This window comes from Rugamonas sp. GW822-FHT03B10 (genome assembly GCF_058801745.1).
Genome location: NZ_JBXANP010000002.1, coordinates 492,741 through 549,031, shown reverse-complemented (window position 1 = coordinate 549,031; position 56,291 = coordinate 492,741). Strand labels below are relative to the sequence as shown.

The window sequence follows — 56,291 nt, the reverse complement described above, 5'->3', positions numbered from 1 at the left end:
GTCACGGGCACCTATGCCAAGAACCGCCGCACTGTCGATTCCGAATCGCCGATCGACATCATCGGCGCGCGCGAACTGCAGGCCACGGGTTCCACGGAACTGGCCACCGTGCTGGGCCGCCTGCTACCGTCAGTCAACTTCCCGCGCCCATCGGGCGCCGACGCCAGCGACGCCGTCCGTCCCGCGCAATTGCGCGGCCTGTCGCCCGACCAGACCCTGGTGCTGGTGAACGGCAAGCGCCGCCACACCTCGGCCGTGGTCAACGTCAACGGCACCCAGGGGCGCGGCTCGGCGCCCGTGGACCTGAACGCCATCCCGCTGTCGGCCATCGACCACATCGAAGTGCTGCGCGACGGCGCCGCCGCCCAGTACGGCTCGGACGCCATCGCCGGCGTCATCAACATCATCCTGAAAAAAGGCCCGAACGGCGGCGACGCTGAACTGGGCGTGGGCGAATACCAGAAGCGCGACGGCAAGCAAGTGTCGCTGAAGGGCTCGACCGGCTTTGCGCTGGGCGACAGCGGCTGGCTGCGCGTGGCGCTGGAAGCGGCCGACCGCGATCCCACCAACCGCGCCGGCCCCGACCTGCGCAACCCGAAAGATCCGCGCTACGGCCTCGTCAACCAGCGCTTCGGCGACCCGGAGACGCGGCCCCGTTCCGTGTTCGTCAACAGCCAGGTCACCATCAACGACGACCTCGAATGGTACGCCTTCGCCAACTACGGCCAGCGCGACACCTCGGCCGCCGCCACCTGGCGCACCTTCGGGCGCAGCCCCGTTTATCCGGACGGCTTCCTGCCACTGGAAAACAGCAGTTCCACCGACCAGTCGCTGGTCACGGGCCTGCGCGGCGAGACCGCCGGCTGGCGCTGGGACGCCAGCCTGAACTACGGCAGCAACGAATTCCAGCTCGACATGGACCACACGGTCAACCTGGACCTGGGCGCCAACAGCCCCACCCATTTCTATGCCGGCAAGCTGGAGAACGCGCAATCGCTGCTGAATGTGGACGTGGCGCGCGAGTTCCCCGTGGCCGCCTTCAGCGGGCCGCTGACGGTGGCGCTGGGCGCGGAAGCGCGGCATGAACGGTACACGATAGGCGCCGGCGATCCGGCGTCCTACCAGGGCACGGGTTCGCAAGGCTTCTCCGGCTTCCGCCCCGTCAACGCGGGCAGCAACAGCCGCCACAACAGCTCGCTGTACCTGAACCTGGAGGCGGAGGTCAGCCGCAAGTTCTCCGGCTCGGCCGCGCTGCGCCATGAGCGCTACAGCGATTTCGGCAGCACCACCTCCGCCAAGGGCTCGGCCCGCTACGCGATCAATGACGCCGTGTCCTTGCGCGGCACGGCCTCGTCCGGCTTCCGCGCGCCGTCGCTGGCGCAGCAGTTCTACACCATCACCACCACCAACTTCTCCGTCATCAATGGCGTCAACACGCCGATCGAGACCGGCACCTTCGCCGTCGGCAGCGCGGCCGCCACGGCGCTGGGCGCAACCCCGCTCAAGGCCGAAAAGGCCCGCAACGTCAGCCTCGGCCTGCAAGTGCAGCCGACCAGCAACTGGAACGCCACCATCGACGCCTACCGCATCGACGTGGACGACCGCATCGCGCTGTCGGCCAACATGACGCTGTCGGACACGCTCAAGCAAGCACTGGCCGCGCAAGGCATCCTGGTGGGCGCCGGCCGCTACTTCACCAACGCCATCGACACCCGCACCACGGGCGTGGACGTGGTCAGCACCTATCGCTGGAACGTGGCGCTGGTGGGCCGCTTCGACTTTACGCTGGCCTACAACCACAACAAGAACACGCTGGAACGGGTGGCGCCCAATCCGGCCCTGTTGACGGCCAACGGCCTGACCCTGATCGACCGCCAGACCATCAACCGCACGACGGTCGGTTCGCCGCGCGACAAGTTCAGCCTGTCCACCGAGTACACGGCCGGCCCGTGGAACGGGCGCGCCACCGTGACCCGCTACGGCAGCTTCACCGTGCCGCAGAACAATCCGGCGCTGGACCAAGTGTATGACCCGCAATGGGTGCTGGACCTGGCCGCCAGCGTCAAGCTGGGCAACCGCTGGAAGCTGACGGCCGGCGTCGACAACGCCACCAACCGTTATCCGGACCAGGTGACGTCGGCGGGCAACCTCAACAACAACGGCATCAATCCCTACAGCGGCTTCGCGCCGAACGGCTTCAACGGCCGCTTCTACTACGCGAAAGCCGGCTACAGCTGGTGAGAAGTCGTTTCAAAATGACCATGGCCAGGCGTGGCGCCGAAGACAGTGCGCTTGCACGGCAAGGCGCCACAACGACGCCATGGGCGTTTTGATACGACTTCAAAAGAGGCTCAGGCGGCGGTGCCCAATGCGACGTCGATCTCGGCCCGGGTCAACCCGGGCGCGAACTGCTGGATGAAGTCATACGCGTAGCAGCGCAGGTAGGTCCCGCGCCGCACGGCCAGCCGGGTGGTGTTGGTGGCGAACAGGTGCGTCGCCTCCACCGCGCGCAAGCCCTGGTCGCGCCCGTGATCGAAGGCCATCGACGCCACGATGCCCACGCCCAGCCCCAGCGCCACGTACTGCTTGATCACGTCCGAATCCATGGCCGTGAGCACGATATCGGGTTGCAGGCCGGCCTCGCTGAACGCGGCGTCGATGTGGCCGCGCCCGGTGAAGCCCTGGTCGTAGGTGATCAGCGGCACGTCGGCCAGGTCGGCCAGCCGGATCGGTGTGCGCGTGAGCAGCGGGTGGCCGTCCGGCACCACGATCAGGTGGCTCCAGCGGTAGCACGGGAACGACACCAGTTCCGGATATTGCGACAAGCCCTCGGTGGCGATGCCGATGTCGGTCTTGCCCGACAACACCCATTCGGCGATGTGCTCGGGAGCGCTTTGCTGCAGGCCGATGCGCACTTCCGGATAGGCGGCGCGGAACGACTGCACCACGCGCGGCAGCGCGTAGCGGGCCTGGGTGTGGGTGGCCGCCACGTTCAGCGTGCCGCTGCGCTGGCCCGCGTATTCGAGGCTGGCCTGCTGCAGGTTCTCCGCCTCCACCAGCAAGCGCTCGATGATGCGCAGGATGCCCTTGCCCGGCTCGGTCATGCCGGTCAGGCGCTTGCCGTTGCGCTCGAAAATGATCACGCCCAGCTCATCCTCGAGCTCGCGGATCTGGCGGCTCACGCCAGGTTGCGACGTGAACAGCGCGTTGGCCACTTCCGTCAGGTTGTAGCCGCGCCGGGCCGCCTCGCGCACGGAGCGCAATTGTTGGAAATTCATTCAGACTCCTTGATTCACAAAAACTTGCAGACGCCGGGGCCGCACCACCAGCGTTTCGCCTTCGCGCAGTTGCAGCTGGCGATAGCGCTCGTGCGGCAGCACGGCTTCGATCAGCTCGGCCGTGTCGCCGCGCTCCAGATCCAACTGGGCCAGCGGACCGACCGCGTGCGCGCGGCGCAGCTTGACGACGATGCCGGAGGCGCCCGACGTGTAGCGCTCGATATCGAGCTCGTGCGGGCGCACATAGGCCGTGCCGTGGCCGTCGGCCCCGCCATGGCCAAGCACGGCCAGGCTGGCGTCGCCGGTGGCCAGGAAGCCATCCTGCACCCGCCCGTGGAAGGTGTTCACGTGGCCCAGGAAGCCGAACACGAATGGCGAGGCCGGATGGTTGTAGACCTGCTCCGGCGCGCCCGTCTGCTCGACCGCGCCCTTTTTCATCAGCACCACCTGGTCGGCCACTTCCAGCGCCTCCTCCTGGTCGTGGGTGACGAAGATGCTGGTCACATGCAGTTCGTCGTGCAGGCGGCGCAGCCAGCGCCGCAACTCCTTGCGCACCTGGGCGTCGAGCGCGCCGAACGGTTCGTCGAGCAGCAGCACGCGCGGCTCCACGGCCAGCGCGCGGGCCAGCGCGATGCGCTGGCGCTGCCCGCCCGACAGTTGCGGCGGGTAGCGGTCGGCCAGCCAGTCCAGTTGCACCAGTTCCAGCAAGGCCTTGACCTTGTTGCGGATCTGGTGCTCGGACGGGCGCTGGGCGCGCGGCTTGACGCGCAGGCCGAAGGCCACGTTCTCGAACACCGTCATGTGCTTGAACAGCGCGTAATGCTGGAACACGAAACCGACCTGGCGCTCGCGCACGTGGCGGGCCGAGGCGTCCTCGCCGTCCAGCAACACCTGGCCGCTGTCGGGATGCTCAAGGCCGGCGATGATGCGCAGCAGCGTGGTCTTGCCGCAGCCCGATGGCCCCAGCAGGGCCGTCAATTCGCCGGCCGGGAAATCGAGCGAGACATCGTTCAGGGCGGTGAACGCGCCGAATTGCTTGTGGATGTGTTTGACTGCGATCGTCATGGTCGTTGCTCCAGGCTGGGGGTTGCGGCGCCCGCATTGAGGCGCCAGGCGATGCACGATTTCAGGGCCAGCGTCACCAGCGCCAGCAAGGCCAGCAACGACGCCACGGCGAACGCGGCGGCGAAGTTGTACTCGTTGTACAGAATCTCCACCTGCAAGGGCATGGTGTTGGTCTCGCCCCGGATGTGGCCGGACACGACGGACACGGCGCCGAACTCGCCCATGGCGCGCGCGTTGCACAGGATCACGCCATACAGCAAGCCCCACTTGATGTTGGGCAGCGTCACGCGGCGGAAGGTCTGCCAGCCCGACGCGCCCAGCACGATGGCGGCCTCCTCCTCCTCGTTGCCCTGGGCCTGCATCAGCGGGATCAGTTCGCGCGCCACGAACGGGAACGTGACGAAGATGGTGGCCAGCACGATGCCGGGCACGGCGAACAGCAGCTTGATGTCGTGCGCCAGCAGCCACGGCCCGAACCAGCCCTGGGCGCCGAACAGCAGCACGAAGATCAGGCCCGAGATGACGGGCGAGACGGAGAACGGCAAGTCGAGCAAGGTCAGCAGCACGCTCTTGCCCCGGAACGAGAACTTGGCGATGCACCACGACGCGGCCACACCGAACACCACATTGAGCGGCACGGCGATGGCGGCCGTGAGCAGGGTCAGACGGATGGCCGCCAGCGCGTCGTCGTCGCTGATGGCGTCGCGGTAGGTGTCCCAGCCCTTGCGGAACGCTTCGGCCCACACGGCCGCCAGCGGCGCGAACAGGAACAGCGCCAGGAAGCCCAGCGCCACGGCCAGCAACGCGCCGCGCACCCAGCGCGGCTCCAGCCCGTGTGCGGCGGCGGGCACGGCGTCGGGCACGGCGGCCGGCGTGGCCGCGTTGGACACGGCCGCCACGGCCGTTGCGCTGGCTGACGCGGCCAGTGCGGCGGACGGTGCGACCGGTGTAGCGACAAACAAGGCGCTCATCGCACTTTCCCTCCCTCGCCTCGGGCCCAGGCCTGCAGCAGGTTGATCGACAACAGCATCAGGAACGATGCCACCAGCATCACGACGGCGATGGCGGTGGCGCCCGCGTAGTCGTACTGCTCCAGTTTGGTGATGATGAACAGCGGCGTGATCTCCGACACCATCGGCATGTTGCCGGCGATGAAGATCACGGAACCGTATTCGCCGGTGGCCCGCGCGAACGCCAGCGCGAAGCCCGTCAACAACGACGGCACCATGGCCGGCAGCACCACGCGGCCAAAGGTCTGCAGCGCACTGGCGCCGAGGCTGGCGGCCGCCTCCTCCAGTTCCCGCTCGGCCTCCTCCAGCACCGGCTGCACGGTGCGCACCACGAACGGCAGGCCGATGAAGGTCAGCGCCACCACCACGCCCAGCGGCGTGAACGCGACCTTCACGCCGAACACGCCTTCCAGCACCCGGCCGAACCAGCCGTTGGCCGAATACAGCGTGGTCAGCGTGATGCCGGCCACGGCGGTGGGCAGGGCGAACGGCAAATCGACCAGCGCGTCCACCAGGCGCTTGCCGGGAAAGTCGTAGCGCACCAGCACCCAGGCCACGATGCCGCCGAACACCACGTTCAGCGCGCCGGCGACCAGCGCCGCGCCGAACGTCAGCCGGTAGGAGGCCAGCACGCGCGGCGCGCTGACGGCGGCCCAGAAACCATCCCAGCTGAGCGTGAACGTCTTCAGGAACACGGCCGACAGCGGGATCAGCACGATCAGCGCCAGGTAGAAAATCGTGAAGCCCAGCGACAGGCGAAAACCAGGCAGCACGCGGTAAGGTGCCGCCGTGGCGGTGAGTGTTGCAGACATGATGCGCCCCCTCATTACAAATTCATCTAAAGAGGCTAAATATTCTCACCAAAAAAACATATAACAAACGAAGCATTTGGCATGTCGATCCTTGTTTTCCATACAAGGCAGGCGCCGGGCCGGCACGCCAGAACGACAACGGCCCGGCGCCGCGCGCAGCGGGCCGGGCCGGGGCGCCGGCGCAGCGGCGAACGGCGCAGGATCAGAAAATCAGTTTGGCGGCCACGCTGACCAGGGTGAAGGCCAGCAGCCCGCGCAGCACGCGCTCAGGCACGGCGCGCGCCGCGAAGGCGCCCAGCGTGATGCCGGGCACGGAGCCGACCAGCAGCGTCAGCAGCAGTTCCCAGTTGATCGAACCGAGCCACCAGTGGCCGACGGCGGCGATGGCCGTCAGCGGCACGGCGTAGGCGATGTCGGTGCCGGCCACTTCGGCCGACGTCAGGCGCGGATACAGCATCACCAGCAAGGTGGCGCCGATGGCGCCGGCGCCGATCGAGGAAATCGTGACCAGCGTGCCCAGCAACGCGCCGGAGGCGATGGTGGCCGCCGTCAGCGCGCCGCCCTGCAACTGGTATTGGGGATGGGAATTGATCCAGGCCAGCATCTTGCGCTTGAACAGCAGCGCGACCACGGTCAGCATGACGGAAACGGCGATCACGTAACGGATCACCTGGCCGATTTCCTGGTCCAGCACGCCGAACTTCTTGAGCGCCAGGCTGGCCAGCAAGGCGGCCGGCAAGGCGCCGATGCACAGGCGGCGCACGATGGGCCAGCGCACGGTGCCGCGCATGCGGTGCGTGAACGTGCCCACGCCCTTGGTCAGCGACGCGAACGCCAGGTCGGTGCCCACCGCGATCGACGGCGAAACGCCGAACATCAGCGTCAGCAGCGGCGTCATCAACGAACCGCCACCCACGCCCGTCATACCGACCAGCAGGCCCACCGCAAATCCCGAAACTATAAACGACAAGGTCATACCATTCCCCTAGAGTAAGCGTCAGGGTAATGACTCCGGCCGAAAAACCAAAGGACGAAGTTCCTATTTGCTTATGCCATATCGACATAGGCGGCGCTTCGCCCCGCGGCGGCCGTCACTTGTTCGGTTGCGGCGTCAGGCGCAGATAAGGGCGTTCGGCCTTGTAGCCCTTGGGATATTTTTGCTTGATCTGCTCGGGATCCTGCACCGTCAGCGGAATGATGACGTCGTCGCCATCCTTCCAGTTGCCGGGCGTGGCCACGGTATGGCTGTCGGTCAGTTGCAGCGCGTCGATCACGCGCAACACCTCGTCGAAATTGCGGCCCGTGCTCATCGGATAGGTGAGGGACAGGCGCACCTTCTTGGCCGGATCGATCACGAACAGCGTACGCACGGTGGCCGTGGCCGAGGCGTTGGGGTGGATCATGTCGTACAGCTCGGACACCTTGCGGTCCACGTCGGCGATGATGGGGAAGCCCACCACCGTGTGCTGGGTTTCCTCGATGTCGGCGATCCATTCGCGGTGGGCGTCGGCCGGGTCCACCGACAGCGCGATGGCCTTCACGTTGCGCTTGTCGAATTCGGGCTTGAGCTTGGCCGTCAGCCCCAGTTCCGTGGTGCACACGGGGGTGAAGTCGGCCGGATGGGAAAACAGCACCACCCAGGAATTGCCGGCCCATTCGTGGAAGCGGATCGGGCCGATGGTGGAGTCCTGCGTGAAGTCGGGCGCGGTGTCGCCCAGGCGTATGGTCATGGTGTTCTCCTGTGAGATGGATAGCGGTGGCCAGCAGTCCATTTTGCGCCTGTTCTATTCAAATTCGCAACAAAGTTGCATAACGCAAGTGGCCGCTTCCGCCCGGTTTTGGCTTGATTCAAAGCAAAGGAAAGGCCGGCGCCGGCAATGTGCCCGCATGCACCGGCAGGCGCCGCTCACTTGGCGGGCTGGCAGATCTGGTCGAACACGCCGCCATCGGCGAAGTGCGTCTTGTGCGCCGTGGCCCAGTCGCCGGCCACCTGGGCCAGTGTGAACAGCTTGACGGAAGGGAACTGCGCCGCGTATTTCTTCGCCGCCCGCTCCTGCACGGGGCGGTAGTAGTTCCTGGCGATCAAGGCCTGGCCCTCGTCCGTGTACAGGAATTGCAGGTAGGCCTGCGCCACCTTGCGCGTGCCGTGGCGCTCGGCCACCTTGTCCACCACGGCCACGGGCGGCTCGGCCAGGATGGACGACGACGGCGCCACCACTTCCACCTTGTCCGGCCCCAGTTCCTTAATGGCCAGCAAGGCCTCGTTCTCCCACGCGATCAGCACGTCGCCGATGCCGCGCTCGACGAACGTGGTGGTGGCGCCACGGGCGCCCGTATCGAGCACCGGCACATTCTGGTACAGCTTTTTCAGGAAGGCGCGGGCGCGGGCCTCGTTGCCGCCCGGCTGGCGCAAGGCGTAGCCGTAGGCGGCCAGATGGTTCCAGCGCGCCCCGCCCGAGGTCTTGGGATTGGGCGTGATGACGGCCACGCCTGGCTTGACGAGGTCGTTCCAGTCGCGGATGCCCTTGGGATTGCCCTTGCGCACCAGGAACACGATGGTGGACGTGTAGGGCGCGCTGTTGTGCGGCAGCCGCTGCTGCCAGTCGGCCGGCAACAGCTGATGGGCGGCGATGGCGTCGATGTCGTAGGCCAGCGCCAGCGTCACCACGTCCGCCTCCAGGCCGTCGATCACGGCCCTGCCCTGCTTGCCCGAGCCGCCGTGCGACTGGCGGATCTTGACCGTGTCGCCGCTGCTGGCTTTCCAGCTTTTGGCGAAGGCGGCGTTGATGTCGCGGTAGAGCTCGCGGGTGGGGTCGTAGGAGACGTTCAGCAGGGAAACGTCGGCGGCGGCGGCCGGCGCGGCGGCGAAGGCGGCCACCAAGGCGGCGGCGAGGAAGGTCTTGTTCAGCATCAGGATTCCTTATGGTTGAAACATCAGGAACACCAGCGTAAAACCCCGGACTAATAAACAGAAGGAATCATTTCGACAATCTATATATCAAAATCGTCGGGTCAGGCAAAGCGGTCGAGCAACACCACGGTCCAGGCGGCGGCGGCCAGCAGGCAGGCCAGCAGCACGGCGGCGCTGCCGAAATCCTTGGCGTTCTTCGACAAGGGGTGGCGTTCGAGCGACACCCGGTCCACCACGGCCTCCAGCGCGGAATTGAGCAACTCCACGATCAGGATCAGCGCCAGCACGCCGATCAGCAACAGTTTTTCGAACGCGGAGATACGCAGCGCCAGCGCGATGACGGTGCCGACGGCGAACAGGGCCAGTTCCTGGCGGAACGCGTGCTCGTGGCGCCAGGCGGCCTTGAGCCCGTCGAGCGAGTAGAAGAAGGCCGACAGGATGCGCTTGAGGCCGCTTTTGCTCTTGAATTCGCTGACTGGTTCCATGCGGGCGATGCTGAGTGACGAAAGGAACAATTATGCCCGTTCGTTACCCGGCGGTGACATTTTTGCCGCGACTACGCCAGAGATTTCCCAATATTTTCACATTATGGTATAAAGCTACTATAACTTACCGCATCGCACCAACCACATCATGAAAATTGAAACCGTTCCCGAGCAAAAGACGACGATCCAGGTGATCGAGCGCATGGTCGCGCTGCTCGACGCGCTGGCCAAATATCCCGACCCCGTGAGCCTGAAGGAATTGTCGAAAGTGTCGGGCCTGCACCCGTCCACGGCCCACCGCATCCTGAACGACATGGTGCTCACGCGCTTTGTCGACCGCATCGAGCCGGGCACCTACCGGCTCGGCATGCGCCTGCTGGAGCTGGGCAATATTGTCAAGAGCCGGCTGTCCGTGCGCGAGGCGGCGCTGGACTTCATGCGCGCACTGCACAAAAAGACCCAGCAGACCATCAACCTGTCGGTGCGCCAGGGCGACGAGATCGTCTACATCGACCGCGCCTTCTCCGAGCGTTCCGGCATGCAGGTGGTGCGCGCCATCGGCGGGCGCGGCCCGCTGCACCTGACCTCGACGGGCAAGCTGTTCCTGTCGGTGGACGAGCCCAAGGCGATCCGCGCCTACGCCACCCGCACCGGCCTGGCCGGCCACAACAAGAACTCGATCACGGACCTGGCCACGCTCGAGCGCGAGCTGAGCCTGGTGCGCGCGCGCGGCTACGCGCGCGACAACGAGGAACTGGAACTGGGGGTGCGTTGCATGGCCGCCGGCATCCGCGACGACTCCGGCAAGCTGATCGCCGGCCTGTCGATCTCGGCGCCGGCCGACCGTCTGCAGGACGCGTGGCTGGACGACCTGGTGGCCACCGCCAACCAGATCTCGGCCACGCTCGGTTACATGCCGGCCGAGTAAGTCGGCGCGGCGGCCGTGCCGGTGCTCATGCCGGCCGGCTTGAGGGCCTCCAGCCATTTGCGCATGCGGCCGGCGTCGGCCGTGCGCGATTGCTTGCCCTTGGAGTCGAGGAACACCATGATCACGGCGCGGCCCTCGATCACGGCCTGCATCATCAGGCAGCGGCCGGCCTCGTTGATGAAGCCGGTCTTCTGCAGGCCGATCTCCCACGTCGGGTTGGCCACCAGGTGGTTGGTGTTACCGAACTGCATGGGATGGCCGCTCGCTTCCACCACGGCCTTGGGATCGGTCGAGTACTGGCGCAGCAGCGGCTGCTGATAGGCGGCCATGGCCAGGCGCGCCAGGTCGCGGGCGCTGGCCACGTTCATCTTGTTCAGGCCGTTGGTATCCACATAATGCGTGTCGAGCATGCCCAGCTCGCGCGCCTTGGCGTTCATGGCCTCGACGAACGCGGCCCGCCCGCCCGGATAGTTGCGGCCCAGCGCGGACGCGGCCCGGTTCTCCGAGCTCATCAGGGCGATGTGCAGCATGTTGGCGCGCGTCAGCCGCGAGCCCACCTTCAGGCGTGAACTGCTGAACTTGATGCGGTCCACATCGTCGTCCGTCACGGTCAGCACTTCATCCATGTCCTGGTGCGCCTCGACCACGACCAGGCCCGTCATCATCTTGGTGATGGACGCGATCGGCAGCGCCACGTTGGAATTCTTCTCGAACAGCACTTCGTCATTGTTCTGGTCCAGCACCAGCGCCACGTTCGATTTCAGGTCGAACGGATCGCGGGTCTGGTTCAGCCCGGCCAGATCGCCCATGGTGGGCACGGCGGGCGCGGCGGCCAGCAGGCGCTCGTACACCACCTTGCGGCGGCCGTGCACCATCACCACGCGCTTGACCAGGTGTTCGCGCGGCGCGGCGGCCGCCACATGCAGCTTGCCTTTGCGGACATGATGTTTCTTGTGGTGGGTATCGGCCGCCTGGGCAGCGGCCGGTAGCGACACCAGCAGCGCTGCGATCAGCGCACCAGAGGCGAGCTTAAACATGAAATTCCCCGGTAAACGAACAGACGAGTGACCGTTGCAGTGTAGCAAAACCATGCGCAAGCGCAAGCTCATTTAACATTGACGGCATCACAGTTTTCCCCTGCGCAATGCAATCGCAATGCCATGGCGATAAGCTTGTACAAACGACCCGCGGCACCGCGTCGCACGGCCCGGCATCAGTCGAGAAATTTAACAAATTCCGACACCGGCATGCGCTCCGTGACCAGGCTGTTTTCGACCTTGTCCATATCAGCGTAGCCCAAGGCCATCCCGCACACAACCGTTTCATTGTCTGGAATTGACAACATTTCCTGAATGATCTTGTGGTACTGGGTGAAGGCCGCCTGCGGGCAGGTATCGAGCCCCCGTCCGCGCGCCGCCACCATGATGTTTTGCAGGAACATGCCATAGTCGAGCCACGAGCCCTGCTCCATGACGCGGTCGATGGTGAAGATCAGGCCCACGGGGGCGCCGAAGAATTCATAGTTGCGGCCATGCTGGGCCGCCATGCCGGCCTTGTTCTCGCGCGTCAGGCCCAGCAGCGCATACAGGTCCCAGCCGACCTTGCGGCGGCGGTCGATGAACGGCGACACCCACTCGCGCGGGTAGTACGCGTATTCCTCGGTGTGCAGGCGGGCCTGCTCGGGGTCGTTGTGGGCGGCCAGGATGGCGGCCGACAGCGCGCGCTTGCGCTCGCCCGTCAGCACATACACTTTCCATGGCTGGGTGTTGGTGCCCGACGGCGCGCGCGCGGCCACCTGCAGCAATTGTTCGATGTCGGCCCGTGGCACGGGCGTGGGCAGATAGGCGCGGATCGAGCGGCGCGACGTGATGGCGGCGTCGACGGCTGACTGGTCGGATGGGCTGGGCATGCGTCCTCACTGTAGGGAAGGTCAAAGGCGGCCCCGGCACGGGCGGCGGGGCCGATGCGCAGTCTAGCACGGGACGGCGACCCAGCAGTCCCCCGCCCTGGGCGGCAACATTCAATTCTCGCAAGAAATCGTTCTGTGTGGCCAAAATGGCTTCTTTGGTGCAACGCACAAAATATCGCTTGACTTAATCATGGAAGGCCGTAAAATCGGGTTTGTTGCGTTGCACAATTTGTTTTTTGGTCTGAAAGCTGGATTCATCTGCTTCGTACCACCGGTAGAAACAGCAGCATTTATCGATGACTATTTTCTAATTTCTGGAGAGTTATATGTTTTCAATCCCTGAGCAATTTTCCAATGCGACCAAGGCCAATTTTGAAGCCCAGTTCGCCATCTTCTCCGCACTGACCAACAAGGCCTTCGAAGGCGTGGAAAAATTCGTCGACCTGAACCTGACCGCCGCCAAGGCATCGCTGGAAGAGTCGTCGGTGACCACCAAGCAACTGCTGGCTGCCAAGGATCCGCAAGAATTCTTCTCGCTGACCGCTGCCCAGGCCCAGCCTACGGCTGAAAAAGTGGTGGCCTACGGCCGTCATCTGGCTTCGATCGCTTCGGGCACCCAGGCCGAGTTCAGCAAAGCGGCTGAAACCCAGATCGCCGAAACCAACCGCAAAGTGATCTCGCTGGTGGAAGAAGTGAGCAAGAACGCCCCAGCCGGCACCGAAAACGCCGTGGCCCTGCTGAAGACCGCCATCGGCAACGCCAACGCCGGCTACGAGCAGTTCACCAAGACCGCCAAGCAAGCCGTGGAATCGATCGAATCGAACATGGCCACGGCCGTGAACCAGTTCTCGCAAGCCGCCGCCAAGGCCGCTCCTGCGAAGAAGTAATGTAGGCCACGCTGGCGCCCGCGGGCGCCAGCCCCGTTGCACAGACTCCTCGGCATCCGTGGTGTCCTTTCTAACGGGTGTCCTTCCCAGCCCCGGCATAGTCCGGGGCTTTTTTTGTTCCAAAAGAATGGGGACGCAACACAATTCCTCATTGTGTTACGTCCCCATTTTTTGGCTTACCTTACTCGCCCAGGTAGGCAGCCTTCACCCGCGGGTCGACCAGCATGTCCTGGGCGTTGCCCGTCATGGTGATCAGGCCCGAGTCCATCACGTAGCCACGGTGCGCCGCTTGCAGCGCCAGCTTGGCGTTCTGCTCCACCAGCAATATGGTGATGCCTTCGGCCGACACGTTGCGGATCACTTCGAAGATCTTGTCCACCATGATGGGCGACAAGCCCATCGACGGTTCGTCCAGCAACAGCAGCTTGGGGTGCGACATCAGCGCGCGCGCCATGGCCAGCATCTGCTGCTCGCCGCCCGACAAGGTGCCCGCCATCTGCTGCGCCCGCTCCTTCAGGCGCGGGAACACGTCGTACCACTTGGCGATGTCGGCCTCGATGCCGGCCTTGTCGTCGCGCGTGTAGGCGCCCATCATCAGGTTTTCCTGGATCGACATGCGGGTGAACACGCCGCGCCCTTCCGGCACCATGGCCAGCTTCTTCTCGACCAGGTGGAACGACTGGCTGCCCTTGAGCGAGGCGCCCAGGTAGGTGACGGTGCCGTCCACCTTGCACGGCGGCAGCGTGCCGGTGATGGCTTTCAGCGTGGTGGTCTTGCCGGCGCCGTTGGCGCCGATCAGGGCCACCAGCTCGCCCCGGTTCACTTCCAGGTCGATGCCCTTGACGGCCTTGATGCCGCCATAGGCCACCGTCAACCCCGCTACTTTCAGCACGTTCTCGCTCATCAGTGCGATCCTCCCAGATAGGCGTCGATGACGGCCTGGTTGCTCTGTATCTCGGCCGGCAAGCCTTCCGCGATCGGTTTGCCGTATTCCAGCACCATCAGGCGGTCGCACATGCCCATCATCATCTTGACGTCGTGCTCGATCAGCAGCACGGTCTTGCCCTCGTTCTTGATCTTGACCAGCAGCTCGCGCAGGGCCAGCTTCTCGGTCGCGTTCATGCCGGCCGCCGGTTCGTCCAGCGCCAGCAGTTGCGGGTCGGTGGCCAGCGCGCGCGCGATCTCCAGCCGGCGCTGGTCGCCGTAGGACAGGAAGCGCGAGGTGCGGCCGGCGAACTGGCCGATGCCGACGAAGTCCAGCAACTCCTGCGCGCGGCGGCGGATGGCCGCCTCCTCCTCGCGCGCCGCCTTGTGGCGGAACACGGCGCCGAACACGCCCTGGTGGGTGCGCACGTGGCGGCCCACCATCACGTTCTCCAGCGCCGTCATGTCGCCGAACAGGCGGATGTTCTGGAACGTGCGGGCGATGCCGGCCTTGGCCACCTCGTGCGGGGCGGACGGCGAATACGGCTTGCCGGCCAGCTCGAAGGTGCCCGTGTCGGGCTGGTACAGGCCCGTGATGACGTTGAAGAAGGTGGTCTTGCCGGCGCCGTTGGGGCCGATCAGGCCGTAGATCTGGCCCTTCAGGATCTTGATGCTGACGTCGGTCAGCGCCTGCAGGCCGCCGAAGCGCTTGTTGACGCCGGCGATGTTGAGTATCACTTGTTCGCTCATGGCTATCCTCAGGCGCGCAGCACGCCGGCTGCCGGCTCGGGTTTGTCGGTGTCGTGGTCGGGCCGGTCCTCATGCTTGGGCGCGGGCCACAGGCCGGCCGGACGGTTCAGCATGATGAGCACCATGGCCAGGCCGTACAGCAGCTGGCGCAGCACTTCCGCCTCGATCACGACATGGCCGAACAGTTTCTCCTGCAGCGGTTCGACCACGTGGCGCAGCACTTCCGGCAGCGCCGCCAGCAGCGCGCCGCCCATGATCACGCCCGGCACGTGGCCGATGCCGCCCAGCACCACCATGGCCAGCACGGCGATCGATTCCGTCAACGAGAACGATTCGGGCGACACGAAGCCCTGGAACGAGGCGAACATGGCGCCGGCGATGCCGCCGAACGAGGCGCCCATCGAGAACGCCAGCAGCTTGACGTTGCGGGTGTTGATGCCCATGGCCTTGGCCGCGATCTCATCCTCGCGGATGGCGACCCAGGCCCGGCCCAGGCGCGAATGCTGGAGCCGCGTGGTGACGAACACCACCGCGATGCAGAGGAACAGGAACAGGAAGTAGTACGCGTTCACGGACGGCATGGCAAAGCCGCCGATGAAGACCGTGGCGCGCGAACCGGCCTCGCCCGACAGGTTGACGCCGAACACGCGGATCGGGTCGATCAGGTTGATGCCCTGCGGGCCATTGGTGAAGTTGATCGGCTCGTTCAGGTTGTTCATGAAGATGCGGATGATCTCGCCGAAGCCGAGCGTCACGATGGCCAGGTAGTCGCCGCGCAGCTTGAGCGTGGGCGCGCCGAGGATGGCGCCGAACAGGCCGGCCAGCGCGGCCGCCAGCGGCACGATCAGCCACACGGACAGGTGGATGCCGTGCTCGCGGATGTCCGGTCCCAGCATGGCCACCAGCGAGTCTCCAAAGACCGGGTACTGGTTGATGATCGATTCGAGCAGCGTGGCGAACTGCGGCGAGGCCAGCAAGCCCGTCATGTAGGCGCCCACCGCGTAGAACGCGATGTAGCCGAGGTCGAGCAGGCCGGCGAAGCCGACCACGATGTTCAGGCCCAGCGCCAGCATGATGTAGAGCAGCGCCATGTCGATGATGCGCACCCACGAGTTGCCGAACTGGGCGGCGACGAACGGGAAGATCAGCAGGCCGGTCAGCACCACCGCCATGCTGGCGTAGGCCTTGGCGGGGTTGCGGGCCGTGTCGAAATTGAGGAGAGCCATGGTATTCCTTTCTCGCGGAGTCGATCAGGCGCGGTCGGCCACGCGCTCGCCCATGATGCCGGACGGACGCACCGTCAGCACGAGGATGAGGACGACGAAGGCGAAGATGTCCTGATAGTTACTGCCCAGGAAACCGCCGGTGAAATCGCCGATGTAGCCGGCGCCCAGGCTTTCGATAATGCCCAGCAAAATGCCGCCTATCATGGCGCCGTAGATGTTGCCGATGCCGCCCAGCACGGCCGCCGAGAAGGCCTTGAGGCCGGGCACGAAGCCCATCGCGAACTGGATCGAGGCGTAGTTGGCGCCCCACATCACGCCGGCCACGGCGGCCAGCGCGGCGCCGATGGCGAAGGTGGCCACGATCACCTTGTTCGAGTCCACGCCCATCAGGCCGGCCACGCGCGGGTTCTCCGCCGTGGCGCGCATGGCGCGGCCCATGCGGGTCCTCTCCACCAGCAGCACCAGGCCGCACATGGAGGCGGCCGCCAGCACCAGCAGCAGCACCTGGGTTTGCGAGATGACGGCGCCGCCCACCATGATGGGGTCGGACGACAGCAGTTGCGGGAACGGCAGCGGGTTGCGGCCCCAGATCATCATGGCGAACGTTTGCAGCAGGATGGACACGCCGATGGCCGTGATCAGCGGCGCCAGCCGGGGCGCGTTGCGCAGGCGACGGTAGGCCACGCGCTCGATGATGATGTTGACCAGCATGCAGACGGGGATGGCGCCGATGATGGCGATGCCCAGTTGCACGAAGCCGGGCAGGCCCGGCGCCACCTTCTGCAACAGATTGAGGATGGTCAGGCCGGCCATGGCGCCTATCATCAGCACGTCGCCGTGGGCGAAATTGATCAGGTTCAGCACGCCATACACCATGGTATAGCCGAGCGCGACCAGCGCGTACATGCTGCCCAGCACCAGGCCATTGATTATTTGTTGGATAAAGGTATCCATGGGTTCGATTGCCTTTGTTGAGAGTGTTACCGGTACGCGCGGTGGGGCCGCCTAACAAAAACGGCACCCGGGGAAATCCCCGCAGTGCCGCCGTTGATCTGACGCCGCCATCCCGAAACAAGACCATTCGACAACTTTTTCGGGCGAGGCAATGATAGCGACTATCCTGAAAAACTAATGGCGAAAAATATGGCGATGGACCAAATAAAATTCAGACCATCGCCTTGCGCGGTGGGCGCCGGGCCGTCAGGCCGGTTCCGCCTTCGCGCCGTCGAGTCCCTTGGGCAAGGGGAAAGTGACGGCTTCCTGCACCCCGTCCAGCGTGCGCACGCTGCGCGCGCCGCATTCTTTCAGGCGGTCGATGACGGCCTGCACCAGCACCTCGGGCGCCGACGCGCCGGCCGTGACGCCCACGCGCAGCTTGCCTTCCAGCCATTGCGGGTCGATTTGCGACGCGTTGTCGACCATGTAGGCCGGCGTGCCCTTCTTCTGCGCCACTTCGCGCAGGCGGTTGGAATTGGAGCTGTTCGGGCTGCCCACCACGATCACCAGGTCCACCTGCGGCGCCATGAATTTCACGGCTTCCTGGCGGTTGGTGGTGGCGTAGCAGATGTCGCCCTTCTTCGGTTCGATAATGCTGGGGAATTTGGCTTTCAGGGCCGCGATGATGTCGGCGGTGTCGTCCACCGACAACGTTGTCTGCGACACATAGGCCAGCATGTCCGGCTTGGTGACGACCAGCTTGGCCACGTCGGCCACCGTCTCCACCAGGTACATGCCCTCCTCGGTCTGGCCCATCGTGCCTTCCACCTCGGGATGGCCGTCGTGGCCGATCATGATGATCTCGCAGCCCTGGCGGCGCATCTTGGCCACTTCCACGTGCACCTTGGTCACCAGCGGACAGGTGGCGTCGTAGATGGTCAGGCCGCGCGCTTCCGCCTCGGCCCGCACGGCCTTGGACACGCCGTGGGCCGAGAACACCAGCGTGTTACCGGCCGGCACGTCATCGAGTTCCTCGATGAAGATGGCGCCCTTGTTGCGCAGGTCGTCCACCACGTAGGCGTTGTGCACGATTTCGTGGCGCACGTAGATCGGCGCGCCGAACTGCTGCAGCGCGCGTTCCACGATCTCGATCGCACGGTCCACGCCGGCGCAAAAACCGCGCGGCTGGGCCAACAGAATTTCTTTTTCCATCAATTCCTCAACAAGTGGGCGCGGCGAGCGCGAATCGCAAACGAACCTCGCTCACAGCACCGAAATCAGGTTCACTTCAAAGCGCAGCGGCTGGCCAGCCAGCGGGTGGTTGAAGTCGAACAGGGCCGATTCCTCGCCGATTTCGCGCAGCACGCCGGCGAAGCGGCCACCGCCGGGCGCGGCGAAGTCGATCAGGTCGCCCACCTTGTACTCGGCTTCCGGGTCGGAGTTCTCGTCCAGCGTGGCGCGCGAGACGGCGCGCACCAACTCGGGATTGCGCTCGCCGAAACCTTGCGCCGGCGACAGCTCGAACGTCTTGTGGGTGCCTTCAGGCAGGCCCAGCAGGCAATCTTCGAGGAACGGGGCCAGCTGGCCCTGGCCCAGCATCAGCGTGGCCGGGTTTCCGTTGAAGGTTGTGACTATATCAGTACCGTCCAGGGTGGCCAGACGATAATGCAGGGTGAGATAAGCCGATTTGGTGACGACGTTAGGTTGCGCGTTAGACATGACTTGGTACTCGGTAAGCTTGCAGGAAGCGATATTGTAAGCCACCTTGCCCGCCGCGCCCGCCGTTCCGGAACAATTCAGCCCATTTTTCAGGAGATCGTATGGCTATCAGCGATTGGCCGGCCCACCGCCGCCCCCGCGAGCGCTTGATACTGGAAGGGGCGCCGGCCCTGTCGGACGAGGAATTGCTGGCCGTGTTCCTGCGCGTGGGCGTGCCCGGCAAGGACGCCGTGACGCTGGGCCGCGAACTGGTGCACCGCTTCGGCTCGCTGCATGCGCTGTTTGGCGCCAGCCTCGACGACTTCTGCGCCATCCGCGGCCTGGGCGTCGCCAAGTTCGCCCAGTTGCAGGCCGTGATGGAACTGGCCCGCCGCGCCATCGAGGAACAATTGAAGACGGGCCAGACGCTCGGTTCGCCCAAAGCCGTCAAGGAATACCTGCGCGTGATCCTGGGCGGCAAGACCCACGAATCGTTCCACGTGCTGTTCCTGGACGTGAAGAACCGCCTGATCGACGCCAAGGAGTTGTTTCGCGGCACCCTCACCCACACCAGCGTCTACCCGCGCGAAGTGGTCAAGGAAGCGCTGGCGCGCAACGCGGCCAGCGTGATGCTGGCCCATAACCACCCGTCCGGCACGCCCGAGCCGAGCGAATCGGACCTGCTGCTCACACGCGCGCTGATGCAGGCGCTGGCCCTGGTGGACGTGCGCATCCTCGATCATTTTGTGGTGGCCGGGCACCAGGTGCACTCGTTCGCCGAGCACGGCCAGCTGTAAATGGGCCGCCGCGCACACCGGCGCCACCTCGGTTTACCGTTGTTTACCAAGGGGAAATTGCCAATTCGCGCAGGTTTTTCCAATTGTTAAATTTTTTGGAAAATCCATGACACAATTGTTTTTCACAAGTCATTGAAAAAGCTCAGTTTTTTGGATATACTCTCGTTTTTCCAATTGTGGAATGTCTTTAAGGAGTGCGCCATGGCACGTGTTTGCCAAGTCACTGGGAAGAAGCCGATGGTCGGCAACAATGTTTCCCATGCAAACAACAAAACCAAACGTCGTTTCCTGCCTAACCTGCAGAACCGTCGTATTTTTGTTGAATCTGAAAACCGCTGGGTCTCCCTGCGTCTGTCCAACGCCGGTCTGCGCGTGATCGACAAAGTCGGCATCGACGCCGTTCTGGCCGACATGCGCGCGCGTGGCGAAAAAGTCTAAATAGGGAGCTATCATGGCAAAATCTGGCCGCGACAAAATCAAGCTGGAATCGACCGCAGGTACCGGTCACTTCTACACCACCACCAAGAACAAGCGCACCATGCCTGCTAAGATGGAAATCATCAAGTTCGATCCTAAGGCACGCAAGCACGTTCAGTACAAAGAAACCAAGATCAAGTAATCCGGTCTGCGCGTTTCGTGAAAAAGCCGTTCATCTGAACGGCTTTTTTGTTTTCCGCTGCCTGACGGCAACCGCGAATTGGCGGTTTTCGCGTGCCCCTAGCGGCAACCATCTTCCTGCAGCACCTGCTCCCACGCGCCCGCATACATGGCCGCCACCCGGCCCTGCTCGGTCTCGAAGCGGATCGCATACTGGCCTTCCCCCGCCCTGACCGTCAGGTAATGCCCGTCCGTCCGGCGCGGATGCGCCGCCGTCCGCACCGCCTCGCCGTAGTGGCGCCCGACCTTCCCTTCCGGGTCGTCCAGCGCGATCTCGCGTTCCGATTCGATGCCCGGTTGCGTCACGTCCACGCGCTTCAGCACGTCCTTGACGAACATCAGGACGATGCCATCCTCTTCCGCCGGCGAGACCTGGAAGCAGGCCGGCGCCGTGCGCTGCCTGAGGGGCACGCGTTCCATGCGCTCGCCCAGGATCTTGTTGACGGTGTCGAAGCGCATGCCGACCTTGAGCGGACCCGCGCCATCGACGCGCAAGGTCCAGTCGCGCGCCTGCGCCGCTGGCAGCAGCGCGCACAGGACCAGCGCACCCCAGCAGCGCTTACCGAATTGCCAATTGCCGTGCCGATTCATTAATCTGGCCTCCCCAATGCAAAACGGCTCCGTTTCCGGAGCCGTTTGTGTTTTCAACCGCAGATGATCATGCGTAGCTGCGCAGGCGCAGCGAGAAATCCTGCAGCGACTTGATGCCCGACGCCTCCGCGCGCGCGCACCAGTCTTGCAGCTTGTGCAGCAACTGGTCGCGCGTGAAGTGCGAACGCTCCCAGATCGCGCCCAGTTCCACGCGCATATTGTGCATGGTCTCCAGCGCCTTGCTGTGCTGGAACAGTTCGCTCAGCTGCTGTTGTTGCTGCTCGGCCAGCTTGCCCGGCTCGCGCTGCAACAGCTTGCGCGACGATTTCAGGAAACGCGACTCCAGCTGGGCCTTGTCCTTCAGGTGGGCCAGCTCTTCCTTCCATGCGTGCTTGACGGACTTGGCGTACTTGGCCATCACGTCGTAGCGGTTGGTGATCACCGATTGCAGCGTGTCGAAGTCCGCCTCCGCCTTGCCCGACGCGAATTTCGGCGCCGGGGCCAGCTTCTTGACCTTGGCCAGACCGACTTTTTCCAGCGAGCGAATGTACAGCCAGCCGATGTCAACCTCGTACCACTTGGACGACAGCTTGGCCGAGGTGGCGAAGGTGTGGTGGTTGTTGTGCAGCTCCTCGCCGCCGATCAGGATGCCGAACGGGAAAATGTTGGTGGCCGCGTCCGAGCAATCGTAGTTGCGGTAGCCCCAGTAGTGGCCGATGCCGTTGATGACGCCGGCGGCCATCACGGGAATCCACATCATCTGCACGGCCCACACGGTCACGCCGATCACGCCGAACAGCACCACGTTCAGCACCAGCAGCGCGGCCACGCCTTGCCAGCTGTACTTGGTGTACAGGTTGCGCTCGATCCAGTCGGTCGGCGTGCCATGGCCATACTTGTCCATGGTTTCCAGGTTCTTCGATTCAGCGCGATACAGCTCGGCGCCTTCCCAGAACACTTTCTTGATGCCACGGGTGACCGGGCTGTGCGGATCTTCCTCGGTGTCGCACTTGGCGTGGTGCTTGCGGTGGATGGCCGCCCATTCCTTGGTGACCTGGCCGGTCGTCAGCCACAGCCAGAAGCGGAAGAAGTGGCTGGGGATGGCGTGCAACTCCAGCGCGCGGTGCGCCTGGTGGCGGTGCAGATAAATGGTGACGCTGGCGATGGTGATGTGGGTGACGGCCAAGGTGTAGAAAAACACTTGCCATGCGGTGAGTCGGGTGACGCCGTTCGACAAAAAGTCCAGTACTGCGGGTAAGCTCAAATTCATTCCTGCTCCAAAGTGGGTATCGCGATCCGGTCCCCGCCGCGCACGGCTGGTCCGATATTCTTGATTTTAATCACCATTGTACGATGAAACGCTGGTGTTTTGCGGAACCATTGCCCCAAAGACTGATTATTTTTTAGGCAGAGCAACGGATTCCGGAAGCGGCTTGTCGCCGAGGATACGCATTTCCCGTTGCGGGAACGGCACACTGATATTGTTCTCTTTCAAGGCCTTCCAGATTGCCCGGTTGACATCGGAGATCACGCCGCCACGGCCGTTTTCCGGGTCGTGGATCCAGAAGCCCACTTGCAGGTCCAGGCCATCGGCGCCAAAACTGAGCAATTGGGCCGCGGGCAGCTTTTCCTTCGACACGCGGGCCACGCTGGACGCGGCCTGTTCGAGCAATTGCAGCACGGGATCGAGCTCCGTGTCGTAGGCGACCGACACCTTGGTCGACAGCCACAGCATGTTGTTGGTCAACGAGGAATTCTGCACCGCGCCCGACACCAGCATCTCGTTCGGCACGATGGACTCCACCCCGTCCAAGCCCTGCAGCACCGTGTAGCGCGTGTTGATCTGGGTCACGCGGCCGCTGTATTTGTCGACCGTGATCATGTCGCCGATGGTCAGGCTGCGGTCCAGCAGGATCACGAAGCCGGACACGTAGTTGCTGGCGATTTTCTGCAAACCCAGCCCCAGGCCCACGCCGAGCGCGCCGCTGAACACGGACAGCACCGTCAGGTCGATCCCCACCAGCGACAGGCTGACCAGGATGGCCACCACGATCAGGATGGCGCGCCCGGTGCGCGACAGCACCACGCGTAAATTGGTGTGCAAGCCCGGCACCAGCATCAGGCGCTCCTCCAGCGCCGCGCCGGCCCACAGCGCCAGCATCTGCAGCAACAGCACCGACACCGCGCCTTGCAGGATGGCGAGGATGGAGACCTTGTGCTTGCCCAGCGGCAGGACGGTGTCGTCGAGGAAATCGAAGATGTCGACCCACAGGCCCGTGATGTAGAGCGCGAAAGCCAGCCAGACCAGCAGCTGGAACACCTTCTCGAACATCTGCATGGCCTCGCCCACCTGACCGCGGCGCGCGAACACGCGGCGCAGCACGAAGAAGGTGAAGCGGATCACCACCAGCGCGCCGAAAATGGGGATCGCCACCTTGAGCAGGTTGACGTGGTGCGTGCGCGCCAGCACGGCGCGCGAGACGAACAGCAGGCACACGATCAGCAGCGGACCGAGCACGCGGCCAAAACTCTCGACCCCGAACCGCATCACCCCGGCCTGGCCGCTGCGGCCGAAGCGGCGCCGCAACAGCGCAGCCAGCCCGCCGCCCAGCAGCACGGACAGGCCGATGGCGCTCAGCTGCCACAACAGGCTGGGATCGGTGAGGTCTTCGGCCAGGCCGGCGATCAGGTTGGCGAGCGGTAGTTGATTCATGGGGATGGCAAAAATAAGGATGGGTGACAGATTAGCGTAAACGCCAAGTTTTCCGCCACACGCGGCGGACAGAAAAAAGGCCGGGAAGACCCGGCCCGTCTGGCTTACTCGGCGCTGTCGTCCGCCGCCTCGTCGGCCGCCTCGTCGGCCGCCCCGGCTGCCGGTTTGACGACCTTGGGCATCGGCTTGCGCTCGAACACGGCGGCGAAGAAGCCGTCGGTCTGGTGCTTGTGCGGCAGCAGCTTCAGGTAGTCGCCCATTTCCAGCGCAATCTTCTGCTCGGCCAGCACCTTGCTCATCGGCACCAGCGCGAAGTCCGGATGGGTGGCCAGGAACTGTTCCGCGATGAAGTCGTTTTCCTCATTCAGGAAACTGCAGGTCGCGTACACCAGCCGGCCGCCGGCCTTGACCAGGCGCGCGGCGCCGTCCAGGATCGAGGCCTGCTTGACCTGCAGCTCGGCGATGGCCTCCGGCTGCTGGCGCCACTTGACGTCGGGGTTGCGGCGCAGCGTGCCCAGGCCCGAGCATGGCGCGTCCACCAGCACGCGGTCGATCTTGCCGGCCAGGCGCTTGATCTTGGTGTCGCGCTCGTGCGCGATCTGCACCGGGTGCACGTTCGACAGGCCGCTGCGGGCCATGCGCGGCTTGAGCTTGGCCAGGCGCTTCTCCGACACGTCGAAGGCGTACAGCCGGCCCGTGTTGCGCATGATGGCGCCCAGCGCCAGCGTCTTGCCGCCGGCGCCGGCGCAGAAGTCCACCACCATCTCGCCGCGCTTGGCGCCGACGATCTGGGACAGGATCTGGCTGCCCTCGTCCTGCACTTCGATGGCGCCGCTCTTGAACAACGGCAGGTTCTGCAGCGCCGGCTTTTGCAGGACGCGCAGACCGAGCGGCGCGTACGGCGTGGCCGTGCTGCGGATCGGCGCCAGGGCCAGCTCGGCCATCACGTCGTCGCGGTTGGCCTTGAGCGAGTTGACGCGCAAGTCCAGCGGCGCCGGGGTGTTCATGGCGTCGGCCAGTTGCAGGGTCTCGTCCTCGCCGCACTGCGCGACCAGCTTGTCGAACAGCCACTTGGGCATGTTGGAACGCATGGACTTGTGCATCAGCTTGCGGTCGATCTGGGTCACGCGCTCGAGCCACTGCACTTCCTCGTCCGTCAGCCCGCCCATCGAGTCGATGCCGACGGCGTCGGCCATGCCCAGCAAGGTCAGACGGCGCATGGTGGCGCCGCCGCCCGCTTCCGAGAAATCGGTGAAGAACGACTTGTTGCGCAGCACGTTGTACACGCATTCGGCGATGGCGCCGCGCTCGCGGCCGCCCAGCCGCGGGTGGTCTTTGAAGTAGCGCGACAGGGTGGTGTCGGCCGGCGCGCTAAAGCGCAAAATCTCGCGCAACACTTCTTCAGCGTTGGCGAGTATCGCTGGTGGCAATCTCATGGTATTCCTTCGTTGTTATTCAGTACGTGTTATGCGGTACGCGGTGTGTGGTCGACCAGGACCTTGCCTTGTTCGATGGTGAGACGGTCCTCGACGAACCAGCGGATCGCCCGTGGATACAGCTCGTGTTCCTGTTGCAGCACGCGGGCCGACAAGGTGTCGACCGTGTCGTCGGGCAGCACGGGCACGGCGGCCTGCGCCACCATGGGACCGTGGTCCAGTTCGGCCGTCACGAAATGCACCGTCGCGCCATGCTCGGGCACGCCGGCCGCCAGCGCCTGCGCGTGCGTGGCCAGGCCGGGGAAGGCAGGCAGCAGCGAAGGATGGATGTTGAGCATGCGTCCCGCGTAGTGCTCGACGAACGCCGGCGTGAGGATGCGCATGAAGCCGGCCAGCACCACGAGGTCGGGCGCGTAGCCGTCGATCACGGTGCGCAGGGCCGCGTCGAACGCGTCGCGGGTGGCGTAGTCTTTATTGGGGACGACGGCGGTGGCGATGCCATGGCTGGCCGCGAAGGCCAGGCCGGCCGCGTCGGCGCGGTTGCTGATGACGGCCGCGATGCGGGCCGGCCACTGCTGGTCGCGGGCCGCGCGCACCACGGCTTCCATGTTGCTGCCGCGCCCCGAAATAAGGATGACGATGTTTTTCATAGCCGGCATTGTACCTGCTCGGGCGGGGCGGACCAAGAAATTGGCGGACAACGGGGAGGACGATGCTGCGGCGCAGCAAGCGTCAAGGGGGCGCGCCCGGCCGCTGAAACCGGGGGATGGCGGGCTTACTCGAACGAGTAGAAGACCCGGAACGGCACTTTCTTCTCGGCCCAGTAATCGGCCGCATCGCGGAACACGTCCAGCAGGGTTTCACGCGCTTCCTTGTCGAATTTCTGCGTGTTGGGCAATTGCTCGAGCACCACCAGGAAGCCCGTCTGCGGGCCGGCCTTGTGCATGGTGTCGGTCAGCGTTTCGCGCAGGCCGTCGAAATTCTTGCCCACCCCTTTAGGAAACTGGAACGATTCTGCAATAATGCCGCAAACTTGTTGCTTGGTGAGGCCGGCCAGACAGTGTGCGTATAAAAAATGCTGCCCGAGACGGACGGCCTCGTCTTGCAGTTCCAGCACGCGGAACGCGCGGATGGACTGGACAAGGTTGGGCGGCACGGTCATTAACAAACTCATTTTTCCCTCAATTCGACCTGGTATGTAGGGTGCGTTCATGTTGTCGTGCATATTGTTATATCCGGCGATAAATACCGTTACACAGCTCGCGGCAAACGGGTCAATGCGCTTGCCGGGAGAGATCCACGTTTCTATCCGTCAATCTAATCCCATACACATATTAGGGTAACGTGTTGTTCCTCGTGAATCAACACGAATGTGATGCCTAACGCAAGTTTTGTTAAAAGCAGAACATTTTTAAGCCATTTTATAGATGTTTTCAGCAAGATTCCCCTACTGGCGGCCCCGTTTTTACTCCATGATCGCAACAGTTGTTGCTGTTACAAATTGTTGCCATAAGCGCGAGTGGGGCCGCTACACTGGGATTACCATACATCCATGCAATATCGGACCATTCCCTTCACGCCGATATTCCTTAATCCAAAACAGACACGAGGTATAACAATGAATTTACCATCCAAATTGATCGCATCGGCCCTGTGCCTTGGCGCCCTGCCCTTTGCCCAGGCCGCCGATTTTGAAGATTTCGGTCGTGTCGTGCGCGTCACGCCGCAAGTGGAACAAATCAACCGGCCGCGTCAGGAATGCCGGACGGAATATGTGCAAGTCCAGCAGCCGGCGCCCCAGCGCAGCGTGGGCGGCGCCATCATCGGCGGCCTGATCGGTGGTCTGGCCGGCAACCAGGTGGGCGGCGGCACGGGCCGCTCGGTGGCCACGGCCGCCGGCGCCATCGCCGGCGCCATGACGGGCGACCGCATCGACAACGCCAACCAGCCGCAGGGCGGCGTCGCCGAGCAGGCCGTCAAGCAATGCCGCACGGTGGACCACTGGGAATCGCGCACCAGCGGCTACGAAGTGACGTACGACTACCGCGGCCACAGCTACACCAGCCAGATGTCGTACGATCCGGGCGAGCGCGTGCGCCTGCGCGTGCTGGTGGAGCCGGTCCAGCGCTGATCCGCCACCGCCCCGCCCGACCCTGCCGGCCAATCTTGGCCGGCAGTTTTGTTTCGGCCACCGCCTCGCGGCCAGCCCCCACGGGCGGCCCCTTATGCCGCCGTCATGCGCCACTTGCCTTGAAGTAAGCCATCGCGGGATAATGGCTGCTCACTTCCCGCCATCCCCGCCCCATGCTGATCAAACGAAAATCCATCGAAAAAGAAGAATCCTCGCGTCCGGCCCGCAAGGTCAGGTACGCGCCCGTCACGCTGTCGGAGCAGGACGGCGTGCGCTATCTGCATTTCGGCACGGAATGGGTGCAGGGCGCCATGCGCATCCGCAAGCCCGACTGGCCGGAACTCGAATACGCGCAGCAGATGATGAGCTGGATGTTGTGGCTGGAGCAGCCGCGCGCCATCGCCCAGCTGGGCCTGGGCACGGGCGCGCTCACTAAATATTGTTACAAACAGTTTCCGGAGGCGCAGGTGACGGCCGTCGAGCTGAACCCGGCCGTGATCGCCATCTGCGCCTCCATGTTCAAGCTGCCGCCCAACGACGCGCGGCTGGCCGTGCTGGAAATGGACGCGCTCGACTTCGTGTACGACGAGCAGCGCCACGACACGCTCGACGTGCTGCAGGTGGACCTGTACGACGCCACGGCCAAAGGCCCGGTGCTCGACACGGCCGAGTTCTACCAGGCATGCTGCGCCTGCCTCAACGACGACGGCATCATGACGGTCAACCTGTTTGGCGACCACCCGAGCTACGCGCGCAACCTGAAGGCCATGAAATTCGCGTTTGACCAAGTGGTTTGCCTGCCGCAGGTGCATGATGGTAACGTGGTCGCGATCGCCTTCAAGCGCGCGCGCCCCATCGACCTGGACGCGCTGGCCGGGCGCGCGGCCCAGATCGTGGCCGCCACCAAGCTGCCCGCCAAATCCTGGGTCAAGGGCCTGGCGGCCGCGAAATAGACCGGTCCCGCACGGCCAGGCCGTGCTCTGTGCGCATCCCGCGCGGCCTGGCCGCGCTTTTTGAAAGTGGCCGTGACGATGTCCGCAACCTCAGCAAGCCCAGCAAGCGCAGCAAATCCGGCCACGCCCGCCCTGCGGGTGCTGGACCTGCAACAGATCTTCACGTGGCTGCTGGCTGACGGCATGGTCGAGAAGGCCCACGTCAAGGCCAACTATGCGCAGGCCCAGGGCATCCTGAAGAACACGGCCGGCGCCATGCATCCGCTGTGCGCCGTGGCCCATTGCAAGCTGCTGTCGGCCACGCCGCCGCACAAGCTGCTGACGCTGGACCTGCTGACCGAGTGGATGGCGCGCCGCGTCTCGCTGCCCTTCATCCGCATCGACCCGCTCAAGATCGACTTCACCAAGGTGGCCGATGTGATGTCGGCCAGCTACGCGGCCCGCTTCAACATCCTGCCCGTGGAGCTGACGGCCGACACGCTGGTGGTGGCCACGGCCGACCCGTTCGCGCTCGAATGGGAACCGGAGATCGCCAAGATCTCGCGCCGCGTGGTGCGGCGCGTGATCGCCAACCCGCTCGACATCACCCAGTACATCTCGCAGTTCTTCAGCCTGGCCAAGTCCATCAAGAAGGCCAACAAATCGACCGGCCAGGACCTGGCGCTGCGCAACAACTTCGAGCAGCTGGTCGAACTGGGCAAGATGAACAAGCAGGTCGACGCCAACGACCAGCACGTGATCAACATCGTCGACTGGCTGTGGCAGTACGCGTTCGAGCAGCGCGCCTCCGACATCCACCTGGAGCCGAAGCGCGACCTGGGCACGATACGCTTCCGCATCGACGGCGTGCTGCACCAGGTCTACCAGGTGCCGGCCGTGGTGATGATCGCGATGACGGCCCGCATCAAGCTGCTGGGCCGCATGGACGTGATCGAAAAGCGCCGTCCCCAGGATGGCCGCATCAAGACCCGCACGGCCGGCGGCCAGGAGATCGAGCTGCGCCTGTCGACCTTGCCCACGGCCTTCGGCGAGAAGCTGGTGATGCGTATCTTCGACCCGGAGGTGGTGGTCAAGACCCTGCCGGAACTGGGCTTCCCGCCCGACGACGCGGCACGCTGGGACGCGCTCACCAGCCGCCCGCACGGCATCATCCTGGTGACCGGCCCCACCGGCTCGGGCAAGACCACCACGCTGTACACCACGCTCAAGGCGCTGGCCACGTCGGAGGTCAACGTGTGCACGGTCGAGGACCCGATCGAGATGGTGGAGCCGTCGTTCAACCAGATGCAGGTGCAGCCCGGCATCGACCTGTCGTTCGCCGACGGCGTGCGGGCGTTGATGCGGCAGGACCCGGACATCATCATGGTGGGCGAGATCCGCGACCTGGCCACGGCCGAGATGGCGATCCAGGCCGCGCTGACGGGCCACCTGGTGCTGTCCACCCTGCACACCAACGACGCGCCGTCGGCCGTGATGCGCCTGCTGGAACTGGGCGTGCCCTACTACCTGCTGGAGGCGACGCTGATCGGCATCATGGCGCAGCGCCTGGTGCGCACGTTGTGCCCCGACTGCAAATCGCCCGACGGCGAACTGAGCGACGACTTGTGGAACAGCATCGGCGGCGCGTGGGACCTGCCCAAGCCGGCCGCCATCTACCGCCCGGTCGGTTGCCCCGAGTGCCGGCAGACCGGCTACCGGGGCCGCACCGGCATCTACGAGCTGCTGACGGTGACCGAGGAATTCGGCAAGCTGGTGCGCGAGGAGACCGACATCCAGGCCTTGCGCCGCCAGAGCGTGGCCGACGGCATGAAGCCGCTGCGCATCGCCGGCGCCATGAAGATCCGGGAAGGCGTGACGAGCGCCGAGGAAGTGCTGAAGGTGACGTCGTCGCTGAGCTGAGCGCGCCGAGTGCATTGGTGGAAGAAAACCCTTTGCAGTTTCGATTCCAGCTGTATATAATACGGCCTCTTTCGGGTCGTTAGCTCAGCTGGTAGAGCAGCGGACTTTTAATCCGTTGGTCGCAGGTTCGAATCCCGCACGGCCTACCACGAATGCATCAGAGAAGCCCACGAATTTCGGTTCGTGGGCTTTTTTGTTTTTGGCGACAAAAAAAACCAACCGCGCGCGGTTGGTTTTTTCGTTCCGGAACCGGCGGCAAGCCGCCCGGAATTACGCCTGCCGACGGCGGCGCGCCACGGCGCCCGTCACCAGCAGGCCGGCCAGCAGCATGGCGTAGGTTTCCGGTTCCGGCACGGCCGTCACCTGGTTGATCCAGCCGATGTGCGAATAGGTGGCCGTGGAACCGGACAGGTCGCCGAAACTCGACGAGTTCTGGTCGCTCGAATCGCAATGGAGCAAGTCGAAGAACGAGCAGGCGCTGCTGCCCTGCCAGCCCCACGAGTGCACGCCCGACAGCAGCCATTCCGTGCCGTTCCACACGAAGTCGCCGCCGCCCGAATCGCCGCCGGCGATCAGCGCCTCATTGGCGCCGTGGCCCAGGCCGCTGCTCCACTGGTGGCCCGTCGCGTCGGCGATGCGGCCCAGCGTGTTCTTGCTGGCCGTGCCGTCATCGTAGTCGCTCATGTAGGTGGTGCCCGGCTTGTAGAAGTTGGGGTCGTAGCCCCAGCCCGTGTACTGGTCGCCCACCTTGTTGAAGGTGTTGCTGTCGACGTCGAAGGTGTTGTAGCCGTAGTGGCCATAAGCATGGTCGCCCCAGTCCGGATCCTGGTCGGAGCCGGCCACGGTGGTGGTGCCGTAGCCCGCCATCAGGTAGTCCTTGCCCACGTCGTTGGTCGTGCTCAGGTGATAGCCTTTGATGTCCGTCACGGCGCTGCTGAGCTTGAGCAGCGCGACGTCGGAACCGGCGTCCAGCGAATTGTTGGCGCCACGCCACTGCGGGTGCACGTACGCGTCCGACACGGCCACCGTGCGCGTTTCGCGCGCCTTGCCGTCCGCCCAGCCGAAATCGACTTTCATCTTCGAGAAATCGTCGGCGCAGTGGGCCGCCGTCAGCACATATTGGCCGCCGGCCAGCAACGAGCCGGAGCAGGCCCAGTTGCCCTCGGCATTGCTGAAGCTCAGACGGGCCACGCCGTCCAGCGCGCCGACCACGCCATTGAAGGCCTGGCCCGGCAGGAAACGCCAGTCGGACGGCGACGAGGTGTTGCCCGTCAGCGGGGTCAGGAAGGCGGAATTGTTGGCCTGTGCGCCCGTGGCGAACAGCGCGGCAGCCAGCGCACCGGCCAGCTGCATGGTTTTGGATTGAATCACTAGAAGACCTCTGTTAGTCGAATTATTGGTTGAAAAGTGCATCCCTGTCGTGTTCCGCCCGCACGCCGCCACCACCTGAGTGCATCCCGGGCGACATGCGAAGCATGGACATAAATATAACATTGCTGTTAAAAAAATACTTATATTTTCGCAATTTATATTTAATCCATTCATGTTCAACTTCGCCATCTTCCAGAGCGGAACCCAGCGGCCCGCTTTGGGAGTACACTGGCCCGCAAACGGGCAGGTCCGTCCAACGACCAGCCTGCCATCCACGGACCCGGCCACCATGACGACGTGCTTGCGCCTGCTGTGTTTGCTTCTGCCGCTGCTGTGCGGCGCGTGGCCGGGCGGCATGGCCGGCGCCGTGACGCTACGCGTGGCGGCCCAGGAGGGAACGGAACCGAAATTCATCGCCCGCGGCGGCGCCGTGGCCGGGCTGTGCGTGGACATCCTGCGCGCGATCGAAAAGCTGGACCCGGGCCTGACCTTCACCGGCGACCAGCACTGGATGCCGCTGGTGCGCGTGTACGCGGAACTGGCGCGGGGCGAGCAGGACGCGGCCTGCGGCGTGCAACGCACGGCGGACCGGGAGCACAAATACATCTTCCTCGAACCGTCCCTGTTCCCCATCAACTACATGCTGATGGCGCGCGCCGACGATCCGGTCGTCATCAACAACTGGGACGATGTGCGCAACCTGGGGCCGGACGCGGTGGTGCTGGCCAACCGCGGCTTCGCCGGCGTGCAAATCCTGGCAGCGGTGGGCGGGCTGAATGTGGACGCGCGCTCGGCCAGTCCACCGCTGAATCTGCAGAAACTGATCGCCGGCCGGGCGCGCTTGTTCCTGCACCGCACGCCGGGCCTGCATGCATTCCTGGAGCGCGCCGGTGCGGCCGATAAGGTCAGGATCCTGCCGGTGGTGATGTCCAGCAACCGGCTCTACCTGGTGCTGGGCAAGCACGTGGAGCACGACACGGCCGCCCGCGTGCAGCACGCGCTGATCCGGCTCGACAAGTCGGGGGAGCTGGAACGCTTGCTGCACCGCTGGGATGGCCCCGTCACGCCCTGACAGCGGCCCCGCGCGCGCGCAGCACGCCCGTGCAGAAAGTTAATTGACAGCAACGCAAGATTTGGCCACTATCAGCGTTTGCCTGACTTTCAAGTGACCTCCATGCTGTCTTCCACCTTACGTCTGCCGTTGCTGGCCGCGCTGCTGGCCGCCGCCTTCGCCGCGCCCGCCGGCGCCGCCCCCCTCCCCACGCACGCCATCACACACGAAGACGTGTGGCTGATGAAACGCGTGGGCGCGCCCGTGCCCAGCCCGGACGGCAAATGGGCCGTGTTCCCCGTCACCGACCCGGCCTACGACAGCAAGGAGCAATGGTCGGACCTGTGGATCAAGTCGCTGTCCGACGACACGCCGGCGCGCCGCCTGACCTTCAGCAAGGGCGGTGAAGGCGGCGTCAGCTGGTCGCCCGACAGCCGCCAGCTGGTGTTCACGGCCAGGCGCGACGGCGACGAGGCCAGCCAGCTGTACCGGCTGGACGTGGCGGCCGGCGGCGAAGCCCAGCGCCTGACCACGCTCACGCTGGGCGCGCGCCAGCCCAAGTGGAGCCCGGACGGCAAGCAGTTGCTGTTCACCAGCGACATCTTCCCCGGCAACGCCAGCGAAGCCGACGTCAAGCGATCGGCCAGGGAACGCAAGGAGCGCAAGACCAGCGCCCGCGCCTACGAATCGTTCCCGCCGCGCTACTTCGACCGCTGGCTCGACGACAAGCAGGTGCGCCTGTTCGTGATGGACGCCCAGCCCGGCGCCGTGGCGCGCGACCTGCTGGCCGGCAGCCGGCTGGCCGCCCTGCCCGGCTTCGGCGGCGCCCAGGGCGGCGATGGCCAGTCGCTCGACGCGCTGTGGACGCCGGATGGCAAGGCCGTCGTGTTCGCCGCCGCCACCAACCGCCTGGACGCGGCCAGCGCGCCCACCATCGCGCAGCTGTACATGGTCGCGCTGGCGGGCGGCGAGCCGCAGGCGCTCACGGCCGACCAGCACAGCTACCACGGCATGCAGTTCTCGCCGGACGGCAAGACCCTGTTCTGCCTGACGGAGGCGGAAACCAAGGGCAAGGTGTACGACCTGACGCGGCTGGCCAGCCTGCCGTGGCCCACGCGCCAGGCCGCGCCCACCATCGTGACGGCCGGGCTGGACCGGTCGATCTCGCGCTATGCGCTGCCCGAGGGCGCCAAGCGCGTCTACTTCAGTTACGAACATGCGGGCCTGGAACAACTGCATTCGATGGCCTACGACGGCGGCGCACTGCGCGACGAACCGTCGGCCGCCACCGGCGCCATCAACGCGCTGCGGGCCGGCGGCAAGGCGCTGGTGGGCGTGTGGGAATCGTCGGTCAACCCGCCCGAAGTGGTGGCGTTCAACGGCGCCCAGCCCAAGCGCCTGACGGATTTCAACACCGCGCGCGCGGCCGCCATCGACTGGCAGCCGCCCGAGCACTTCTGGTTCCAGGCCGCCGACGGGCGCCAGATCCACAACATGCTGATCAAGCCGCCCGGCTTCGACCCGCACAAGCAATACCCGCTGTTCGCCGTCATCCACGGCGGCGCGGCCAATATGTGGCGCGACCAGTTCGTGCTGCGCTGGAACTACCACCTGCTGGCCCAGCCCGGCTACGTGGTGCTGCTGACCGACTACAAGGGTTCGACCGGCTATGGCGAGGAATTCGCGCGCGCCATCCAGTTCGATCCGCTCAAGGGGCCGGCGGACGAGCTGAACCAGGCCGTCGATGAAGCCGTCAAACGCTACGCCTACATCGACGGCGCCCGGCTGGCCGCCGGCGGCGCCAGCTACGGCGGCCACCTGGCCAACTGGCTGCAGGCCACCACCACGCGCTACAAGGCCATCGTCTCGCACGCGGGCGAGATGGATCTGGTGATGCAGTGGGGCACCAGCGACAGCATCCACAACCGTGAAACCAACAGCGGCGGCCCGGTGTGGAGCGACCTGCCCGTGTGGCGCGAACAAAGCCCGATCATGCAGGCCGGCAATCACGACAAGGGCACGGGCTTCCTCACCCCCATCCTCATTTCCGTGGGCGAACTCGACTACCGTGTGCCGGCCAACAATGCGCTGATGAATTTCGCCACCCAGCAGCGTCTGCACGTGCCGAGCAAGCTGCTGGTGTTCCCGGACGAGAACCACTGGATCATGAAAGGCGAAAACAGCCGCTACTACTACAACGAAGTGCACGGCTGGCTGGCCAAATACCTGAAATGAGCGCGTGAAGAAACGCTATAAACGATTTAGATCAATCACCAAGGAGATACGATGACGATTGCAAACTGGACGATCCTGGGCGCCTGCATGCTGCCCGTGGTGACGATGGGACTGGCGAAGGCGGCCTCGCTGAGCCTGCCGGACCGCAAAGCGCGCTACGACAACAACCATCCGCGCGACTGGGAAGGCAAACTGACGGGCTGGCAGGCGCGCGCCTACGCGGCGCAGAACAACGGCTTCGAAGCGCTGCCCTTGTTCATCGCCGCCGTCATCCTGGCCCAGCAGGCGCACGCCGACCAGGGCCGCATCGACCTGCTGGCATTGAGCTTCATCGGCATCCGCCTCGCCTACGTGGCCGCCTACCTGGCCAATATCGGCACGCTGCGCAGCCTGATCTGGGGCGCCGGCCTGGCCACCAACGTCGCGCTGCTGGCCATGGCCTGATCCATCCCTTGCCGACAGCGGCGGCGCGGGCCACTCACATCAGCCCGCGCTTGCCCCGCCTCATCGGCACCGGCGGCAGCGCATGACCGTCACTTGCGGTCGCCGTTCTTGTCGATGCGCAGCGCGCTCTGCACCTGGGTCACGCCCTTCACATTGCGCGCCACTTCCACCGCCTTATCCACTTCCGTCTGCGACGGCACGAAACCGCTCAGGCTGACGACGCCCTGGTTGGTTTCCACATGCACGTCCAGCGACTTCAGGTTCGGCTCCTTGAGCAGCTCGGCCTTGACCTTGGTCGTGATGACGGAATCGGCCACCGCGGTGCCGGCCATTTCCGACTTGGTGCGGGTCAGGCAGGAAGCCTTGGCCGAGCCCGTCATGGAGTTGCAATCCTCACCCGTCTGCGCCACGTCGGCCATGTGTTTCTCGGACTTGGCGTCGGCGATGGCCGCCGTTTGCGCGGACTTGGCCGTGTTCAGGCAGTTGCGTTTTTCCGTGCCGTTCATGTCGGCGCATTTGGCCTTGGCCAGGTCATATTCGGCGTCGGCCACGGCGATTTCCGCCTTCTGCACCGACTTCTTATCGTTCTTGTACTGCACCACGGCATCGGACTCCGTGTGCGCGCGCGTGGCCTTGGCTTGCTGGATGCAGATGTCCTTGGCGTTGCCGGACTGCGCGTCGCACTGGTCCTTGGCCGTCTTGTAGTCGGCGGCCGCCTTGTCCATCATCTGCTTGTAGGCCACCTTGTCCATGTGGGGCGTGGCGGCGGCGGGCGTGGCGGGAGTGGCGGCGAAACTGGCGCTGGCGTAGCCCGCCAGCACGATGAAGATAAGCTTGTTCATGGTGTGTTCCTTATCAATGGTTGACATGCAGATTAAATCCTCGCGACAGCCGCTACTCTGTGCGAGAACGAACACAATCCGGGAATTCGGGACAAATAGGCTAAGGAACAACGCCGCGTTTGTGGTGGATCAATCGCTACCCAACAAACCTTTGCTCCACAGCATGGACACCTGTTCGAACAGGGGGGAGGAGGAGGAAAACACGGCGCGGTCGGCCGCCGTCTGCAGCCAGGCCGTGGTGTCGTGCGAACCGCCGGCGGCCGGCTGGCGCACCTGGCGCATCCAGCGGTAGACCTGCGCGTACTGGGCCGGATGGCGGCGCGCGGTCCAGGCCAGCGCCAGCAGGTCGGCATAGCCTTCCTCGCGCTGGGTGGCCCGTTGCACGCGGGCCTGCTCCAGCAGGTCGGCCGAGGCGGCGCGCTGCTGCCCCACTTCGACGAAACCGGCCGGCAATTCATGCCATTGATGATGGACGTAGCGCCAGCAATGGCCGAGCTCATGCGCCGTCATCGCTTCGATCAGGATCGCGCGCTGCGCCTGCGGCACACCGTCGAGCACGCTCTCGGCGGCCGGATTGCCGCGCAGGGACAGCACCAGCTTGCAACGGCCATCCTCGAAGCCCAGCGCCAGCGGCACGTCGTTCGGGCCAGCCTGCGGCTGCACCGTGATATCGAGCGGCAAGCCCAGTTCCTGCTTGGCGTAGCTGAGCGCGGGCAGGCCGGCCGTCAGCCAGCGCGTTTCCAGCTCGGTCAGCTGGGCCGCGCCCGCGAGGCCGGGCAACAACAGCAACAGGGATAAGGGGGTCTTGGACATGGCTCGATTCCTGAGTCGGACTCTAGCATGTCAACCGCGCGAAAATTTACTTTGCGGAAGGTATTTTTCTACGTAGAAAAAGTGGAATGACTTATTGACAGCACTGCGTGACAGCGCCGCGCACCGGCCGCCGGGGCCGGTGCGCGGAACCACGCGGGCGCGCTTATTTGCCCAGCAACGCTTGCGCCGTCGGGAACGATGGGCGGATATCGTTCGGCACGGCCTTCATCTTGTCGAGCGCCTTCTGCACGTCGGGACGGATCACGACATACTTGGTCATCATGGTCTGGGCGCGCGCGTAGTCGCCCGTGGCCTCGATGGTGAGGAACTCGCGGTCAAGATCGGCCACCGCCTGTTTGATCTTCTTGAAGTCCACCGCGAACGTGCCGTCGCCGTGCGACACGAAACCGCCCTTGTCGAGCAGGTAGTTGATCTGGATCGCCATGCCGCGCGCGTGCGAATCGGTCAGGCCGAAGTGCAGCGTGCGGAAGCCCGAGGCCAGGAAGGTCGTGTACAGCTTGCGCTCGGCCGCCTCGCCCTGCCCCAGCGCGCCGGCCAGCTGGCCTTTGTCCATCATGTAGGCCAGCGCGTACAGGCCGGTGATGTCGGCCTTCGCCTCCTCGATGGTGGAATAGGCTTCCTTCAGATCCTGGCGCGGCGTGGAGGCGGCGCCGTTGGCGTGGGTGATGTGCGGGCCCAGGCCGTGCGTGATCTCGTGCGCGAGGATGTGGGTGAAGAAGGAGTCAAAATCGACGTCCTTCTGGTCGGCCGGCTTCAGCACCAGTTTCGAGATCGGCGTCAGCGTGGACTTGAATTTCGCCTGCTGCACGTTCTTCAGCATCACGCGCTTGGAGCCGCGCTGGCTAATGATGCGCTCGTCGTTGGGCAGATTGTAGGCGGCCGTCTGCACGCCCATGTTGCCGTCGCCGGCGCCATACACCTCATTCACCACCACCATCGGCGCCAGCGCGCCGACCTTGGGGTTGCGGTATTGCGCGTCCAGCGGCAGGTTGTCTTCCAGTTCCTGCATGTGCTTGGCGAAGAAGTTCAGCTTCTGCGTCTCCTTCTGGTCGCGGATGTTCACGTAGGCCTCGAACGCGGCCTTGTAGCCGAACAGCTCATCGTTGTACGTCTCGTAGGGGCCGATGGTCACGTCCACCGGCGAATCGAGGTCCATCCATGCGAAGTCGGAGGCCAGGTAATCGTTGGACAGCAGCGCCTGCGCGCGCAGACCGAGGAATTTCTTCAGCGACGCGTTGTCGGTGGCGTCGGCCGCTTCGTTCAGCAGCGCGGCCAGGCGGGTCAGCTCCGGCTTGTATTCATCGGCGTACTTGACGGTTTTGAACTGGCCGTCCGCGCCCTGGCGGATCACGGTGTAGAACCACTGGGCCTGCTCCTTGTCGGCGGCCGGCAGCCCGTTGATCCACTTTTCCAGCGCCTGTTTGCTGGCCCCGGCCGGGTAGAAATTGGCCGCCGCCGGCTTGGTGGCGGGAATGTCAATGCCCGCCATTTGGGGCGGCAGGAACGAGGTGTTGCCGTCGATGATGGACCACGGGCCCTTGTTGAGCCAGAAGTAGTTGAGGCGCGCCTTGCCCAGCGGCGTCGTGTCTTTTTGCAGCGCGGCCCACAGCGCCTCGTTGGACGCCCAGCGCTGGCGCAGTTGCAGCACGTCGACGATCTTGGCCGCTTCGACCAGTTTGGCGATGGCCTTGCGGTCGCCGGCCGACAGGGCCGAGGTATCGGCCGTCAGCGCGACGGGCGCGAAGCGGGCCGTCATCTTGTTGAGTTCAGCGACATTGGCCGGCGCGGCGGATACGGCCGATGCGGCAACTGCCAGTACCACAGGAAGCAGGATGGTTTTCATGTGACCTTTTCAAGGGGATGGTGAGCCGCGTATTGTAATGCGTCTCCCTTAAGTTTCACCCCCTGCTTCCCGCCGCCGCGCTTACCAGACGCGGTATTCCTGCCCCGTCTCGGCGCCGTCCACGCTGCGCGCGTAACCGAGCGCCACGCGGCTGGCCTTGACGGGTTCGAAACCGACGAAGAACGGACCATACACAGGCATCGATTCCGCCAGCACGCTGGGGCTGACCAGATTGATGCGCAGCCCGGGCCGCAGGTCGATGGCCGCGCCGCGCACAAAGCCGGCCAGCGCACAGTTGACGGCGGCCGCGCTGCTGGCGTGGCGGATCAGCGGGCGGTCGCCGATGATGCCGCTGGTGAGCGTGATGGAGCCGCCGTCGTTCAGGTAATGCTGGGCCACCATAGCCACGTTGACCTGCCCCATCAACTTGCTGTCCACGCCGACGCGGAATTCCTCGGGCGTCATGTCGGCGAACGGCACCAGCCGCAACGCGCCGGCCGCCACCACCACCGCATCGACCTTGCCGACCTGTTCGAACAGCCGGCGCACCTGGGCCATGTCGGCGATGTCGGCCTGGTACTGGCCGCTGCTGGCGCCTACGGTGATGATGTCATGCCGCTGGCCCAGCTCTTCCACGATGGCCTTGCCAATGGTGCCGGCGGCACCGATAACGACTACTTTCATGTTGTGACTCCTGTCTGGTTGGTGAGTGCGAGCAGTATCGCGCCGAGCAAAACAGGAATAAATGGGCTAGGATTTAGATCATTCCTAAATCACAGTTAGCAATCGATGGACAAATTACGCAGCATGGCCATTTTCGTGGCCGTGGTGGATGCCGGCAGCTTCACGGCCGTCGCCGCCAGTTTCCACCTCTCGCCCGTCATGGTGGGCAAGCACATCGCCCACCTTGAGCAGACGCTGGGCGCGCGCCTGCTGACCCGCACCACGCGGCGCCAGAGCCTGACGGAGATTGGCCAGCAGTATGTGGAACAATGCCGCGCTATCCTGGCCCAGATCGAGGCGGCCGAGACGGGCGCCGCCGCCATGCGCGCGGGCGCGCGGGGCCGGCTCAAGATCACGGCGCCCGTCTCGTTCGGCGCGGAATGGCTGAGTCCCGCCGTGACCGACTACCTGGCGCGCCACCCGGAGGTGAGCGTGGACCTGAGCCTGAACGACCGCACGGTGGACCTGGTGGAGGAAGGCTACGATCTGGCCGTGCGCATTGGCAAACTGGAGGACTCGACCATGGTGGCGCGCGCCCTGTTCCCGTACGCGATGGTGATCTGCGCGTCGCCCGACTACCTGGCGCGGCGCGGCACACCGCGCACGCCGGACGAACTGGCGCAGCACGAATGTCTGGACTTCATGCACTGGCCGCACGCGATCCGCTGGCGACTGCGCGGCGGCCAGGGCGCCGGCAGCATCCCGCCCAGCCGCTTCCGCGCCAACAACGGCCAGGCGCTGCGCACGGCCGCGTTGCACGGTTTCGGTATCGTGATGCAGGCCGAGGTGCTGCTGGCGCAGGACATCGCGGCCGGGAGATTGGTGACGATATTGGAGGATTACGTGCCGCAGGCGCGCCCCATGCACCTGGTCTACCCGCGCGACCGCCAGCCCACACCCAAGCTGACCACCTTTGTCGACTTCATGCTGGAACGCTTCGGGCCAGCGGCACGTTTGCCGCTGGCCTCTTCCGCGTAGGGGACGACAGAGAGCGGCCGGGCCGTTCTCTGCGGGCTTAATGCGCCGTTTATTGCAAGGACTTATTGCGCCATCTTAACGGCGCCGGTGGAGACGGCCGCCAGTGCCGGCGACGGCTGCCAGCCTGCGCCCAGCGCGCGCGCCACGGACACGGTGGCCAGCAGGCGCTGGGTATTGATCTGCACGGCGGCGCGGTCGGCCGCCAGCGAGCTACGCTGGGCGTCCGTCACGTCCAGGTAGGTCGACACGCCGCGCTCGTAGCGGGCGCGCGCCACCAGGTAGGCGCGCGCGGCCGCCACTTGCGAGGCCGCTTGCGCCTGCCCCTGCAACTGACGCTGCTCGGCGTCCGACAGCGCGTCTTCCACTTCGCGCAGGGCCGTCAGCAACTTGCCCTCGTGGTTGGCGACGGCTTCTTCGTAACGGGCCTTGGCCACGGCCAGGTTGGCCTTGTTGCGGCCACCGTCGAAGATGGGCAGCGACAGCGCCAGCGGGCCGACGCTGAACTGGCGCGCGCCGCCCTTCGACAGTTCGCGCAGGCTCTCGGAGGCGAAGCCGAAATTGCTGGTCAGCGACAGCGAGGGATAGAACGCGCCTTCGGCCACGCCGATCTGGGCGTTGGCCGCGCGCAGGCTTGCCACGCTGCCGGCCAGGTCGGGGCGCTGGGCCAGCAGGCTGGCCGGCAGGCCGACGGGAATGGCGGGTGGCTGCGGCAGCGCGACGGCGTTGTCGGCCGCCGGCAAGCGCATGGCCGACGGCGAGGCGCCCACCAAGGTCGCCAGGCTGTGTTCGAGCAGGTTGCGCTGACGCTGGACTTCATGCAGGTCGGCCTGGGCGTTGGCACGCTCGATGCGGGCGCGCGACACATCGAGTTCATTCGACAGGCCGGCGTCGAAGCGGGCCGTGACCAGTTCCTCGGTTTCGCGACGCGTGTCGAGCGCGCCCTTGAGGATCGCCATTTCCGCGTCCATGCCGCGCAGCTGCCAGTAGGTGGTGGCCACCTGCGACGACAGCAGCAACAGCACGCCGTCGCGGTCGGCCTCGGCCGCCAGCGCCTGCGCGTCGGACGCTTCGACCAGGCGGCGCACGCGGCCCAGCAGATCGACCTCATACGACATCGACGCGCCCACCGTGTACTGGTTGCCCTTGATGGCGCGGCCGCCCAGCGCCAGCGCCTGCGACGTCTCGGCCGAGGTGCGCGAGTTGGCGGCCGAGGTGCTCAGGCTCACGGACGGCGACTGGTTCGCGCGCGTCACGTCCGACTGGGCCTGCACCTGCAGCAGGCGCTGGCCGGCCGCCTTCACGCTGGGATTGTCGCGCAGCGCGGTCTGCTCCAGCCGGTCCAGCGTGGCGTCGCCGAACACGGTCCACCACCGGGCCGGCAGATGGGCCTCGCTGGCGGCGCCTGGCGCCTGGTGGCGGAAGCTGGCGTCGGCCACGTTCTTGGGCGCGGCGAAGTCGCTGCCCACGGTGGCGCAGCCGCTCACGGCCAGCGCGACGGATGCGGCCAGGGTCAGGCGTTTGAATGCTGTGTACATGGCATTACCTCGAATCAGTATAAATAATATTATTTTTAATGGGCGCCGCCGCCACCGCTGGACGGGGCCTTGACCTTGTCGGAGAACCACAGCACGAAGATACAGCCGATCAGCACCGCGCCGACCAGGAAGAAGCCGTCGTTGTAGGCCATCACGTAGGCCTCGCGCCGCACGATCGAGTCCACCGCCTTGAGCGCCATGTCGGACGCCGTGCTGGTGTCGAAGCCCTTGGCGACGAACGATTGGGTCAGCTGGTCCAGGCGCAGCTGGGTGGCGCTGGAGAAGCTGTTCACGGCTTCGCCCAGGCGCTGCGAGTGGAAGTGCTCGCGGGCGCTCAGGGCCGTGGCCAGCAGGGCGATGCCGATCGAGCCGCCCAGGTTGCGGGTCATGTTGATCAGGCTCGACGCGGACGGCGTGTCCTTGGGCGCGATGCCGTTCATGGCGAAGTTCGACAGCGTCAGCATCACGAACGGCTGGCCGGCGGCGCGCACGATCTGCGAGATCAAGAGCTGGTCGTAGCCGGTGGTGGCGTCCATGTAGGCGTTCATCAGGCACGAGCCGCCGAACAGCAGCAGGCCGAACGTGCACAGGATGCGGTTGTCCACCTTGACCGACAGCTTGGCCACGAACGGCATGATGAACAGCTGCGGCAGGCCGGCCCACATGATCACTTCACCGATCTGCATCGGCGAGTAGCCGGCGATCTGGCCCAGGTACAGCGGCAGCAGGAACGAGGAGCCGTACAGGCCCATGCCCATGCAGGCCGACAGCGCGGTGGCGGCCACGAAGTTGCGCTGGCCGTACAGGCCCAGGTTGACGAAGGGCTGGGCGCGCATGGTGCTGGTGACGACCCAGCCCAGCAGGCCGACGATGGCCAGCGCGGCGAAGGTGACGATGAAGGCCGAGTCGAACCAGTCCTTCGAGTTGCCCTCCTCCAGGAACACGGTCAGGCTGCCCAGGCCCACGGCCATGAAGGCGATGCCCAGCCAGTCGGCGTTGAACAGCTGGTCCAGGCGGATCGGTTCGCGGTCCAGGCCATACGAGATGCCGGCGATCAGCAGCAGGCCGGGCACCCAGTTGATGTAGAAGATCGAGGGCCAGCCGTAGATCTCGCTCAGGTAGCCGCCCAGCGTGGGGCCCATGGATGGCGCCAGCGTGGCCGTCAGGCCGAAGATGGCCATGCCGGTGGCGCGCTTGGAGGCGGGCAGCTTGGCCATCACCAGCGTCATGGCCATCGGGATCAGGGCGCCGCCGGTGAAACCCTGCAGCATGCGGAAGCCGATCATGCTGGGCAGGTTCCAGGCCGAGCCGCACAGGGTCGAGAACACGAGGAACAGGGCCGTGGTGCCCATCATGTAGGCGCGCATGCCGAACACGCGCGCCATCAGCGCCGTCATGGGGATGATGATGATCTCGGCCACCAGGTAGGCGGTGGAGATCCACGAGCCTTCCTCCTGGGTGGCCGACAGCGTGCCGAGGATGTCCTTGAGCGAGGAGTTGGTGATCTGGATGTCGAGCACGGCCATGAAGGCCCCCAGCATGCCGGCGGCCACGGCCATCCAGGTGCGTGCCGAGACGTGTTCGCCCACCATGGGCGGGCCCAGCGGCTTGGCGCCGGGCGGCAGGGTTTGCGTGCTGCTCGTCATGGCCGGCGCTCCTTACTTCTGCGCCGTTTTGACGGCGGCCGGCTCGCCTTGGTTCACCTCCACTTCGGCCAGCGCCGACATGCCGGGCACCAGGCGGCCGCTCAGCGCTTGCACGTCCTGCGGCTTGAACACGATCTTGACCGGCACGCGCTGCACGATCTTGGTGAAGTTGCCGGTGGCGTTATCGGCCGGCAGCAGCGCGAACTGGGCGCCCGAGGCCGGCGAGAAGCTCTCCACCTGGCCCACCAGCGTCTTGCCGGGGATGGCGTCGATCGTCACCTTCACGTTCTGGCCGGGGCGCAGGTCGGCCAGCTGGGTTTCCTTGAAGTTGGCCGTCACCCACACGTTGTCCTGCACGATGGCCGTCAGCTGCTGGCCGGGCTGGACGCGCTGGCCCACCTCCACGGCGCGCTTGCCGATGCGGCCCGTGACGGGCGCCACGATGCGGTTGTAGGCCAGTTGCTGCTGGGCGTCCTTGAGCTGCACGCGCAGCACCTTGATCTGGGCCTTGAGCACGTCGCGCGCGGCCGTGGCGGCGCCGATGTTGGCCTTGGCGGCGGCGGCGCTGTCGCGGCGCGCGGCCAGGTCGGCCACGGCGCTGGCGCGGCCGGCGTTGGCGGCATCCAGCTCGGCCCTGGAGACGGCCTTCATCTGGCTGTTATAAAGCTGGCCGAAACGCTCGGCGTCCTGCTTGGCGCGCACCAGCTGGGCTTCCGACTGGGCCACCTGGGCGGCGGCGGCGCTGGCCTGGGCCCGCACCTGGGCGATCTGGGCGTCCGACTGGCCGACCTGCTGCTCGGCCGTGTCGATCTGGGCCTGGATCTGCTCGACCTTGACGCGCTGGTCGAACGGGTCCAGTTCGGCGATCACGTCGCCCTCATGCACCAGCTGGTTATCCTCGATCATCACGCGCGTGACCACGCCGGCGATGCGCGACGACACCGGATGCACGTGGCCGGTCACATAGGCGTTCTCGGTCTCGACGAAGTAATGGCTGCGGTACCACATGCGGCCGCCGGCGGCCAGCGCGGCCAGCGCCACCAGGCCCGCCACCAGCAGCACGCGGCGGTTGGGCTGGGCCGCGGCCGGGGTGGCGGCCGCGGGGGCGCCCGAACTTGCGCCGGGTACGGCGTTGAGCACTTTTTGTTCTGCTTCGGTGTGCAGGTTGGACATGGGACGCTCCGGAAATGAAATTGGGTAGGTGCATTATTGGTCAAGTTTTTGGCAAAGTCAAGAAATGAAACGATTGCATTTCATTTTAATTTGGACTACATTATGACCATCGACTACCATTGCATCCCATGAAGATTTCCGCCCCCACCGCCCTGGAACCGGACAGCGTCCAGCTCGACCGCGCCGCCAACGACGCCAGCGACCATCAGTGCCCCGGCAAGAGCGCCGGCCGCCCGCGCGCGGCCGACAAACAAGCCCGGCTGGAAAGCTTGCTGCACACGGCCGCCTGCCTGTTCCTGGAAAAAGGCTACAGCAAGGTCAGCCTGGAAATGATCGCCCGCGAGGCCCACGTGGCCGTGCGCACCATCTATGTGAAGTTCGGCGGCAAGGCCGGCCTGCTGAACGCCGTCATCGCCGAGGGCCGGGCCCGCTTCTTCGCCGGCATGAGCAGCATGGACACGGACACCCGCCCCATGGAGGAGGTGCTGGCCGATTTCGGGCTGCGCTTCCTGAGCCTGGTGTCGGCGCCCGCCTTCGTCAAGCTGCACCGCATGGTGATCGCCGAGGCCCACACCACGCCGGAGCTGGCCACCACCTTCAACCAGGCCGGCCCGCAGCAGACGCGCGAACAACTGTCGCGCTTCTTCGCCCGGCCCGAGATCAAGGCCCAGCTGCGCACCGAGGTGCCGCACGAGGCGCTGGCCGTGCACCTGATTAACTGCCTGCTCGGCGACCAGCTGAGCCGCGTGCTGTTCGCCGCCGACGTGCCGCCCACGGCCGAGGAGAACCAGCGCCGCGCGGCGCAGGGGCTGGACCTGTTCCTCAACGGCGTGCGCCGCCCCGCGCGCGCCTGACGCTGCAAAACATGGTGATTTGCGCCATACTATCTCTTTGATAACAGGAGGCAGCATGAGCAAGTCGAATCGTCTTGAATGGAGCAGGCAGGTCGCGCAATTGAACGAGCGCATCAAGGGCTTCCAGGCCAATCCCGACCAGGAGCAACTCGAAGCGGCCATCGCCGAATTGCGCGCCTACGCCGAGGCGGCCCGCAACGGCGGCATCGAGATCCCCGCCCAATTCATCGCCAGCTGATCCAACCACCCCACCGCCCCGTGCCGTCCCCCGGCACGGGCGCGGCGCGCCAAGTGCGCAAAAGCAACAGCTTTTCCCGCCGCCGCGCCCTCCTCCCCCGCCGCCGCTTCAACCAGTGGAACGCCACGAAAAGTTGTGTTGAAGATCGTCAAATATGAGCGTATAAAAGTCACATTCGCCTCATCCAGCCGACCGCCCGGCGAACGCGGGACAGCCATCCACCCGAGAGGACCACCATGCATTTCTTGCAGCGCATGCGCTTGTGGCAACGTTTCGCCCTGCTGGGCATCATCGGCATCCTGCTGGTGGCGCCGCCGCTCTACCTGTACCTGGAGGGCGCCAACAAGGACATCGCCTTCTCCAGCACCGAGCAGGAGGGCCTGGCGCCCGGCAGCGCCGCGCTGACGCTGCTGCAAAAGACCCAGCAGCACCGGGGCCTGTCGGCCGCCTACCTCGGCAACGGCCAGCTGGCCACCGAGCGCGCCGCCAAGGAGGCGGAGGTGACGGCGGCGCTGGCCGCCGTCGTCAAATCGCTCAAGGGCAACGAGCGCGACATCGACGCCTCGCTGGACGCCATCAGCCAGGAGTGGGACAGCCTGGCCAAGGGCGTGGCCGCGCGCACCATCACGCCGGCGGAAAGCCTGCGGCGCCACGCGGCCCAGTCCGACCGCCTGCTGATGCTGATCGAGCAGGTGGCCGACCACTACGGCCTGTCGCTCGATCCGGACGCCGACACCTACTACCTGATGCGGGCCGCGTACTTCGACCTGCCGCAGGAGACGGAATACCTGGGCCGCACCCGCGCCAAGGCCACCAGCCACCTGGCGTCGCACCAGATCGACGCAGACGGCCGCTCCACGCTGTACAGCCTGATCGCCCAAAGCGAGCTCTACATCAACCTGGCCGGCCGCACGCTGGGCAAGGCCTACGCCGCCAATGGCGTGCTGCGCCAGGCGCTGGAGCAGGACGCGGCAAGCGCCGGCACCATGGCCAGCAACGCGCTCGCCGTCAGCCGCACCAAGGTGGCGGCGGCCGACACGCTGACCATGCCGGCGGCCGAGTACCTGGACCTGATGACGCGCACCATCGACCAGCAATTCAAGACCGCGTTCAGCGCCAAGGGCCAGCTCGACACGCTGGTGGCGGCCCGCATCGCCAGGCTGCGCGGCACCCGCAACCTGCTGGCCGGGGCGGTGGCGGCGGTGGCCGTGCTGGCCGCGCTGGCCGGCTGGGCCATCAGCGTCAGCCTGATCCGCCAGCTGGGCGGCGAGCCGGCCTACGTGGCCGACATGCTGGCCAAGGTGGCCGGCGGCGACCTGAGCGCCAGCATCCAGGTCCGGCAGAACGACCGCAACAGCATCGTCTATTGCCTGCGGGCGATGGTCGAGCGCCTCTCGGCCGTCGTGTCGGAAGTGCGCGGCGGGGCCGAGGCGCTGGCCAACGCCTCCAACCAGGTCAGCAGCACGGCCCAGTTGCTGTCGCAGTCCACCAGCGAGCAGGCGGCCGGCGTGGAACAGACCAGCGCCTCGGTGGAACAGATGACGGCCTCGATCGCCCAGAACACGGAGAACGCCAGGGTCACCGACGACATCGCCGCGCGCGCGGCCAGCGAGGCCGGCGAAGGGGGCGAGGCCGTGCGTTCGACCGTGCAGGCCATGCAGCAGATCGCCAGGAAGATCGCCATCATCGACGACATCGCCTACCAGACCAATCTGCTGGCCCTGAACGCGGCCATCGAGGCGGCCCGCGCGGGCAGCCACGGCAAGGGCTTCGCCGTGGTGGCGGCCGAGGTGCGCAAGCTGGCCGAACGCAGCCAGGTGGCGGCCCAGGAGATCGAGGCCGTGGCCAGCGGCAGCGTGGCGCTGGCGGAACGGGCCGGCGGCCTGCTCAACCGGATGGTGCCCAACATCAGCAAGACCTCGCAGCTGGTGCAGCAGATCACCCAGGCGTCGGCCGAACAGACCTCGGGCGTGCGCCAGATCAACGTCGCCATCAACCAGCTGAGCCAGACCACCCAGCAGAACTCGGCCAGCTCCGAGGAACTGGCGTCCACCGCCGAGGAGATGAGCAGCCAGGCCGAGGAGCTGCACCAGACCATGTCCTTCTTCAAGGTGGCGCCGGGGGCGCTGCACGCGGCCTGAGGCGCGGCGCAAAAAGCGACACGGCGCGCGCCGTGCCCCCCTCTGCGGGCCGGCCGCGCGGCCGAGCCACAGGAAAACTTGTGTTGAGTACCGTCAAGTTTGAGAGTATAAAAGTGATAGTCACCGCCCCCCACCCATCTGCCCCGGTTGCACCGGACGGCCCTCTGAACGGAAGGAGATGCCTATGTGTCTTTTACCGCGCCCACCTCGCGGGCAACGACGGCCGCTGCCAGCCAAGCGAGCGATCAGCGCACTGATCCCGGCCTGACAGCCTCCCCCAACCTGTTTTCAACCCGCCGTCGCGGCACGCCGCGATGCGGCGGCGGCCGCCCCTGCGTGGCGCGGACCGCCGGCAACCAGCACCAGCAAACGGCAACAGCGGGCGTCGCACAGCCAGGCCCGCGCTACATCAGGAGAGCATCATGCGCAGCAGACTGTCCATCAAGCAGATTTTCGCCGGGTTCTTCATCATCACCCTCACCCTGTCGGCCCTCAGCCTGTGGGCCCTGTTCCAGATCGCGTCGCGCCAGGCCGAATCGACCCGGGCCAGCGAAGCGCGCTACCACTCCTACCTGCTGGCCGACGAACTGCGCCAGAGCTCGGACGATCTGACCCGGCTGGCGCGCACCTACGTGGTGTCGGGCGATCCGCGCTACGAGCAGCAGTACATGGACATCCTGGCCATCCGCAACGGCAGCAAGCCGCGCCCCCAGCACTACGAGCGCATTTACTGGGACTTCGTCGCGGCCGGCATGGACAAGCCCACGCCCGACGGCGAGACGGTGGCGCTGGCCGACCTGATGAAGAAGGCCGGCTTCACGGCCTCGGAATTCGCCAAGCTCAAACAGGCGCAAGCCAATTCCGACGGCCTGGTCAAGACGGAGGTGATCGCCATGAACGCCGTCAAGGGCCTGTTCGACGACGGTACCGGCAAGTTCACCAAGAAGGGCGAACCGGACCTGGAGCTGGCGCGCCGCATCATGCACGACGCCGAGTACCACAAGAACAAGGCCAGGATCATGCAGCCGGTGAACGAGTTCCTCACCATCCTCGACCAGCGCACGGGCCAGGCCGTGGACGCGGCGGCGGCCGGCGCGCGCCACGCCTACCTGCTGGCCATCAGCCTGCTGGTGCTGTCGGTGGGCGCCTCGCTGGTGGGCCTGTATTTCGTGTACCGCCACATCCGCGACAGCATCCGCAGCGCCGTCGGCTGCGCCGAGAAGATCGCCTCCGGCGACCTGACGGGCCACATCGCAGTCCACGATGGCGACGAGGTGGGCCTGTTGATGCGGGCCATGGACACCATCAACAGCAACCTGGCGCGCATGATAGGCGACATCCGCAACAGCACCGACGAGATGACCACGGCCACCCACGAGATCGCGCTGGGCAACGCCGACCTGTCGGCCCGCACCGAGTCGCAAGCCAGTTCGCTGGAGCAGACGGCCAGCTCGATGGAGGCGCTGACGGGCACCGTGACGCAGAACGCCGGCCACGCGCGCGAGGCCAACGAGCTGGCGGCCAGCGCCTCCACCGTGGCGGCCCAGGGCGGCGAGGTGGTGGCGCAGGTGGTGCAGACCATGGGCGCCATCAAGGACAGTTCGGGCAAGATCGTCGACATCATCGGCGTGATCGACGGCATCGCGTTCCAGACCAACATTCTGGCGCTGAACGCGGCGGTGGAGGCGGCGCGGGCCGGCGAACAGGGGCGCGGCTTCGCGGTGGTGGCGTCGGAGGTGCGCAACCTGGCCCAGCGCAGCGCGGCGGCGGCCAAGGAGATCAAGGAGCTGATCAACGACTCGGTGGAACGGGTGGACACGGGCAGCAAGCTGGTGAACGACGCCGGGCAGACCATGGACCAGATCGTGCGCTCGGTGCGGCAGGTGGCCGACATCCTGGTCGAGATCACGGCCGCCAGCCAGGAGCAAAGCACGGGCATCACGGAAGTGAACGCGGCCATCACGCAGATGGACACCATCACCCAGCAGAACGCGGCGCTGGTGGAACAGGCGGCGGCGGCGGCCGAGAGCCTGCAGGAGCAGGCGCAGGCGCTGGCCCATGCCGTGAGCATCTTCCACGTGCCGGGCGGCGCGCAGGCGGCGCCGACGCGGCCCGCGCGGACGCCGGCGGGCATGCCCGCGCCGACGCCGGCGAAGGTCGCGGCGCCCCGGCCCGCCCAGCGCCCCGTGCACAAGCCGGTGCCGCGCGCGCCGCAACTGGCGGCCAAGCCGGCCAGGGCGGCCGGCAAAGCGCCCAGCGCGCCGGCCGACGAGTGGGAGGAGTTCTAGGCGCGGCCTACTTGTAGATGCCGGAACCGACGATCAGATCGCCGCTGCGCTCCACGTAGCCGGCTTTCAGATCGACCTGTTTGGTCACGGGGTTGGGCCACTTGTACTCGACCCAGCCCTTGCCCGCCGGCCCGGTGGCCGTCGCGATGAAGTTCTTCACGATGGCCTTGCCCTCGCCGTCGCGCAGTTCCAGCAGATTGCGCCCGACCATCTTGGGATTGACGCCGTGCGCCACGGCCACGCCCTTCATGTCGTACACATAGACATACAGGTCGCGGTCATGGAAGGTGGTGTTGGCCGGATTGGCGAATTCGGCGAACGCCTTCTCCCTGCCATGGTCCTTGATGTAGGCGACCGCCTTCTGGGTCATGGCGACGGCTTCGGCGGCCGTGCCCTTCTCAACGGCGCCGGCCGGCGCCAGCACGCACAACGACGCGCCGAGGATGGCGCAGCTGAACAGGTTTTTCATACGAAGTCTCCCGGTTGAACTTATTCTGTGGGAGTGCAGTATCAGCCAACGCCGCCGGCCTGTCGTCAGTAGCAATACGCAGTCGCATAAAAAAACCGGGGTCAGGTCATGAAATCACGCAACTTGCATGACTTCATGACCTGACCCCGGTTGCAGGCGACGCGGCGTGATTAGCGCTTGCGCGGCGGCGGGAGGTCGGTGCAGCTGCCTTCGTACACCTCGGCGGCCATGCCGATCGACTCGCCCAGCGTCGGGTGCGGGTGGATGGTCTTGCCGATGTCGGTGCCGTCGCAACCCATCTCGATGGCCAGCGCGATCTCGCCGATCATGTCGCCGGCGTGCGTGCCGACCATGGTGCCGCCGATGATGCGGTGCGTCTCGGCGTCGAACAGCAGCTTGGTGAAGCCTTCGGCGCGGCCATTGGCCACGGCGCGGCCGCTCGCGGCCCAAGGGAAGTGGCCCTTCTCGACCTTGATGCCCTTGGCCTTGGCCTCGTCCTCCGTGATGCCGGCCCACGCCACTTCCGGATCGGTGTAGGCCACCGATGGAATGACCTTGACGTCGAAGTGCGACTTCTGACCCACGGCCGCTTCGGCAGCCACGTGCGCCTCATGCACCGCCTTGTGTGCCAGCATGGGCTGGCCCACCAGGTCGCCGATGGCGAAGATGTTCGGCACGTTGGTGCGCATCTGGCTGTCGACCGGGATGAAGCCGCGATCGGTCACCACCACGCCGGCCTTGTCGGCGGCGATCTTTTTGCCGTTCGGGCTGCGGCCCACGGCCACCAGCACCAGATCGTACAGCTGCGGCGCCGGCGCCGTGGCGCCTGCCTCGGCGGCCTCGAAGGTGACTTTGATCCCTTCCGGCAGCGCTTCCACCGCGACCGTCTTGGTCTTGGTCATGATGTTGTCGAAGCGCGCCTCGTTGTACTTCTGCCAGACCTTGACCGCGTCGCGGTCGGCGCCCTGCATCAGGCCGTCCATCATTTCGACCACGTCGATGCGCGCGCCAAACGTCGAGTAGACGGTCGCCATCTCCAGGCCGATGATGCCGCCGCCGATGACCAGCATGCGTTTCGGGATCTGGCGCAGTTCCAGCGCGCCGGTCGAATCGACGATGCGCGGGTCTTCCGGCACGAACGGCAGCTTCACCACCGACGAGCCGGCGGCGATGATGGCCTGCTTGAACTGCACCACCTTCTTGCTGCCATCCTTGGCGGTCACTTCGATATGGTTCGCGCTCAGGAACTGGCCAACGCCGACCACGACCTGCGTCTTGCGGGCCTTGGCCATGCCGGCCAGGCCGCCGGTCATGTTCTTGATCACGCCTTCCTTGTACGCGCGCACCTGGTCGATGTCGATGCTCGGCTTGGCGAAGGTGACGCCGGTCTTGGCCATGTGGGCCGTCTCGTCGATCACGGAGGCCACGTGCAGCAGCGCCTTCGACGGGATGCAACCGACGTTCAGGCACACGCCGCCCAACGTTTCGTAACGCTCGACGATGACCGTGTTCAGGCCCAGGTCGGCCGCGCGGAAGGCGGCCGAGTAGCCGCCAGGACCGCCGCCCAGCACCATCATGTCGCAGTCGATGTCGACGGCGCCGGTGTAGCTGCCGCCGATCGGCGCCACGGCCGGGGTGGCGCTCGGTGCGGGCGCCGGGGCCGGTGCGGCCGCGGCCGGAGCCGGCGCCGTTGCCGCCGGGGCGGCGGCAGCGCCGCTCGCTTCCACGATCAGCAGCAGGCTGCCCTCATTGACCTTGTCGCCCGCCTTGACCTTGAGTTCCTTGACCACGCCGGCGTGGGTCGAGGGGATCTCCATGCTGGCCTTGTCCGACTCCACCGTCGCCAACGACTGGTCGACCTTGATGGTATCGCCCACCTTGACCATCACCTCGATCACTTCCACGTCCTTGAAGTCGCCGATGTTCGGTACTTTCACTTCCACTGTGCTCATAGATCGTTCCCCTTACAGCAGAATTTTGCGCATGTCGGCCAGCACTTCGCCCAGGTACACGGCGAAGCGCGCACCCATGGCGCCGTCGATCACGCGGTGATCGTAGGACAGCGAGGTACCCATCATCAGGCGCGGCTGGAAGGCCTTGCCATCCCACACCGGCTTGATCGAGGCCTTCGACAGGCCCAGGATCGCCACTTCCGGCGCGTTCACGATAGGCGTGAAGTGCGTACCACCGATGCCGCCCAGCGACGAGATGGTGAAGCTGGCGCCCTGCATGTCGGTCGGCTTGAGCTTGCCCTCGCGCGCCTGCGCGGACAGTTCGCCCATTTCCCTGGCGATCTGCGCCACGCCCTTCTTGTCGGCGTCCTTGATCACGGGGACCACCAGGCCGTTCGGCGTGTCGGCCGCGAAGCCGATGTTGTAGTACTGCTTGAGGATCAGGTTCTCGCCCTTCTCGTCCAGCGAGGCGTTAAATGCCGGGAATTTCTTCAGCGCGGCGACGGACGCCTTGATCACGAACGCCAGCATGGTCAGCTTGGCGGCGTCCTTGTTCTTGGCGTTGGCGGCGTTGGACTCGACGCGGAACGCTTCCAGGTCGGTCACGTCGGCTTCGTCGAACTGCGTCACGTGCGGGATCATCACCCAGTTGCGGTGCAGGTTAGGACCGCTGATCTTCTTGATGCGCGACAGCGGCAGCAGTTCGGTGGCGCCGAACTTGCTGAAGTCCAGCGATGGCCATGGCAGCAGGTCCAGACCGACGCCGGTGCCGCCGCCCGCAGGCTTGGCGGCGCCGGCCGGCGCGGCCACGGTGCCCGCCATCACACCCTTGACGTAGCCTTGCACGTCGAGCTGGGTGATGCGGCCTTTGGGGCCGGTGCCGGGCACCAGGCCCAGGTCCACGCCCAGTTCGCGGGCGAACTTGCGGATCGACGGCGAAGCGTGCGACAGCTTGCCCGTGACCACCGAGCCGGCCGATGCGGCAGGCGCGGCGGCAGCGGCGGCGGCCGCAGGCGCGGCAGGCGCGCTGGCGGCTGCGGGAGCCGCGGCGGCAGGTGCGGCGGCGGCGGCCGGCGCGGCGCCGCCGGTGGCCTCGACCACCAGCACCAGCGAGCCTTCAGCGACCTTGTCGCCCACCTTGACCTTGATTTCCTTGACCACGCCGGCGTGGCTGGACGGGATCTCCATGCTGGCCTTGTCCGATTCCACGGTGATCAGCGACTGGTCCACCTTGACCGTGTCGCCGACCTTGACCATCACCTCGATCACTTCCACTTCCTTGAAGTCGCCGATGTCCGGCACCTTCACTTCGACCGGGCCGGCCGAAGCCGCTGGCGCGGCGGCTGGCGCGGGCGCTGCTGCGGCGGGGGCGGCTGCGGCGGCCGGTGCCGGTGCGGCGGCGGCAGGCTGCGTGCCGGCGGTGCCAGCACCAGCGGCGGCGCCGTCGGCCTCCACCAGCAACAGCAGCGAACCCTCAGCCACCTTGTCGCCCACCTTGACCTTGATCTCCTTGACCACGCCAGCCTGGCTGGACGGGATCTCCATGCTGGCCTTGTCCGATTCCACGGTGATCAGCGACTGATCCACCTTGATCGTATCGCCAACCTTGACCATCAGTTCGATGACTTCCACTTCCTTGAAATCACCGATGTCCGGGACTTTAACTTCCACAATGCTCATAGCGTTTGCTCCGTATTCTGTTTATTGGGTCACCGGATTTGGCTTGTTGGCGTCGATGCCGTACTTGGCGATCGCCTGCTCCACCACGGACACGTCGATCTTGCCTTCTTCGCTCAGCGACTTGAGCGCGGCGACCGTGATGTAGTAACGGTTCACCTCGAAGAACTCGCGCAGCTTGGCGCGGCTGTCGGAGCGGCCGAAACCGTCCGTGCCCAGCACGCGGTAGGTGCGGTTCTTCGGCACGAAGGCGCGGATCTGTTCCGCGAAGGCGCGCATGTAGTCGGTGGTGGCGATGATCGGGCCTTCGGTGCCCTGCAGGCATTGCGTGGCGTACGGCACGCGCTGCTCCTTGCCCGGGTTGACCAGGTTCCAGCGCTCGCAATCCTGGCCTTCGCGGGCCACCAGCGTCAGCGACGGGGCGGACCACACGTCGGCGGCGATGTTCCAGTCGTTCTTCAGCAGTTCGGCGGCGAACATCGATTCGCGCAGGATGGTGCCCGAGCCGACCAGCTGCACGCGCAGCTTGGCCGACTTGTCGCCTTCCTGCAGCAGGTACATGCCCTTCAGGATGCCCGCTTCCTGGCCGGCCTTCAGGCCCGGGTGCGGGTAGTTCTCGTTCATGATGGTGATGTAGTAGAACACGTCTTCCTGTTCCGCCACCATGCGGCGCAGGCCGTCCTGGATGATGACCGCCACCTCATGCGCGAAGGTCGGATCGTAAGGCACGCAGTTCGGGATGGTGGCCGCGATGATGTGGCTGTGGCCATCCTCGTGCTGCAGACCTTCGCCGTTCAGCGTGGTGCGGCCGGCCGTACCGGCCATCAGGAAGCCGCGTGCGCGCATGTCGCCGGCCGCCCAGGCCAGGTCGCCGATACGCTGCATGCCGAACATCGAGTAGAAGGTGTAGAACGGCACCATCACGCGGTTGTTGGTCGAGTACGACGTGGCCGCCGCGATCCACGAGCTCATGCCGCCCGCCTCGTTGATGCCTTCCTGCAGGATCTGGCCGGCCTTGTCCTCGCGGTAGTACATCACCTGGTCCTTGTCGACCGGCTCGTACAACTGGCCCTGCTGGTTGAAGATACCGATCTGACGGAACAGGCCTTCCATGCCGAAGGTGCGCGATTCGTCGACCAGGATAGGCACCACGCGCTTGCCCAGGTTGGGGTCTTTCAGCAGCGCGGTGATGATGCGCACGTAGGCTTGCGTGGTCGAGATCTCACGGCCTTCCGCGGTCGCGTCGAGCACGTTCTGGAAGTTCGACAGCGCGGGCACGGGCAACGATTCCTCGGCCTTCTCGCGGCGCTGCGGCAGGTAGCCGCCCAGCGCGGCGCGGCGCTCGTGCAGGTATTTCATTTCCGGCGAATCCTCGGCCGGCTTGAAGAACGGGATCTCGGCCAGCTTGTCGTCCGGGATCGGCAGCGCGAAGCGGTCGCGCATCTCGCGGATCGCCGCGTCGTCCAGCTTCTTGGTCTGGTGCGCCGTGTTGCGCGCCTCGCCCGACTTGCCCATGCCGAAGCCCTTGACGGTCTTCACCAGGATCACGGTCGGCTGGCCCTTGTGTTCCTGCGCGACCTTGAAGGCGGCGTAGATCTTGTGCGGATCGTGGCCGCCACGGGTCAGGCGCCAGATGTCGTCGTCGGTCATGTTGGCGACCATCTCCAGCAGCTTCGGATGCTTGCCGAAGAAGTGCTTGCGCACGAAGGCGCCGTCCTTGGCCTTGTAGTTCTGGTATTCGCCGTCCACGGTTTCCATCATCACGCGCTGCAGGATGCCATCCTTGTCGCGCGCCAGCAGCTCGTCCCAGCCCGGACCCCAGATGACCTTGACCACGTTCCAGCCGGCGCCGCGGAAGTCCGCTTCCAGTTCCTGGATGATCTTGCCGTTGCCGCGCACCGGACCGTCCAGACGCTGCAGGTTGCAGTTGACCACGATGACCAGGTTGTCCAGCTGTTCGCGCGCGGCCATGCCGATGGCGCCCATCGATTCCGGTTCATC

The 56,291-nt window shown here is 65.6% G+C and carries 51 protein-coding genes and 1 tRNA gene (2 of these 52 cut by a window edge); 18 read left to right on the top strand and 34 right to left on the bottom strand.

Annotated elements, in window-relative coordinates; all coding sequences use genetic code 11:
• Window positions 1-2,241, top strand: partial view of a TonB-dependent receptor plug domain-containing protein gene (locus AC1RQG_RS05560; protein ID WP_493129116.1) — the 3' portion only. It extends 162 nt beyond the left edge of the window; only the last 2,241 of its 2,403 coding nucleotides appear in the window; its start codon lies off the left edge, out of view; the stop codon is at window positions 2,239-2,241.
• Window positions 2,242-2,351: 110 nt separating this feature from the next.
• On the opposite strand, the gene AC1RQG_RS05555 is transcribed toward AC1RQG_RS05560, so the two are convergent.
• From AC1RQG_RS05555 to AC1RQG_RS05520, 8 genes are all read right to left on the bottom strand, one after another.
• Window positions 2,352-3,278, bottom strand: a complete 927-nt coding sequence (locus tag AC1RQG_RS05555; protein ID WP_493129114.1) for a CysB family HTH-type transcriptional regulator — start codon at window positions 3,276-3,278, stop codon at window positions 2,352-2,354.
• Window positions 3,279-4,343 carry a sulfate/molybdate ABC transporter ATP-binding protein gene (locus AC1RQG_RS05550; RefSeq protein ID WP_493129112.1) on the bottom strand — a complete coding sequence of 355 codons (1,065 nt, stop codon included), beginning with the start codon at window positions 4,341-4,343 and terminating at the stop codon, window positions 3,279-3,281.
• Window positions 4,340-5,314: a sulfate ABC transporter permease subunit CysW gene (gene cysW, locus AC1RQG_RS05545; protein WP_493129110.1), complete on the bottom strand. Its 975-nt coding sequence runs from the start codon at window positions 5,312-5,314 to the stop codon at window positions 4,340-4,342. Before cysW ends, AC1RQG_RS05550 begins: the two co-directional genes overlap by 4 nt.
• Window positions 5,311-6,165: a sulfate ABC transporter permease subunit CysT gene (cysT, locus tag AC1RQG_RS05540; protein WP_493129108.1), complete on the bottom strand. Its 855-nt coding sequence runs from the start codon at window positions 6,163-6,165 to the stop codon at window positions 5,311-5,313. Before cysT ends, cysW begins: the two co-directional genes overlap by 4 nt.
• A 202-nt stretch (window positions 6,166-6,367) precedes the next feature.
• A complete protein-coding gene (locus AC1RQG_RS05535; RefSeq protein ID WP_493129106.1) occupies window positions 6,368-7,141 on the bottom strand; it encodes a sulfite exporter TauE/SafE family protein in 774 nt (257 codons plus the stop codon).
• 115 nt (window positions 7,142-7,256) lie between these two features.
• Window positions 7,257-7,895, bottom strand: a complete 639-nt coding sequence (locus AC1RQG_RS05530) for a peroxiredoxin (protein ID WP_493129104.1) — start codon at window positions 7,893-7,895, stop codon at window positions 7,257-7,259.
• Window positions 7,896-8,071: 176 nt separating this feature from the next.
• Window positions 8,072-9,076, bottom strand: a complete 1,005-nt coding sequence (locus tag AC1RQG_RS05525) for a sulfate ABC transporter substrate-binding protein (protein WP_493129102.1) — start codon at window positions 9,074-9,076, stop codon at window positions 8,072-8,074.
• 101 nt (window positions 9,077-9,177) lie between these two features.
• Window positions 9,178-9,561 (bottom strand): diacylglycerol kinase, encoded by a 384-nt coding sequence (locus AC1RQG_RS05520; protein WP_493129101.1) that lies wholly within the window; start codon window positions 9,559-9,561, stop codon window positions 9,178-9,180.
• Window positions 9,562-9,709: 148 nt separating this feature from the next.
• On the opposite strand from AC1RQG_RS05520, the gene AC1RQG_RS05515 reads away from it, so the two are divergent.
• Entirely contained in the window at window positions 9,710-10,489 is a 780-nt protein-coding gene (locus AC1RQG_RS05515; protein ID WP_182163468.1) for an IclR family transcriptional regulator, read from the top strand.
• On the opposite strand, the gene pbpG is transcribed toward AC1RQG_RS05515, so the two are convergent.
• Window positions 10,471-11,526, bottom strand: a complete 1,056-nt coding sequence (gene pbpG / locus AC1RQG_RS05510; protein WP_493129099.1) for a D-alanyl-D-alanine endopeptidase — start codon at window positions 11,524-11,526, stop codon at window positions 10,471-10,473. The two genes, AC1RQG_RS05515 and pbpG, sit on opposite strands and share 19 nt — an antisense overlap.
• 176 nt (window positions 11,527-11,702) lie before the next feature.
• Window positions 11,703-12,398 (bottom strand): nitroreductase, encoded by a 696-nt coding sequence (locus AC1RQG_RS05505; RefSeq protein WP_493129096.1) that lies wholly within the window; start codon window positions 12,396-12,398, stop codon window positions 11,703-11,705.
• 326 nt (window positions 12,399-12,724) lie between these two features.
• Here AC1RQG_RS05505 and AC1RQG_RS05500 point away from each other — a divergent pair, with 326 nt between their 5' ends.
• The gene (locus AC1RQG_RS05500; RefSeq protein WP_493129094.1) at window positions 12,725-13,285 is read left to right on the top strand and encodes a phasin family protein; all 561 of its coding nucleotides are present in this window, start codon (window positions 12,725-12,727) and stop codon (window positions 13,283-13,285) included.
• Window positions 13,286-13,466: 181 nt separating this feature from the next.
• Here the strand turns inward: AC1RQG_RS05500 and AC1RQG_RS05495 are convergent, their stop codons facing one another.
• From AC1RQG_RS05495 to AC1RQG_RS05470, 6 genes are all read right to left on the bottom strand, one after another.
• Entirely contained in the window at window positions 13,467-14,189 is a 723-nt protein-coding gene (locus AC1RQG_RS05495) for an ABC transporter ATP-binding protein (RefSeq protein WP_493129092.1), read from the bottom strand.
• Complete coding sequence (locus tag AC1RQG_RS05490) at window positions 14,189-14,959, bottom strand: ABC transporter ATP-binding protein (protein WP_493129090.1); 771 nt, start codon at window positions 14,957-14,959, stop codon at window positions 14,189-14,191. Before AC1RQG_RS05490 ends, AC1RQG_RS05495 begins: the two co-directional genes overlap by 1 nt.
• An 8-nt stretch (window positions 14,960-14,967) precedes the next feature.
• Entirely contained in the window at window positions 14,968-16,185 is a 1,218-nt protein-coding gene (locus tag AC1RQG_RS05485) for an ABC transporter permease subunit (RefSeq protein ID WP_493129088.1), read from the bottom strand.
• 24 nt (window positions 16,186-16,209) lie between these two features.
• Complete coding sequence (locus tag AC1RQG_RS05480) at window positions 16,210-17,139, bottom strand: branched-chain amino acid ABC transporter permease (RefSeq protein WP_493129086.1); 930 nt, start codon at window positions 17,137-17,139, stop codon at window positions 16,210-16,212.
• A 246-nt stretch (window positions 17,140-17,385) separates the two neighbouring features.
• Window positions 17,386-18,333 carry a 4-hydroxy-3-methylbut-2-enyl diphosphate reductase gene (gene ispH / locus AC1RQG_RS05475; protein WP_493129084.1) on the bottom strand — a complete coding sequence of 316 codons (948 nt, stop codon included), beginning with the start codon at window positions 18,331-18,333 and terminating at the stop codon, window positions 17,386-17,388.
• 51 nt (window positions 18,334-18,384) lie between these two features.
• Window positions 18,385-18,840, bottom strand: a complete 456-nt coding sequence (locus AC1RQG_RS05470) for an FKBP-type peptidyl-prolyl cis-trans isomerase (protein WP_493129082.1) — start codon at window positions 18,838-18,840, stop codon at window positions 18,385-18,387.
• Between the two features lie 101 nt (window positions 18,841-18,941).
• On the opposite strand from AC1RQG_RS05470, the gene radC reads away from it, so the two are divergent.
• The 3 genes from radC to rpmG all read left to right on the top strand — a co-directional run bounded on the left by radC (window position 18,942) and on the right by rpmG (window position 20,235).
• Window positions 18,942-19,616: a RadC family protein gene (radC, locus tag AC1RQG_RS05465; protein ID WP_493129080.1), complete on the top strand. Its 675-nt coding sequence runs from the start codon at window positions 18,942-18,944 to the stop codon at window positions 19,614-19,616.
• A gap of 201 nt (window positions 19,617-19,817) precedes the next feature.
• Window positions 19,818-20,054, top strand: a complete 237-nt coding sequence (rpmB, locus tag AC1RQG_RS05460; protein ID WP_008451488.1) for a 50S ribosomal protein L28 — start codon at window positions 19,818-19,820, stop codon at window positions 20,052-20,054.
• A 13-nt stretch (window positions 20,055-20,067) separates the two neighbouring features.
• Entirely contained in the window at window positions 20,068-20,235 is a 168-nt protein-coding gene (gene rpmG, locus AC1RQG_RS05455) for a 50S ribosomal protein L33 (RefSeq protein WP_220456434.1), read from the top strand.
• Between the two features lie 98 nt (window positions 20,236-20,333).
• On the opposite strand, the gene AC1RQG_RS05450 is transcribed toward rpmG, so the two are convergent.
• From AC1RQG_RS05450 to AC1RQG_RS05425, 6 genes are all read right to left on the bottom strand, one after another.
• Window positions 20,334-20,864, bottom strand: coding sequence for a hypothetical protein (locus tag AC1RQG_RS05450; protein WP_493129077.1), 531 nt, complete (start codon window positions 20,862-20,864; stop codon window positions 20,334-20,336).
• A 67-nt stretch (window positions 20,865-20,931) separates the two neighbouring features.
• A complete protein-coding gene (locus tag AC1RQG_RS05445; protein ID WP_493129075.1) occupies window positions 20,932-22,134 on the bottom strand; it encodes a DesA family fatty acid desaturase in 1,203 nt (400 codons plus the stop codon).
• Between the two features lie 126 nt (window positions 22,135-22,260).
• A complete protein-coding gene (locus AC1RQG_RS05440; protein ID WP_493129073.1) occupies window positions 22,261-23,577 on the bottom strand; it encodes a mechanosensitive ion channel family protein in 1,317 nt (438 codons plus the stop codon).
• Between the two features lie 104 nt (window positions 23,578-23,681).
• Entirely contained in the window at window positions 23,682-25,013 is a 1,332-nt protein-coding gene (locus tag AC1RQG_RS05435; RefSeq protein WP_493129071.1) for an RsmB/NOP family class I SAM-dependent RNA methyltransferase, read from the bottom strand.
• Between the two features lie 29 nt (window positions 25,014-25,042).
• Window positions 25,043-25,663 carry a phosphoribosylglycinamide formyltransferase gene (gene purN / locus AC1RQG_RS05430; RefSeq protein WP_493129295.1) on the bottom strand — a complete coding sequence of 207 codons (621 nt, stop codon included), beginning with the start codon at window positions 25,661-25,663 and terminating at the stop codon, window positions 25,043-25,045.
• Window positions 25,664-25,788: 125 nt separating this feature from the next.
• Complete coding sequence (locus AC1RQG_RS05425) at window positions 25,789-26,187, bottom strand: barstar family protein (RefSeq protein WP_493129293.1); 399 nt, start codon at window positions 26,185-26,187, stop codon at window positions 25,789-25,791.
• Window positions 26,188-26,631: 444 nt separating this feature from the next.
• Here AC1RQG_RS05425 and AC1RQG_RS05420 point away from each other — a divergent pair, with 444 nt between their 5' ends.
• From AC1RQG_RS05420 to AC1RQG_RS05405, 4 genes are all read left to right on the top strand, one after another.
• Window positions 26,632-27,144, top strand: a complete 513-nt coding sequence (locus tag AC1RQG_RS05420) for a glycine zipper 2TM domain-containing protein (protein WP_493129069.1) — start codon at window positions 26,632-26,634, stop codon at window positions 27,142-27,144.
• A 173-nt stretch (window positions 27,145-27,317) separates the two neighbouring features.
• Window positions 27,318-28,097, top strand: a complete 780-nt coding sequence (locus AC1RQG_RS05415; RefSeq protein ID WP_493129067.1) for a spermine/spermidine synthase domain-containing protein — start codon at window positions 27,318-27,320, stop codon at window positions 28,095-28,097.
• A 78-nt stretch (window positions 28,098-28,175) separates the two neighbouring features.
• On the top strand, window positions 28,176-29,996 hold the full coding sequence (gene tfpB, locus AC1RQG_RS05410) for a type IV pilus assembly ATPase TfpB (protein WP_493129291.1): 1,821 nt from the start codon (window positions 28,176-28,178) through the stop codon (window positions 29,994-29,996).
• A gap of 73 nt (window positions 29,997-30,069) precedes the next feature.
• A tRNA-Lys gene (locus AC1RQG_RS05405) sits at window positions 30,070-30,145 on the top strand.
• Between the two features lie 121 nt (window positions 30,146-30,266).
• On the opposite strand, the gene AC1RQG_RS05400 is transcribed toward AC1RQG_RS05405, so the two are convergent.
• Window positions 30,267-31,367: a trypsin-like serine protease gene (locus tag AC1RQG_RS05400; protein ID WP_493129065.1), complete on the bottom strand. Its 1,101-nt coding sequence runs from the start codon at window positions 31,365-31,367 to the stop codon at window positions 30,267-30,269.
• Between the two features lie 289 nt (window positions 31,368-31,656).
• On the opposite strand from AC1RQG_RS05400, the gene AC1RQG_RS05395 reads away from it, so the two are divergent.
• From AC1RQG_RS05395 to AC1RQG_RS05385, 3 genes are all read left to right on the top strand, one after another.
• Window positions 31,657-32,439, top strand: coding sequence for a substrate-binding periplasmic protein (locus tag AC1RQG_RS05395; protein WP_493129063.1), 783 nt, complete (start codon window positions 31,657-31,659; stop codon window positions 32,437-32,439).
• A gap of 102 nt (window positions 32,440-32,541) precedes the next feature.
• Window positions 32,542-34,653 carry a prolyl oligopeptidase family serine peptidase gene (locus tag AC1RQG_RS05390; RefSeq protein ID WP_493129061.1) on the top strand — a complete coding sequence of 704 codons (2,112 nt, stop codon included), beginning with the start codon at window positions 32,542-32,544 and terminating at the stop codon, window positions 34,651-34,653.
• A gap of 51 nt (window positions 34,654-34,704) precedes the next feature.
• Complete coding sequence (locus AC1RQG_RS05385) at window positions 34,705-35,097, top strand: MAPEG family protein (RefSeq protein WP_493129059.1); 393 nt, start codon at window positions 34,705-34,707, stop codon at window positions 35,095-35,097.
• A gap of 89 nt (window positions 35,098-35,186) precedes the next feature.
• On the opposite strand, the gene AC1RQG_RS05380 is transcribed toward AC1RQG_RS05385, so the two are convergent.
• From AC1RQG_RS05380 to AC1RQG_RS05365, 4 genes are all read right to left on the bottom strand, one after another.
• Window positions 35,187-35,939: a BON domain-containing protein gene (locus tag AC1RQG_RS05380; protein ID WP_493129057.1), complete on the bottom strand. Its 753-nt coding sequence runs from the start codon at window positions 35,937-35,939 to the stop codon at window positions 35,187-35,189.
• A gap of 129 nt (window positions 35,940-36,068) precedes the next feature.
• Window positions 36,069-36,752, bottom strand: coding sequence for a hypothetical protein (locus AC1RQG_RS05375; RefSeq protein ID WP_493129055.1), 684 nt, complete (start codon window positions 36,750-36,752; stop codon window positions 36,069-36,071).
• 163 nt (window positions 36,753-36,915) lie between these two features.
• Window positions 36,916-38,616 (bottom strand): DUF8614 domain-containing protein, encoded by a 1,701-nt coding sequence (locus AC1RQG_RS05370; protein ID WP_493129053.1) that lies wholly within the window; start codon window positions 38,614-38,616, stop codon window positions 36,916-36,918.
• An 81-nt stretch (window positions 38,617-38,697) separates the two neighbouring features.
• Entirely contained in the window at window positions 38,698-39,300 is a 603-nt protein-coding gene (locus AC1RQG_RS05365; RefSeq protein ID WP_493129051.1) for a short chain dehydrogenase, read from the bottom strand.
• 105 nt (window positions 39,301-39,405) lie between these two features.
• Here AC1RQG_RS05365 and AC1RQG_RS05360 point away from each other — a divergent pair, with 105 nt between their 5' ends.
• Window positions 39,406-40,317, top strand: a complete 912-nt coding sequence (locus tag AC1RQG_RS05360; RefSeq protein ID WP_493129049.1) for a LysR family transcriptional regulator — start codon at window positions 39,406-39,408, stop codon at window positions 40,315-40,317.
• Between the two features lie 62 nt (window positions 40,318-40,379).
• On the opposite strand, the gene AC1RQG_RS05355 is transcribed toward AC1RQG_RS05360, so the two are convergent.
• From AC1RQG_RS05355 to AC1RQG_RS05345, 3 genes are read right to left on the bottom strand one after another with little or no spacing between them, the layout of a single operon-like run.
• Window positions 40,380-41,852: an efflux transporter outer membrane subunit gene (locus AC1RQG_RS05355; RefSeq protein ID WP_493129047.1), complete on the bottom strand. Its 1,473-nt coding sequence runs from the start codon at window positions 41,850-41,852 to the stop codon at window positions 40,380-40,382.
• Window positions 41,853-41,887: 35 nt separating this feature from the next.
• Window positions 41,888-43,498: a DHA2 family efflux MFS transporter permease subunit gene (locus AC1RQG_RS05350; RefSeq protein WP_493129045.1), complete on the bottom strand. Its 1,611-nt coding sequence runs from the start codon at window positions 43,496-43,498 to the stop codon at window positions 41,888-41,890.
• Window positions 43,499-43,510: 12 nt separating this feature from the next.
• Entirely contained in the window at window positions 43,511-44,671 is a 1,161-nt protein-coding gene (locus AC1RQG_RS05345) for an HlyD family secretion protein (RefSeq protein ID WP_493129043.1), read from the bottom strand.
• A gap of 128 nt (window positions 44,672-44,799) precedes the next feature.
• On the opposite strand from AC1RQG_RS05345, the gene AC1RQG_RS05340 reads away from it, so the two are divergent.
• The 4 genes from AC1RQG_RS05340 to AC1RQG_RS05325 all read left to right on the top strand — a co-directional run bounded on the left by AC1RQG_RS05340 (window position 44,800) and on the right by AC1RQG_RS05325 (window position 50,192).
• A complete protein-coding gene (locus AC1RQG_RS05340) occupies window positions 44,800-45,525 on the top strand; it encodes a TetR/AcrR family transcriptional regulator (protein ID WP_493129041.1) in 726 nt (241 codons plus the stop codon).
• 55 nt (window positions 45,526-45,580) lie between these two features.
• Entirely contained in the window at window positions 45,581-45,763 is a 183-nt protein-coding gene (locus tag AC1RQG_RS05335) for a hypothetical protein (protein WP_182163643.1), read from the top strand.
• Window positions 45,764-45,999: 236 nt separating this feature from the next.
• Entirely contained in the window at window positions 46,000-47,904 is a 1,905-nt protein-coding gene (locus AC1RQG_RS05330; protein WP_493129038.1) for a methyl-accepting chemotaxis protein, read from the top strand.
• A gap of 422 nt (window positions 47,905-48,326) precedes the next feature.
• Complete coding sequence (locus AC1RQG_RS05325) at window positions 48,327-50,192, top strand: methyl-accepting chemotaxis protein (protein ID WP_493129036.1); 1,866 nt, start codon at window positions 48,327-48,329, stop codon at window positions 50,190-50,192.
• A gap of 7 nt (window positions 50,193-50,199) precedes the next feature.
• Here AC1RQG_RS05325 and AC1RQG_RS05320 read toward each other — a convergent pair whose 3' ends face one another.
• The 4 genes from AC1RQG_RS05320 to aceE all read right to left on the bottom strand — a co-directional run.
• Window positions 50,200-50,661, bottom strand: coding sequence for a cache domain-containing protein (locus tag AC1RQG_RS05320; protein ID WP_493129034.1), 462 nt, complete (start codon window positions 50,659-50,661; stop codon window positions 50,200-50,202).
• A 170-nt stretch (window positions 50,662-50,831) separates the two neighbouring features.
• Window positions 50,832-52,613 (bottom strand): dihydrolipoyl dehydrogenase, encoded by a 1,782-nt coding sequence (lpdA, locus tag AC1RQG_RS05315; protein ID WP_493129032.1) that lies wholly within the window; start codon window positions 52,611-52,613, stop codon window positions 50,832-50,834.
• A gap of 12 nt (window positions 52,614-52,625) precedes the next feature.
• The gene (aceF, locus tag AC1RQG_RS05310; protein ID WP_493129030.1) at window positions 52,626-54,293 is read right to left on the bottom strand and encodes a dihydrolipoyllysine-residue acetyltransferase; all 1,668 of its coding nucleotides are present in this window, start codon (window positions 54,291-54,293) and stop codon (window positions 52,626-52,628) included.
• Between the two features lie 21 nt (window positions 54,294-54,314).
• Window positions 54,315-56,291, bottom strand: the 3' portion of a protein-coding gene (gene aceE, locus AC1RQG_RS05305; RefSeq protein WP_493129028.1) for a pyruvate dehydrogenase (acetyl-transferring), homodimeric type. 720 nt of this gene lie beyond the right edge of the window; 1,977 of the gene's 2,697 nt are visible here — the last part of the coding sequence; its start codon lies beyond the right edge, outside the window — the gene reads right to left on this strand; it ends in the stop codon at window positions 54,315-54,317.

Bases quoted from the DNA above. Each gene is read 5' to 3' on its own strand.
- AC1RQG_RS05555 (WP_493129114.1), bottom strand. From the start codon at position 3,278: ATGAATTTCCAACAATTGCGCTCCGTGCGCGAGGCGGCCCGGCGCGGC.
- AC1RQG_RS05550 (WP_493129112.1), bottom strand. From the start codon at position 4,343: ATGACGATCGCAGTCAAACACATCCACAAGCAATTCGGCGCGTTCACC.
- cysW (WP_493129110.1), bottom strand. From the start codon at position 5,314: ATGAGCGCCTTGTTTGTCGCTACACCGGTCGCACCGTCCGCCGCACTG.
- cysT (WP_493129108.1), bottom strand. From the start codon at position 6,165: ATGTCTGCAACACTCACCGCCACGGCGGCACCTTACCGCGTGCTGCCT.
- AC1RQG_RS05535 (WP_493129106.1), bottom strand. From the start codon at position 7,141: ATGACCTTGTCGTTTATAGTTTCGGGATTTGCGGTGGGCCTGCTGGTC.
- AC1RQG_RS05530 (WP_493129104.1), bottom strand. From the start codon at position 7,895: ATGACCATACGCCTGGGCGACACCGCGCCCGACTTCACGCAGGACTCC.
- AC1RQG_RS05525 (WP_493129102.1), bottom strand. From the start codon at position 9,076: ATGCTGAACAAGACCTTCCTCGCCGCCGCCTTGGTGGCCGCCTTCGCC.
- AC1RQG_RS05520 (WP_493129101.1), bottom strand. From the start codon at position 9,561: ATGGAACCAGTCAGCGAATTCAAGAGCAAAAGCGGCCTCAAGCGCATC.
- AC1RQG_RS05515 (WP_182163468.1), top strand. From the start codon at position 9,710: ATGAAAATTGAAACCGTTCCCGAGCAAAAGACGACGATCCAGGTGATC.
- pbpG (WP_493129099.1), bottom strand. From the start codon at position 11,526: ATGTTTAAGCTCGCCTCTGGTGCGCTGATCGCAGCGCTGCTGGTGTCG.
- AC1RQG_RS05505 (WP_493129096.1), bottom strand. From the start codon at position 12,398: ATGCCCAGCCCATCCGACCAGTCAGCCGTCGACGCCGCCATCACGTCG.
- AC1RQG_RS05500 (WP_493129094.1), top strand. From the start codon at position 12,725: ATGTTTTCAATCCCTGAGCAATTTTCCAATGCGACCAAGGCCAATTTT.
- AC1RQG_RS05495 (WP_493129092.1), bottom strand. From the start codon at position 14,189: ATGAGCGAGAACGTGCTGAAAGTAGCGGGGTTGACGGTGGCCTATGGC.
- AC1RQG_RS05490 (WP_493129090.1), bottom strand. From the start codon at position 14,959: ATGAGCGAACAAGTGATACTCAACATCGCCGGCGTCAACAAGCGCTTC.
- AC1RQG_RS05485 (WP_493129088.1), bottom strand. From the start codon at position 16,185: ATGGCTCTCCTCAATTTCGACACGGCCCGCAACCCCGCCAAGGCCTAC.
- AC1RQG_RS05480 (WP_493129086.1), bottom strand. From the start codon at position 17,139: ATGGATACCTTTATCCAACAAATAATCAATGGCCTGGTGCTGGGCAGC.
- ispH (WP_493129084.1), bottom strand. From the start codon at position 18,333: ATGGAAAAAGAAATTCTGTTGGCCCAGCCGCGCGGTTTTTGCGCCGGC.
- AC1RQG_RS05470 (WP_493129082.1), bottom strand. From the start codon at position 18,840: ATGTCTAACGCGCAACCTAACGTCGTCACCAAATCGGCTTATCTCACC.
- radC (WP_493129080.1), top strand. From the start codon at position 18,942: ATGGCTATCAGCGATTGGCCGGCCCACCGCCGCCCCCGCGAGCGCTTG.
- rpmB (WP_008451488.1), top strand. From the start codon at position 19,818: ATGGCACGTGTTTGCCAAGTCACTGGGAAGAAGCCGATGGTCGGCAAC.
- rpmG (WP_220456434.1), top strand. From the start codon at position 20,068: ATGGCAAAATCTGGCCGCGACAAAATCAAGCTGGAATCGACCGCAGGT.
- AC1RQG_RS05450 (WP_493129077.1), bottom strand. From the start codon at position 20,864: ATGAATCGGCACGGCAATTGGCAATTCGGTAAGCGCTGCTGGGGTGCG.
- AC1RQG_RS05445 (WP_493129075.1), bottom strand. From the start codon at position 22,134: ATGAATTTGAGCTTACCCGCAGTACTGGACTTTTTGTCGAACGGCGTC.
- AC1RQG_RS05440 (WP_493129073.1), bottom strand. From the start codon at position 23,577: ATGAATCAACTACCGCTCGCCAACCTGATCGCCGGCCTGGCCGAAGAC.
- AC1RQG_RS05435 (WP_493129071.1), bottom strand. From the start codon at position 25,013: ATGAGATTGCCACCAGCGATACTCGCCAACGCTGAAGAAGTGTTGCGC.
- purN (WP_493129295.1), bottom strand. From the start codon at position 25,663: ATGAAAAACATCGTCATCCTTATTTCGGGGCGCGGCAGCAACATGGAA.
- AC1RQG_RS05425 (WP_493129293.1), bottom strand. From the start codon at position 26,187: ATGAGTTTGTTAATGACCGTGCCGCCCAACCTTGTCCAGTCCATCCGC.
- AC1RQG_RS05420 (WP_493129069.1), top strand. From the start codon at position 26,632: ATGAATTTACCATCCAAATTGATCGCATCGGCCCTGTGCCTTGGCGCC.
- AC1RQG_RS05415 (WP_493129067.1), top strand. From the start codon at position 27,318: ATGCTGATCAAACGAAAATCCATCGAAAAAGAAGAATCCTCGCGTCCG.
- tfpB (WP_493129291.1), top strand. From the start codon at position 28,176: ATGTCCGCAACCTCAGCAAGCCCAGCAAGCGCAGCAAATCCGGCCACG.
- AC1RQG_RS05395 (WP_493129063.1), top strand. From the start codon at position 31,657: ATGACGACGTGCTTGCGCCTGCTGTGTTTGCTTCTGCCGCTGCTGTGC.
- AC1RQG_RS05390 (WP_493129061.1), top strand. From the start codon at position 32,542: ATGCTGTCTTCCACCTTACGTCTGCCGTTGCTGGCCGCGCTGCTGGCC.
- AC1RQG_RS05385 (WP_493129059.1), top strand. From the start codon at position 34,705: ATGACGATTGCAAACTGGACGATCCTGGGCGCCTGCATGCTGCCCGTG.
- AC1RQG_RS05380 (WP_493129057.1), bottom strand. From the start codon at position 35,939: ATGAACAAGCTTATCTTCATCGTGCTGGCGGGCTACGCCAGCGCCAGT.
- AC1RQG_RS05375 (WP_493129055.1), bottom strand. From the start codon at position 36,752: ATGTCCAAGACCCCCTTATCCCTGTTGCTGTTGTTGCCCGGCCTCGCG.
- AC1RQG_RS05370 (WP_493129053.1), bottom strand. From the start codon at position 38,616: ATGAAAACCATCCTGCTTCCTGTGGTACTGGCAGTTGCCGCATCGGCC.
- AC1RQG_RS05365 (WP_493129051.1), bottom strand. From the start codon at position 39,300: ATGAAAGTAGTCGTTATCGGTGCCGCCGGCACCATTGGCAAGGCCATC.
- AC1RQG_RS05360 (WP_493129049.1), top strand. From the start codon at position 39,406: ATGGACAAATTACGCAGCATGGCCATTTTCGTGGCCGTGGTGGATGCC.
- AC1RQG_RS05355 (WP_493129047.1), bottom strand. From the start codon at position 41,852: ATGTACACAGCATTCAAACGCCTGACCCTGGCCGCATCCGTCGCGCTG.
- AC1RQG_RS05350 (WP_493129045.1), bottom strand. From the start codon at position 43,498: ATGACGAGCAGCACGCAAACCCTGCCGCCCGGCGCCAAGCCGCTGGGC.
- AC1RQG_RS05345 (WP_493129043.1), bottom strand. From the start codon at position 44,671: ATGTCCAACCTGCACACCGAAGCAGAACAAAAAGTGCTCAACGCCGTA.
- AC1RQG_RS05340 (WP_493129041.1), top strand. From the start codon at position 44,800: ATGAAGATTTCCGCCCCCACCGCCCTGGAACCGGACAGCGTCCAGCTC.
- AC1RQG_RS05335 (WP_182163643.1), top strand. From the start codon at position 45,581: ATGAGCAAGTCGAATCGTCTTGAATGGAGCAGGCAGGTCGCGCAATTG.
- AC1RQG_RS05330 (WP_493129038.1), top strand. From the start codon at position 46,000: ATGCATTTCTTGCAGCGCATGCGCTTGTGGCAACGTTTCGCCCTGCTG.
- AC1RQG_RS05325 (WP_493129036.1), top strand. From the start codon at position 48,327: ATGCGCAGCAGACTGTCCATCAAGCAGATTTTCGCCGGGTTCTTCATC.
- AC1RQG_RS05320 (WP_493129034.1), bottom strand. From the start codon at position 50,661: ATGAAAAACCTGTTCAGCTGCGCCATCCTCGGCGCGTCGTTGTGCGTG.
- lpdA (WP_493129032.1), bottom strand. From the start codon at position 52,613: ATGAGCACAGTGGAAGTGAAAGTACCGAACATCGGCGACTTCAAGGAC.
- aceF (WP_493129030.1), bottom strand. From the start codon at position 54,293: ATGAGCATTGTGGAAGTTAAAGTCCCGGACATCGGTGATTTCAAGGAA.